Origin of the sequence: Streptomyces griseorubiginosus (assembly GCF_001514195.1) — a bacterium.
In the GTDB taxonomy this organism is placed as follows: Bacteria; Actinomycetota; Actinomycetes; order Streptomycetales; family Streptomycetaceae; genus Streptomyces; species Streptomyces griseorubiginosus.
Map to the genome: position 1 here is coordinate 477,998 of NZ_KQ948736.1, position 55,352 is coordinate 533,349.

At 71.6% G+C, this 55,352-nt stretch carries 49 protein-coding genes, 1 tRNA gene and 2 pseudogenes; 19 read left to right on the forward strand and 33 right to left on the reverse strand.

The window, feature by feature from the left end; translation table 11 throughout:
- A partial coding sequence (locus AQJ54_RS14810; protein WP_346265460.1) for an alkaline phosphatase family protein occupies positions 1-461 on the reverse strand: 461 nt, incomplete at its 3' end.
- A 253-nt stretch (positions 462-714) separates the two neighbouring features.
- Positions 715-1,629, reverse strand: a complete 915-nt coding sequence (locus tag AQJ54_RS14815; protein WP_062029029.1) for a helix-turn-helix domain-containing protein — start codon at positions 1,627-1,629, stop codon at positions 715-717.
- 146 nt (positions 1,630-1,775) lie between these two features.
- Here AQJ54_RS14815 and tkt point away from each other — a divergent pair, with 146 nt between their 5' ends.
- The 8 genes from tkt (at position 1,776) to AQJ54_RS14855 (ending at position 12,164) form a co-directional block, all read left to right on the forward strand.
- Entirely contained in the window at positions 1,776-3,851 is a 2,076-nt protein-coding gene (tkt, locus tag AQJ54_RS14820; RefSeq protein WP_062237696.1) for a transketolase, read from the forward strand.
- A 19-nt stretch (positions 3,852-3,870) separates the two neighbouring features.
- On the forward strand, positions 3,871-5,016 hold the full coding sequence (gene tal, locus AQJ54_RS14825; protein ID WP_062238631.1) for a transaldolase: 1,146 nt from the start codon (positions 3,871-3,873) through the stop codon (positions 5,014-5,016).
- Complete coding sequence (zwf, locus tag AQJ54_RS14830) at positions 5,013-6,548, forward strand: glucose-6-phosphate dehydrogenase (RefSeq protein ID WP_062029022.1); 1,536 nt, start codon at positions 5,013-5,015, stop codon at positions 6,546-6,548. Before tal ends, zwf begins: the two co-directional genes overlap by 4 nt.
- Positions 6,545-7,480 (forward strand): glucose-6-phosphate dehydrogenase assembly protein OpcA, encoded by a 936-nt coding sequence (gene opcA / locus AQJ54_RS14835; protein ID WP_062237698.1) that lies wholly within the window; start codon positions 6,545-6,547, stop codon positions 7,478-7,480. The genes zwf and opcA overlap by 4 nt, the downstream gene beginning before the upstream one ends.
- Positions 7,473-9,125, forward strand: a complete 1,653-nt coding sequence (pgi, locus tag AQJ54_RS14840) for a glucose-6-phosphate isomerase (protein ID WP_062237700.1) — start codon at positions 7,473-7,475, stop codon at positions 9,123-9,125. Before opcA ends, pgi begins: the two co-directional genes overlap by 8 nt.
- Before the next feature lies 1 nt (position 9,126).
- Positions 9,127-10,005, forward strand: coding sequence for a phosphogluconate dehydrogenase (NAD(+)-dependent, decarboxylating) (gene gnd / locus AQJ54_RS14845; protein WP_062237702.1), 879 nt, complete (start codon positions 9,127-9,129; stop codon positions 10,003-10,005).
- Positions 10,006-10,012: 7 nt separating this feature from the next.
- Positions 10,013-10,600: a histidine phosphatase family protein gene (locus AQJ54_RS14850; RefSeq protein WP_030314948.1), complete on the forward strand. Its 588-nt coding sequence runs from the start codon at positions 10,013-10,015 to the stop codon at positions 10,598-10,600.
- Between the two features lie 100 nt (positions 10,601-10,700).
- On the forward strand, positions 10,701-12,164 hold the full coding sequence (locus tag AQJ54_RS14855; protein ID WP_062029012.1) for a translocation/assembly module TamB domain-containing protein: 1,464 nt from the start codon (positions 10,701-10,703) through the stop codon (positions 12,162-12,164).
- 31 nt (positions 12,165-12,195) lie between these two features.
- Here the strand turns inward: AQJ54_RS14855 and AQJ54_RS14860 are convergent, their stop codons facing one another.
- Complete coding sequence (locus AQJ54_RS14860) at positions 12,196-13,083, reverse strand: shikimate dehydrogenase (RefSeq protein ID WP_062237704.1); 888 nt, start codon at positions 13,081-13,083, stop codon at positions 12,196-12,198.
- 141 nt (positions 13,084-13,224) lie between these two features.
- Between AQJ54_RS14860 and AQJ54_RS14865 the strand changes: the two genes are divergently transcribed.
- Positions 13,225-13,890 (forward strand): TetR/AcrR family transcriptional regulator, encoded by a 666-nt coding sequence (locus tag AQJ54_RS14865; RefSeq protein ID WP_062029008.1) that lies wholly within the window; start codon positions 13,225-13,227, stop codon positions 13,888-13,890.
- A 125-nt stretch (positions 13,891-14,015) separates the two neighbouring features.
- A complete protein-coding gene (locus tag AQJ54_RS14870) occupies positions 14,016-15,356 on the forward strand; it encodes an MFS transporter (RefSeq protein ID WP_062237706.1) in 1,341 nt (446 codons plus the stop codon).
- 78 nt (positions 15,357-15,434) lie between these two features.
- On the opposite strand, the gene AQJ54_RS14875 is transcribed toward AQJ54_RS14870, so the two are convergent.
- Entirely contained in the window at positions 15,435-15,845 is a 411-nt protein-coding gene (locus tag AQJ54_RS14875) for a VOC family protein (protein ID WP_062237707.1), read from the reverse strand.
- Between the two features lie 166 nt (positions 15,846-16,011).
- Positions 16,012-16,461, reverse strand: a complete 450-nt coding sequence (locus tag AQJ54_RS14880) for a PPOX class F420-dependent oxidoreductase (protein ID WP_030314937.1) — start codon at positions 16,459-16,461, stop codon at positions 16,012-16,014.
- A gap of 157 nt (positions 16,462-16,618) precedes the next feature.
- On the opposite strand from AQJ54_RS14880, the gene AQJ54_RS14885 reads away from it, so the two are divergent.
- Positions 16,619-17,845 carry a serine hydrolase domain-containing protein gene (locus tag AQJ54_RS14885; protein ID WP_062029001.1) on the forward strand — a complete coding sequence of 409 codons (1,227 nt, stop codon included), beginning with the start codon at positions 16,619-16,621 and terminating at the stop codon, positions 17,843-17,845.
- Here AQJ54_RS14885 and AQJ54_RS14890 read toward each other — a convergent pair.
- From AQJ54_RS14890 to ribA, 5 genes are read right to left on the reverse strand one after another with little or no spacing between them, the layout of a single operon-like run.
- A complete protein-coding gene (locus AQJ54_RS14890; RefSeq protein WP_062237709.1) occupies positions 17,842-19,011 on the reverse strand; it encodes a saccharopine dehydrogenase family protein in 1,170 nt (389 codons plus the stop codon). The two genes, AQJ54_RS14885 and AQJ54_RS14890, sit on opposite strands and share 4 nt — an antisense overlap.
- On the reverse strand, positions 19,004-20,068 hold the full coding sequence (locus AQJ54_RS14895; RefSeq protein WP_062237711.1) for a saccharopine dehydrogenase: 1,065 nt from the start codon (positions 20,066-20,068) through the stop codon (positions 19,004-19,006). The genes AQJ54_RS14890 and AQJ54_RS14895 overlap by 8 nt, the downstream gene beginning before the upstream one ends.
- Positions 20,065-21,198 (reverse strand): NAD(P)/FAD-dependent oxidoreductase, encoded by a 1,134-nt coding sequence (locus AQJ54_RS14900; RefSeq protein WP_062237713.1) that lies wholly within the window; start codon positions 21,196-21,198, stop codon positions 20,065-20,067. The genes AQJ54_RS14895 and AQJ54_RS14900 overlap by 4 nt, the downstream gene beginning before the upstream one ends.
- Complete coding sequence (locus AQJ54_RS14905) at positions 21,195-21,752, reverse strand: hypothetical protein (protein WP_062237715.1); 558 nt, start codon at positions 21,750-21,752, stop codon at positions 21,195-21,197. Before AQJ54_RS14905 ends, AQJ54_RS14900 begins: the two co-directional genes overlap by 4 nt.
- Positions 21,753-21,797: 45 nt before the next feature.
- Entirely contained in the window at positions 21,798-22,457 is a 660-nt protein-coding gene (ribA, locus tag AQJ54_RS14910) for a GTP cyclohydrolase II (RefSeq protein WP_028809272.1), read from the reverse strand.
- A gap of 38 nt (positions 22,458-22,495) precedes the next feature.
- Between ribA and AQJ54_RS43465 the strand changes: the two genes are divergently transcribed.
- Positions 22,496-23,311: a creatininase family protein gene (locus AQJ54_RS43465; RefSeq protein WP_079069862.1), complete on the forward strand. Its 816-nt coding sequence runs from the start codon at positions 22,496-22,498 to the stop codon at positions 23,309-23,311.
- Positions 23,312-23,427: 116 nt separating this feature from the next.
- On the opposite strand, the pseudogene AQJ54_RS46695 reads toward AQJ54_RS43465, so the two are convergent.
- From AQJ54_RS46695 to AQJ54_RS14935, 5 genes and pseudogenes are all read right to left on the reverse strand, one after another.
- A pseudogene (locus AQJ54_RS46695) lies at positions 23,428-24,591 on the reverse strand (lysylphosphatidylglycerol synthase transmembrane domain-containing protein); the annotation flags it as partial.
- Complete coding sequence (locus tag AQJ54_RS14920) at positions 24,588-25,595, reverse strand: class I SAM-dependent methyltransferase (RefSeq protein WP_062028989.1); 1,008 nt, start codon at positions 25,593-25,595, stop codon at positions 24,588-24,590. The gene AQJ54_RS14920 and the pseudogene AQJ54_RS46695, both read right to left, overlap by 4 nt.
- Positions 25,592-26,776 (reverse strand): glycosyltransferase family 4 protein, encoded by a 1,185-nt coding sequence (locus AQJ54_RS14925; RefSeq protein WP_062028987.1) that lies wholly within the window; start codon positions 26,774-26,776, stop codon positions 25,592-25,594. The genes AQJ54_RS14920 and AQJ54_RS14925 overlap by 4 nt, the downstream gene beginning before the upstream one ends.
- The gene (locus tag AQJ54_RS14930; protein WP_020123858.1) at positions 26,773-27,171 is read right to left on the reverse strand and encodes a 6-pyruvoyl trahydropterin synthase family protein; all 399 of its coding nucleotides are present in this window, start codon (positions 27,169-27,171) and stop codon (positions 26,773-26,775) included. The genes AQJ54_RS14925 and AQJ54_RS14930 overlap by 4 nt, the downstream gene beginning before the upstream one ends.
- A gap of 116 nt (positions 27,172-27,287) precedes the next feature.
- Positions 27,288-28,268: a zinc-dependent alcohol dehydrogenase gene (locus tag AQJ54_RS14935; protein ID WP_062237719.1), complete on the reverse strand. Its 981-nt coding sequence runs from the start codon at positions 28,266-28,268 to the stop codon at positions 27,288-27,290.
- A 121-nt stretch (positions 28,269-28,389) separates the two neighbouring features.
- On the opposite strand from AQJ54_RS14935, the gene AQJ54_RS14940 reads away from it, so the two are divergent.
- Positions 28,390-29,169 carry a CDP-alcohol phosphatidyltransferase family protein gene (locus tag AQJ54_RS14940; RefSeq protein ID WP_020135587.1) on the forward strand — a complete coding sequence of 260 codons (780 nt, stop codon included), beginning with the start codon at positions 28,390-28,392 and terminating at the stop codon, positions 29,167-29,169.
- A 70-nt stretch (positions 29,170-29,239) separates the two neighbouring features.
- Here AQJ54_RS14940 and AQJ54_RS14945 read toward each other — a convergent pair whose 3' ends face one another.
- The 5 genes and pseudogenes from AQJ54_RS14945 to AQJ54_RS14960 form a co-directional block, all read right to left on the reverse strand.
- A complete protein-coding gene (locus AQJ54_RS14945; protein ID WP_062028983.1) occupies positions 29,240-29,689 on the reverse strand; it encodes a GNAT family N-acetyltransferase in 450 nt (149 codons plus the stop codon).
- 177 nt (positions 29,690-29,866) lie between these two features.
- Positions 29,867-30,040: pseudogene (locus AQJ54_RS46700) on the reverse strand (MFS transporter); the annotation flags it as partial.
- A 10-nt stretch (positions 30,041-30,050) separates the two neighbouring features.
- Positions 30,051-31,847 (reverse strand): ABC transporter permease subunit, encoded by a 1,797-nt coding sequence (locus AQJ54_RS14950; protein ID WP_062237721.1) that lies wholly within the window; start codon positions 31,845-31,847, stop codon positions 30,051-30,053.
- Positions 31,848-31,850: 3 nt separating this feature from the next.
- Positions 31,851-33,332, reverse strand: a complete 1,482-nt coding sequence (locus tag AQJ54_RS14955; RefSeq protein ID WP_062237723.1) for an ABC transporter substrate-binding protein — start codon at positions 33,330-33,332, stop codon at positions 31,851-31,853.
- Positions 33,333-33,339: 7 nt separating this feature from the next.
- The gene (locus tag AQJ54_RS14960; RefSeq protein ID WP_062237725.1) at positions 33,340-33,879 is read right to left on the reverse strand and encodes a GNAT family N-acetyltransferase; all 540 of its coding nucleotides are present in this window, start codon (positions 33,877-33,879) and stop codon (positions 33,340-33,342) included.
- Between the two features lie 116 nt (positions 33,880-33,995).
- On the opposite strand from AQJ54_RS14960, the gene AQJ54_RS14965 reads away from it, so the two are divergent.
- Together AQJ54_RS14965 and AQJ54_RS14970 are read left to right on the forward strand one after the other, a co-directional pair.
- Positions 33,996-34,958, forward strand: coding sequence for an ATP-binding protein (locus AQJ54_RS14965; protein WP_062237727.1), 963 nt, complete (start codon positions 33,996-33,998; stop codon positions 34,956-34,958).
- Between the two features lie 31 nt (positions 34,959-34,989).
- Positions 34,990-35,382, forward strand: coding sequence for an SCO5389 family protein (locus tag AQJ54_RS14970; RefSeq protein ID WP_062237729.1), 393 nt, complete (start codon positions 34,990-34,992; stop codon positions 35,380-35,382).
- Between the two features lie 54 nt (positions 35,383-35,436).
- On the opposite strand, the gene fusA is transcribed toward AQJ54_RS14970, so the two are convergent.
- Positions 35,437-37,473 carry an elongation factor G gene (gene fusA, locus AQJ54_RS14975; RefSeq protein ID WP_062237731.1) on the reverse strand — a complete coding sequence of 679 codons (2,037 nt, stop codon included), beginning with the start codon at positions 37,471-37,473 and terminating at the stop codon, positions 35,437-35,439.
- A 331-nt stretch (positions 37,474-37,804) separates the two neighbouring features.
- Positions 37,805-38,917 (reverse strand): serine hydrolase domain-containing protein, encoded by a 1,113-nt coding sequence (locus AQJ54_RS14980; protein WP_062237733.1) that lies wholly within the window; start codon positions 38,915-38,917, stop codon positions 37,805-37,807.
- A gap of 161 nt (positions 38,918-39,078) precedes the next feature.
- On the opposite strand from AQJ54_RS14980, the gene AQJ54_RS14985 reads away from it, so the two are divergent.
- Positions 39,079-40,281, forward strand: a complete 1,203-nt coding sequence (locus tag AQJ54_RS14985; RefSeq protein WP_062237735.1) for an NAD(P)/FAD-dependent oxidoreductase — start codon at positions 39,079-39,081, stop codon at positions 40,279-40,281.
- Positions 40,278-41,195 (forward strand): RNA polymerase sigma-70 factor, encoded by a 918-nt coding sequence (locus tag AQJ54_RS14990; RefSeq protein ID WP_062237737.1) that lies wholly within the window; start codon positions 40,278-40,280, stop codon positions 41,193-41,195. The genes AQJ54_RS14985 and AQJ54_RS14990 overlap by 4 nt, the downstream gene beginning before the upstream one ends.
- A 70-nt stretch (positions 41,196-41,265) precedes the next feature.
- On the opposite strand, the gene AQJ54_RS14995 is transcribed toward AQJ54_RS14990, so the two are convergent.
- Positions 41,266-41,353 (reverse strand) — tRNA-Leu (locus tag AQJ54_RS14995).
- Positions 41,354-41,513: 160 nt separating this feature from the next.
- Between AQJ54_RS14995 and AQJ54_RS15000 the strand changes: the two genes are divergently transcribed.
- Positions 41,514-41,939 carry a PAS domain S-box protein gene (locus tag AQJ54_RS15000; protein WP_062237739.1) on the forward strand — a complete coding sequence of 142 codons (426 nt, stop codon included), beginning with the start codon at positions 41,514-41,516 and terminating at the stop codon, positions 41,937-41,939.
- A gap of 53 nt (positions 41,940-41,992) precedes the next feature.
- Here the strand turns inward: AQJ54_RS15000 and frc are convergent, their stop codons facing one another.
- The gene (gene frc / locus AQJ54_RS15005) at positions 41,993-43,249 is read right to left on the reverse strand and encodes a formyl-CoA transferase (RefSeq protein WP_062028958.1); all 1,257 of its coding nucleotides are present in this window, start codon (positions 43,247-43,249) and stop codon (positions 41,993-41,995) included.
- Between the two features lie 29 nt (positions 43,250-43,278).
- Positions 43,279-45,027, reverse strand: coding sequence for an oxalyl-CoA decarboxylase (gene oxc / locus AQJ54_RS15010; protein WP_062237741.1), 1,749 nt, complete (start codon positions 45,025-45,027; stop codon positions 43,279-43,281).
- A gap of 254 nt (positions 45,028-45,281) precedes the next feature.
- Between oxc and AQJ54_RS15015 the strand changes: the two genes are divergently transcribed.
- Positions 45,282-46,865: a FadD7 family fatty acid--CoA ligase gene (locus AQJ54_RS15015; protein WP_062237743.1), complete on the forward strand. Its 1,584-nt coding sequence runs from the start codon at positions 45,282-45,284 to the stop codon at positions 46,863-46,865.
- Between the two features lie 39 nt (positions 46,866-46,904).
- Here AQJ54_RS15015 and AQJ54_RS15020 read toward each other — a convergent pair whose 3' ends face one another.
- The 8 genes from AQJ54_RS15020 to AQJ54_RS15055 all read right to left on the reverse strand — a co-directional run.
- Positions 46,905-47,837, reverse strand: a complete 933-nt coding sequence (locus tag AQJ54_RS15020) for a LysR family transcriptional regulator (RefSeq protein WP_062028952.1) — start codon at positions 47,835-47,837, stop codon at positions 46,905-46,907.
- A 108-nt stretch (positions 47,838-47,945) separates the two neighbouring features.
- Entirely contained in the window at positions 47,946-48,161 is a 216-nt protein-coding gene (locus AQJ54_RS15025; RefSeq protein WP_243659649.1) for a formate dehydrogenase subunit delta, read from the reverse strand.
- A 1-nt stretch (position 48,162) separates the two neighbouring features.
- Entirely contained in the window at positions 48,163-50,979 is a 2,817-nt protein-coding gene (fdhF, locus tag AQJ54_RS15030; protein ID WP_062237746.1) for a formate dehydrogenase subunit alpha, read from the reverse strand.
- On the reverse strand, positions 50,976-52,589 hold the full coding sequence (locus AQJ54_RS15035; RefSeq protein WP_062028948.1) for a formate dehydrogenase beta subunit: 1,614 nt from the start codon (positions 52,587-52,589) through the stop codon (positions 50,976-50,978). Before AQJ54_RS15035 ends, fdhF begins: the two co-directional genes overlap by 4 nt.
- On the reverse strand, positions 52,586-53,086 hold the full coding sequence (locus tag AQJ54_RS15040; protein ID WP_246090973.1) for an NAD(P)H-dependent oxidoreductase subunit E: 501 nt from the start codon (positions 53,084-53,086) through the stop codon (positions 52,586-52,588). The genes AQJ54_RS15035 and AQJ54_RS15040 overlap by 4 nt, the downstream gene beginning before the upstream one ends.
- Before the next feature lie 102 nt (positions 53,087-53,188).
- Positions 53,189-53,989, reverse strand: coding sequence for an acyl-CoA dehydrogenase family protein (locus tag AQJ54_RS15045; protein WP_062237749.1), 801 nt, complete (start codon positions 53,987-53,989; stop codon positions 53,189-53,191).
- Between the two features lie 101 nt (positions 53,990-54,090).
- Positions 54,091-54,627, reverse strand: coding sequence for a beta-class carbonic anhydrase (locus tag AQJ54_RS15050; protein ID WP_062028943.1), 537 nt, complete (start codon positions 54,625-54,627; stop codon positions 54,091-54,093).
- 33 nt (positions 54,628-54,660) lie between these two features.
- Positions 54,661-55,352, reverse strand: a 692-nt coding sequence (locus AQJ54_RS15055; protein WP_211278535.1) for a CoA transferase, incomplete at its 5' end; no start/stop codon positions are given.

The window sequence follows — 55,352 nt, forward strand, 5'->3', positions numbered from 1 at the left end:
TAATTGCCGCTGCTGCACGTAGTCGAACCCTGGCTGGGCAGCGACTCGTTCCAGCTCGCCCAGGTCTTGCCCGCGGCGATGAGCTCCGAGGCGAGATTGGGGGCGGAGATCGACCCGACGCTCACGCAACTGTCGTCGGTGCGGCCCTGGTTGGAGCCGGAGAACAGCATGTAGTAGTTCGGCTCGCTCGGGTGGGTGAGTCCGTAGGACTGGGTGAGGTTCGCGCCTCCCGCCTTGAGCGTGTTGTTGAGGTAGGGGGCGCTGGAGCTGCCGATGACCTGGGTGTAGGCGTGGTTCTCCATGACCACGACGACCACGTGGTCGGGGGTGGGGAGGGCGGCGGCCTGGGCGGTGGTGGCGGTCGCCGCCCACACGCCGATCGAGGCGGCGGTGAGGGCGAGGGCTCCGGCGAGCGCGGAGAGGGAACGTCGGTTGCGCGAGGGTGCCTTGACGGCGGCCATGACTGTCCTCCGGACAGAGGTGACGGACGTTCGTGGGGGTGGCGGCGCGGCAACAGTAGGGGGCTCGCACCGGCCCTGAGTGAAGGCCGGGCGAACCGCGGGTCACGCCGGGCAAAGTTCGCCCCTCGCACAGGTCATGCACGGCAAAGACTCCGCCAAATGGACATGACAAACCTGACCGGCTCTCAACTCTGCGAGAACTCGGCGCAGTTCCCCGTGTCGAGAACTCGGCGGAGTTCCGTGCGTCGAGAACTCAACGCAACTCCGCCCGGAACGCCGCCGGTGTCAGCTCCGTGTGCTGCTGGAAGAACTTCGAGAAGTTCGCCGCGTCCGGGAAACCGATCGCCGCCCCCACCCGGCCGATCGGCAGGTCCGTGTGGGCCAGCAGGCGCTTGGCCTCCAGGACCACCCGCTTGTCGATGAACCCCTTGGGCGTCTCCCCCGTCGCCGCACGCACCGCGCGCACCAGGGTCCGGCGGGAGTAACCGAGCGCGTCGGCATAGGCGCTGACGCTGTGGTTGGTGGCGAACCCCTTCTCCACGGCGTCCCGGAACAGGGTGAACGTCGACTCCGCCTGCCGCCCCGCGTCCGCCGAGCTCGCCGCCAGATGGGCGAGGCGCAGCAGGAACGCCGTCAGGGTGTGCCGCAGGACCGCGGCGTGCAGGCTCGGCGGGAGGGTCGCCGTGTCCTCGTACTCCCGCCGGAGCTGGGCCAGTCCTGCCTTCAGCCCCGCCAACTGGGGCTCTGAGGGCCGCAGCAGGGGCGGCAGGTCGTAGCGGTAGAGCCCCGTCGCCTCCACCGTCGTCCGCGGCAGGAACCCGGGTTGCATGGTGAGCACGGTTCCGCGGTACTCGCTCGTCGGGGAGAAACGGTGGACCTGGCCCGGGCGGATCCACAACAGGTCGCCCGCCGCGGCCTCGTACTCGGCGAAGTCGACCATGTGGCGGACGGGCTCGCCGTCGAAGAGCATCACGACATGGAAGTCGATGCGGTGCACCCGCTCCAGCGGGGCATCCGCATGCCAGGTGCGGTCGGCTCCCATGGGTCCGACCTGCATGCCCACGCCGCCCACACTGAGCTCGACGGGAAAGGGGAACGTTCTGATCCCGTCCACTTGGCCGTCATCGGCTCCGCCTTGGATGGAGCCTTGGGTCGTTCTGTCCGCCATGTCCTTCTCGCGCCGCCCGCCTGAAGCGTTCCGTGTCCCACTTTCACCACAGGCTGGCACACCGCGACCTTCCCCCGTAAAAGTCAGACTTTTAAGTTCGAACACGTCAGACCAGCAATCCCGCTCCGATCGAGGACTTCTTGAAGATGAGCACGCAGACACCGGACACCTTCGAATGGACCGAACTCGACCGGCGTGCCGTCGACACCGCCCGCCTTCTGGCGGCCGATGCCGTGCAGCAGGTCGGCAACGGACACCCGGGGACCGCGATGGCCCTGGCCCCGGCGGCGTACACGATCTTTCAGAAGGTGATGCGGCACGACCCGGCGGACCCCGAGTGGACCGGCCGTGACCGCTTCGTCCTCTCCCCCGGCCACACCTCGCTGACGCTGTACACCCAGCTCTTCCTCTCCGGGTACGAGCTGGAGCTCGACGACCTGAAGGCGTTCCGCACCCACGGCTCCAAGACGCCCGGTCACCCCGAGTACGGGCACACCGCCGGCGTGGAGACCACCACCGGGCCGCTCGGCCAGGGTGTCGCCAACGCCGTCGGCATGGCGATGGCCGCCCGCTACGAGCGTGGCCTGTTCGACCCCGAGGCCCCCGAGGGCGAGTCCCCCTTCGACCACACCATCTGGGCGATCGTGTCCGACGGCGACCTCCAGGAGGGCATCTCCGCCGAGGCCTCCTCCCTCGCCGGCCACCAGAAGCTCGGCAACCTGGTCTTCCTCTACGACGACAACCACATCTCCATCGAGGGCGACACCGCGACCGCGTTCTCCGAGGACGTCCTGAAGCGCTACGAGGCCTACGGCTGGCACACCCAGCGCATCGAACCCGGGGCCGACGGCGACATCGACGTGCACGCCCTGCACGCGGCCCTGAAGACGGCCCAGGCCGAGACCAGGCGCCCCTCGATCATCGCGATGCGCACGATCATCGCCTGGCCCGCCCCGAACGCGCAGAACACCGAGGCCGCCCACGGCTCCGCGCTCGGCGCCGACGAGGTCGCCGCCACCAAGCGCGTCCTCGGCTTCGACCCGGAGAAGAGCTTCCAGGTCACGGACGAGGTCCTCGCCCACACCCGTCAGGCCCTGGACCGGGGTGCCGAGGCGCACGCGGCCTGGGACAAGCAGATCGCGTCCTGGCGCGGCGAGCAGCCCGAGCGGGCGCGGCTCTTCGACCGGGTGGTCGCGGGCCAGCTCCCCGAGGGCTGGGAGTCCGCGATCCCCGTCTTCGAGGAGGGCGCCTCCGTCGCGACCCGGGCCGCCTCCGGCAAGGTCCTCCAGGCGCTGGGCCCGGTGCTGCCCGAGCTGTGGGGCGGCTCCGCCGACCTCGCCGGCTCGAACAACACCACCATCGACAAGACCAGCTCCTTCCTCCCGGCGGGCAACCCGCTGCCCGAGGCCGACCCGTACGGCCGTACGGTCCACTTCGGGATTCGCGAGCACTCGATGGCCGCCGAGATGAACGGCATCGCGCTGCACGGCAACACCCGCATCTACGGCGGCACCTTCCTGGTGTTCTCCGACTACATGCGCAACGCGGTCCGGCTGTCCGCGCTGATGCAGCTGCCCGTCACCTACGTCTGGACCCACGACTCCATCGGTCTCGGCGAGGACGGCCCGACGCACCAGCCGGTCGAGCACCTGGCGTCGCTGCGCGCCATCCCGGGCCTGAACGTGGTCCGCCCGGCCGACGCCAACGAGACCGCGATCGCCTGGGCCGAGATCCTCCGCCGGCACGCCACCGACCCGGCCCCGCACGGCCTCGCGCTCACCCGCCAGGGCGTGCCGACCTACGCGCCGAACCCGGACGCGGCCAAGGGCGGGTACGTCCTGAAGGACGCCTCCACCGGGACCCCCGACGTGGTTCTCGTCGCCACCGGCTCCGAGGTGCAGCTCGCCGTCGCCGCGCGGGAGCAGCTGGAAGCCGAGGGGGTCGGCACCCGGGTGGTGTCGATGCCGTCCGTGGAATGGTTCGAGCAGCAGCCGAAGGAGTACCGCGAGCGGGTCCTTCCGCCGTCCGTGCGAGCCCGCGTCGCAATCGAGGCCGGTATCGGTCTGACGTGGTACCGCTTCATTGGTGACGCAGGACGCATCGTCTCCCTCGAACACTTCGGCGCCTCCGCCGACGCGAAGACCCTGTTCGCCGAGTACGGCTTCACCGCCGAGAACGTCGCCGCAGCAGCCAGGGAATCGCTGGCCGCCGCGCGTGGTTGATCCGACCGCCAGAAAGAAGATGATCAAAGTGACCGAAGCTACCGCGACCGCGGGAGCACTCAAGCGCCTGTCCGACGAGGGCGTCTCCATCTGGCTGGACGACCTGTCACGCAAGCGGATCGAGTCCGGGAACCTCGCCGAGCTCGTCGCCACGAAGCACGTCGTCGGCGTCACCACCAACCCCTCCATCTTCCAGGCCGCCATCGGCTCCGGAGCGGGCTACGAGGAGCAGCTGAGCGACCTCGCCGCCCGGGACGTGACGGTCGACGAGGCCGTACGGATGATGACGACCGCCGACGTCCGCGCCGCCGCCGACGTGCTGCGCCCGGTGTACGACGCCACCGGCGGCCGGGACGGCCGGGTGTCCATCGAGGTCGACCCCCGTCTGGCCCACGACACCCGGGCGACGGTCGCCGAGGCCAAGCAGCTCGCCTGGCTGGTGGACCGCCCGAACGTCATGATCAAGATCCCGGCGACGAAGGCCGGCCTGCCCGCGATCACCGAGGTCATCGCCCTCGGCATCAGCGTCAACGTCACGCTGATCTTCTCGCTGGAGCGCTACCGCGAGGTCATGGACGCCTACCTGGCCGGCCTGGAGAAGGCCGCGAAGAAGGGCCTCGACCTCGCCACGATCCACTCGGTCGCCTCGTTCTTCGTCTCCCGGGTCGACTCCGAGATCGACAAGCGGCTCACCCTGCTCGGCACCGAGCAGGCCCTCGCGCTCAAGGGCAGGGCGGCGCTCGCCAACGCGCGGCTCGCCTACGAGGCGTACGAGGAGGTCTTCTCCGGTGAGCGCTGGACCTCCCTCGGCGACGCCCGCGCCAACCGGCAGCGCCCGCTGTGGGCCTCGACCGGCGTGAAGGACCCGGCCTACAAGGACACCCTCTACGTCGACGACCTGGTCGCCCCCGGCACGGTCAACACCATGCCCGAGGCCACGCTGAACGCCACCGCCGACCACGGCGACATCACCGGCGACACGGTGACCGGCGGCTACGCGCAGGCCCGCGCCGACCTGGCCGCCGTGGAGGCGCTCGGGATCTCCTACGACGAGGTCGTGCGGCAGCTGGAGGACGAGGGTGTCGCCAAGTTCGAGGTGGCCTGGCAGGACCTGCTGGACGCCGTCACCAAGTCGCTGAACAGCAAGGGAGTGGACGCGGAATGACCATCACCGCCGACTGGGAGAACCCGCTGCGCGACGAGCGCGACCGGCGTCTCCCCCGGATCGCCGGGCCCTCCGGTCTCGTCATCTTCGGCGTCACCGGCGACCTGTCCCGCAAGAAGCTGATGCCGGCCGTCTACGACCTCGCCAACCGCGGCATGCTCCCGCCGGGCTTCTCGCTCGTCGGGTTCGCCCGCCGGGACTGGGAGGACGAGGACTTCGCGCAGATCGTGCACGACTCGGTGCGCGAGCACGCCCGGACCGAGTTCCGTGAGGAGGTCTGGCAGCAGCTCGCCGAGGGCATGCGGTTCATCCCGGGCGACTTCGACGACGACACGGCGTTCAAGCAGCTGCGCCAGACCGTCGACGACCTCGACAAGGCGCGCGGCACCAGCGGCAACTACGCCTTCTACCTCTCCGTACCGCCGAAGTTCTTCCCGAAGGTCGTGAAGCAGCTCAAGAAGCACGGCCTCGCGGACGCACCCGAGGGGTCCTGGCGGCGCGCGGTCATCGAGAAGCCGTTCGGCCGCGATCTGAAGAGCGCCCGCGAGCTCAACGCCATCGTGCACGACGTGTTCGATCCGGAGCAGGTGTTCCGGATCGACCACTACCTGGGCAAGGAGACCGTCCAGAACATCCTGGCGCTGCGCTTCGCCAACCAGATGTACGAGCCGATCTGGAACCGCTCGTACGTGGACCACGTGCAGATCACGATGGCCGAGGACATCGGCATCGGCGGCCGGGCCGGCTACTACGACGGCATCGGCGCCGCCCGTGACGTCATCCAGAACCACCTGCTCCAGCTGATGGCGCTGACCGCCATGGAGGAGCCGGCCGCGTTCGACGCCGAGTCGCTGCTCACCGAGAAGCTGAAGGTCCTGCGGGCCGTGAAGCTGCCGGAGGACATCGGCAAGAGCGCCGTGCGCGGGCAGTACGCGGGTGCCTGGCAGGGCGGCGAGAAGGTGCTCGGCTACCTGGAGGAGGAGGGCATCGACAAGGCCTCCACCACGGACACGTACGCCGCCATCAGGCTGAACGTCGACAACCGCCGCTGGGCGGGCGTCCCCTTCTACCTGCGCACCGGCAAGCGGCTGGGCCGCCGGGTCACCGAGATCGCGGTCGTCTTCCAGTCCGCCCCGCACTCCCCCTTCGACCACACGGCGACCGAGGAGCTCGGCAAGAACGCGATCGTCATCCGCGTCCAGCCGGACGAGGGCATGACGGTCCGGTTCGGGTCGAAGGTGCCGGGCACCTCGATGGAGATCCGGGACGTGACGATGGACTTCGCGTACGGCGAGTCGTTCACCGAGTCCAGCCCGGAGGCCTACGAGCGGCTCATCCTGGATGTCCTCCTCGGGGACGCCAACCTGTTCCCGCGTCACCAGGAAGTGGAAGAGTCCTGGAAGATCCTCGACCCGATCGAGGAGCACTGGGCGAACCACGGCCGTCCGGCGCAGTACGCGTCGGGTACCTGGGGACCCGAGGAAGCCGACGAGATGCTCGCACGAGACGGACGGAGCTGGCGCAGGCCATGAAGATCGACCTGACCGACACCACGGCAAGCAAGATCAACAAGGCGCTGGTGCAGGGTCGCCGCGCCATCGGGACGCCCGCGGTGGGCATGGTCCTGACGATGGTGATCGTCACGGACGAGGAGAACGCCTACGACGCGATCAAGGCGGCCGAGGAGGCCTCGCACGAGCACCCCTCGCGCACCCTGGTCGTCATCAAGCGGCACGCCCGCACCGCCCGCGACCGGATGTCCTCCAAGCTGGACGCCGAGGTCCGGGTGGGCGCCGACGCCGGCACCGGTGAGACGGTGATCCTCCGGACCTACGGCGAGGTGTCCGACCACGCCGACTCCGTGGTCCTGCCGCTGCTGCTGCCGGACGCCCCGGTGGTCGTGTGGTGGCCGGTGGACGCGCCGGAGAACCCGGCGAAGGACCCGCTGGGCGCGCTGGCCCAGCGCCGGATCACCGACCTGTACGCCGTCGAGGACCCCCTGGCGGTGCTGGACACCCGGGTCCGCTCCTACGCGCCCGGCGACACCGACCTCGCCTGGACCCGGCTGACGCCGTGGCGCTCGATGCTGGCGGCGGCCCTCGACCAGGCCCGGGCGCAGATCATCTCCGGTGCCGTGGAGGCGGAGGCCGACAACCCGGCCGCCGAACTCCTCGCGCGCTGGCTGGAGGCGCGGCTCAAGGTGAAGATCGAGCGGGTCGTCACCGCGGGGCCGGTCGTCACGGCCGTGCGCCTGGGCACCGCGAACGGCGAGATCGTCATCGACCGCCCCGAGGGCCCGCTGGCCACGCTGTCCCTGCCGGGCCAGCCCTCCCGCACCCTCGCCCTCAAGGTCCGCACCACCTCCGAACTCATCGCCGAGGAACTTCGCCGCCTCGACGCCGACGAGATGTACGCCGTCGCCCTGCGGGGCGAGGCCGGCAAGGAGACCCCTGCTCATGTCTGACTCCCCCCTGCTGACGCGCCGCCCCGAGTGGACGGCCCTGGAGGACCACCGCGCCGAGGGGACCCCCCATCTGCGCGAGCTGTTCGCGAAGGACCCGGGGCGCGCGGAGCGGTACGTCGTGCGCGTCGGCGATCTGCGCATCGACTACTCCAAGCACCTGATCACCGACGAGACCCTGGCCCTGCTCCAGGAACTGGCCGCCGCCACCGACGTGTTCGGCCTGCGGGACGCCATGTTCCGCGGTGAGCGGATCAACCTCACCGAGGACCGGGCGGTCCTGCACACCGCGCTGCGCGCCCCCGCGAACGCGGTCGTCGAGGTCGACGGCGAAAACGTCGTGCCCCGCGTGCACGCCGTGCTCGACAAGATGAGCGACTTCGCGAACCGGGTCCGCTCCGGCGAGTGGACCGGCCACACCGGCAAGCGGATCAAGAACGTCGTCAACATCGGCATCGGCGGCTCCGACCTCGGCCCCGCGATGGCCTACGAGGCCCTGCGGGCCTTCACGGCACGGGAGTTGACCTTCCGTTTCGTGTCCAACGTGGACGGCGCCGACCTGCACGAGGCCACCCGCGACCTGGACCCGGCGGAGACCCTGTTCATCGTGGCGTCGAAGACGTTCACCACGATCGAGACGATCACCAACGCCACCTCGGCCCGCTCCTGGCTGCTCGATGGCCCCGGCGGACTCCACGACGACAAGGCCGTCGCGAAGCACTTCGTGGCCCTGTCGACGAACGCCGAGAAGGTCACGGACTTCGGCATCGACCCGGACAACATGTTCGAGTTCTGGGACTGGGTCGGCGGCCGCTACTCCTACGACTCGGCGATCGGTCTCTCCCTGATGATCGCCATCGGCCCGGACCGTTTCCGGGAGATGCTCGACGGCTTCCGGATCGTCGACGAGCACTTCCGCAACGCCCCCGCCGAGGCCAACGCCCCGCTGCTGCTCGGTCTGCTGGGCATCTGGTACGGCAACTTCCACGACGCCCAGTCGCACGCGGTGCTGCCCTACAGCCACTACCTCTCCAAGTTCACCGCGTACCTCCAGCAGCTGGACATGGAGTCCAACGGCAAGTCGGTGCAGCGCGACGGCCGTCCGGTGGAGTGGCAGACCGGCCCGGTGGTGTGGGGCACGCCCGGCACCAACGGACAGCACGCGTACTACCAGTTGATCCACCAGGGCACCAAGCTCATCCCGGCCGACTTCATCGGCTTCGCCCGCCCGGTCGACGAGCTGAGCGACGAACTCAAGGCGCAGCACGACCTGTTGATGGCCAACCTGTTCGCACAGGGGCAGGCGCTCGCCTTCGGCAAGACCGCCGAGGAGGTCCGCGCGGAGGGCGTGCCCGAGGAGCAGGTGGCGCACCGCACCTTCCAGGGCAACCACCCCACGACCACGATCCTCGCGAAGGAGCTCACCCCCTCCGTCCTGGGCCAGCTCATCGCCCTCTACGAGCACAAGGTGTTCGTCCAGGGCGCGGTCTGGAACATCGACTCCTTCGACCAGTGGGGCGTCGAGCTCGGCAAGGTCCTCGCCAAGCGCGTCGAGCCCGCCCTGACCGAGGGCGCGGACGTCCCCGGTCTCGACTCCTCCACCACCGCCCTGGTGGCCGCCTACCGTGAACTGAAGGAAGTGCACTGACATGCAGCTGGGACTCATCGGTCTGGGCAAGATGGGCGGCAACATGCGCGAGCGGATCCGCCGCGCGGGCCACACCGTCATCGGCTACGACCGCAACCCCGAGGTCTCCGACGTGGCGAGCCTCGCCGAGCTGGTCGACAAGCTCGAGGCCCCGCGCGTGGTGTGGGTGATGGTGCCGGCCGGCGCCCCCACCCAGTCCGTGGTGGACGAGCTCGGTGAGCTCCTGTCCCCCGGTGACACCGTGGTCGACGGCGGCAACTCCCGCTACACGGACGACGAGAAGCACGCCGCGGAGCTGGGCGCCAAGGACATCGGCTTCATCGACGCCGGTGTCTCCGGCGGTGTGTGGGGCCTCCAGAACGGCTACGCCCTGATGGTCGGCGGCGACAAGGAGCACGTGGACCGGCTCCAGCCGATCTTCGAGGCGCTCAAGCCCGAGGGGCCGTACGGCTATGTCCACGCGGGCAAGGTCGGCGCCGGGCACTTCTCCAAGATGGTCCACAACGGCATCGAGTACGCCATGATGCAGGCGTACGCCGAGGGCTGGGAGCTCCTGGAGAAGGTCGAGTCGGTGGACAGCGTGCGCGAGGTGTTCCGCTCCTGGCAGGAGGGCACCGTCATCCGCTCGTGGCTGCTCGACCTCGCGGTCAACGCCCTCGACGAGGACGAGCACCTGGACAAGCTGAAGGGCTACGCGCAGGACTCCGGCGAGGGCCGCTGGACCGTGGAGGCGGCCGTCGACAACGCGGTGCCGCTGCCCACGATCACCGCCTCGCTCTTCGCGCGGTTCGCGTCCCGCCAGGACGACTCCCCGCAGATGAAGATGATCGCGGCGCTGCGCAACCAGTTCGGCGGCCACGCCGTCGAAGCGAAGAAGTAGGCGCGTCGTGGGGGATCTTCTTCTGGTCCGCCACGGCGAGACGGAGTGGAGCGTGTCGGGACAGCACACCAGCTGGACCGACCTGCCCCTCACCCAGCACGGCGAGGAACAGGCCAAGTTGCTCGCTCCGCTCCTGTCGGGCCGGACCTTCTCGCTCGCGCTCACCAGTGAGCTGGGCCGCGCGATACGCACCGCCGAACTGGCGGGCATCACCGGGGCCGTGACCGACCCCGACCTCCACGAGTGGGACTACGGCGCCTACGAGGGCGTCACCACGGTCGACATCCACCGGACCCGGCCCGACTGGGACCTGTGGACCGACGGGGTCCCGCCCGGACCCGAAGGGCACCCCGGGGAGTCGCCGGAGCAGATCGGCCGGCGCGCCGACCGGGTGCTGGCCCGGGTGGACACCGCGCTCGGCGAAGGCGACGTGGTCCTCGTGGCCCACGCCCACTTCCTGCGGGTCCTCACAGCCCGCCGACTCGGGCTCGCCCCGGCGGACGGCCGGCTCTTCCAGCTGGCCACGGGCACGGTGAGCCGGCTGTCGACGGAGCACGACCGGCCGGTGATCGCGGAGTGGAACACACGCGCCTAGTACGGCAGTTGCGGACGGCCCGGGAGCACGGTCTCCCGGGCCGTCCGCGTCGTCGAGGGCCTGTTGACACCGGGGCGCGTGCGTTGGAGAGTCACCGCTGATGGAGATCAACAACCTGACCCCGGCCGAACGGCGGGTGTGGCGCGCCTTTCCCCGGGGCGAGGCCGTGGACTTCCGGGCGGCGGACGACGAGGACGCGGCGGGCGGCGCCGACTGGGGCCCCGAACGCACCGTGCGGGCCTCCGTGTTGCGGTTCCTGATGCTCAACGGGCCGCGGGAGGACGGCGAGATACCCGCCCTGAAGCTGGCGGGCGCCCGGATCACCGGTGTGCTCGCCCTCCAGTACGGGGCGGTCGGCCACGCCGTGCGCCTGAGCCACTGCCACTTCGACGACGTACCGCTCCTGTACGGCTGCCGGCTGCGCCAGTTGAACCTCAGCAACTCCGTGCTGCCCGGCCTCACCGCCGCCACCGTGCACGTCGAGGCGGTGCTGCGGCTGACGGACTGCCGGGTGAACGGACCGGTGCGGCTGGGCGGGGCGCAGATCGCCGGGGCACTGTTCATGGACCGTGCCGAGATCGTCGCGGACGGCGCCGGGGAGCCCGCGCTCCAGCTCAACCACATGAGCATCGGCGACGACCTGTGGGCGCCGGGTCTGCGCGCCCACGGCGAGGTACGGCTCAACGGCACGTCCGTGGCCGGTTCCGTCAACCTCAACGACGCCCGGCTCAGCAACCCGGGCGACATCGTGCTCGACGCCCAGACCCTGAGCGTCGAGGGCGACGTCCATCTGCGCCGGGTGCACACCTTCGGCTGGATCGGTCTGCGGGGCGCCCGGATCGCGGGCCGCCTCGACTTCTCCTACGCGCATCTGTCGAACCCGGGCGACGCGGCGCTGCGGGCGAGCAGCAGCACCATCGGGGAGCTGTGGATCCGCAAGGGCCCCGCCATGGAGGGCGCCCTCACCCTGCGCCGCGCACAGATCGACGAGCTGTTCCTGGAGCCGGAGTCGGTGCCGGACGAGGTGCAGTTCAACGGGCTCGTCTACACCTCGCTCACCCCGCAGGAACCGCCCGCGCGCCGGCTGCCGATGCTGGAGCGGGACCGCGAGGGCTATGTCCCGCACGCCTACGAGCAGTTGACCGCCGCATACCGCAGGATCGGGGACGACTACGCGGCCCGGCAGGTCCAGCTCGCCAAGCAGCGCCGCCGCCGCGCCACCCTGCCCTGGTACGGGCGGCTGTGGGGGCACGTCCAGGACGCGGCCGTCGGCTACGGCTTCCATCCGCTGCGCGCCGGTGTCTGGCTGGTCTCCCTGCTCGCGGTCGGCACGATCGCCTACGGGCTGCACCACCCGCCGCCGCTCAAGGCGGACGAGGCCCCGCGCTTCAACGCGCTGTTCTTCACCCTCGACCTGCTGCTGCCGGTGATCTCCTTCGGCCAGGAGGGGGCCTTCGCGCCGAGCGGCTGGTACCAGTGGCTTTCGTACGCCCTCATCATCGCGGGCTGGATCCTCGCGACCACGGTCTTCGCGGGCGTCACCCGCACCGTCAACCGGCAGTGAACGGGCGGTGGTTGCGGAGGCCGCCGAGACGTCAGCGTGAGGTCTGCCCGGGTGCCGCGACCCCGCCCGCCAGCTCCGCGATGTCCGCCAGCATCCGTGCCGAGTCCGGCTCGCGGCCCGTGAACAGCCGGAACGCGTCCGCCGCCTGGAAGACCGCCATGCCGCCGCCGTCGAGCGTGGCACAGCCCAACGCACGGGCGGTGCGCAGCAGTTCCGTCTCCAGCGGGCGGTAGACCACCTCGGCGACCCACAGCTCGGGGCGGAGCAGGCCGGCCGGGAAGGGCAGTCCTGGGTGGGCGGCCATGCCGGTGGGGGTGGCGTGCACCACGCCGTCGGCCCCGGCGAGCAGTGCGGGCAGCCGCTCCGGGCCGGCCGCGGCCGCGCGTCCCTCGCCGAAGTGCCGGTTGAGGGCGGCGGCGAGAGCGGCGGCCCGGTCGGCGAGCGCGTCCACGACGGTGACCCGCTCGGCGCCCAGGGTCAGCGCGGCGTGCGCGACGGCCGCGCCCGCGCCGCCGGCGCCCAGCTGGACGACCCGCTCCAGGGGCACGTCCGGCAGCCCGCGCGCGAAGGAGGCCGCGAAACCGGTGACGTCGGTGTTGTGGCCGGTCGCCCGGCCGTTCTCGAAGACGACGGTGTTGACCGCGCCGAGCGCCTCGGCCTGCGGGGCGAGCGCGTCGAGGTGCCCGATGACCAGCTGCTTGCAGGGGTGGGTGATGTTCAGCCCGTCGTAGCCCAGGTCACGGGCGGCCCGCACCAGGTCGCCGACGGCCTCGGGGGGTACGCCGAGGGCGTCGATGTCGATGAGCCGGTAGAGATAGCGCAGGCCCTGCCGGTCCGCCTCCCGCTCGTGCAGCGCCGGGCTCAGCGAGGGTCCGACGCCCGCGCCGATCAGTCCGACGAGAAACGAGTCCTTGGCCACGCGGACCTCCTGAGCCGATCGCGAAAGGCGACTAATGTACGAACCAGTACGTTAGCTATATCAGGCGGACCGCCGCCGGGGAAGGGTTCGCCCGCGCCTTCTAGAATCTGCGGCACCGGCCGCACTTCCCGAAGGGACCCGATGACCACCGTCGACGAACCGGCACGACCGCACGGGCGGATCCGCGACGCGGCCCGCACCCGGTCCGAGATCCTGGACGTGGCCACCCAGGAGTTCGCGCGAGCCGGCTACGACGGCGCCCGGGTCGACGAGATCGCGGCCCGCACCCGCACCACCAAGCGGATGATCTACTACTACTTCGGCGGCAAGGAGCAGCTGTTCACGGCCGTCCTGGAGCGGGCCTACGGCGTGATCCGCGAGGCCGAACAGGAACTGGACGTCGAGCACCTGGACCCGGTCGCGGCGATCCGGCGCCTCGCGGAGGTGACCTTCGACCACCACGAGCAGCACCCCGACTTCATCCGCCTGGTCAGCATCGAGAACATCCACGGGGCCGAGCACATCGCCGCCTCCGAGAAGCTCGGCCGCATCGGCTCCCCGGCGCTCGACGTGATCCGCCGCATCCTGGCCTCGGGGCAGGAGTCCGGGCTGTTCACCGCCGACGTGGACGCGGTGGACCTGCACGCGATGATCAGCTCGTTCTGCTTCTTCCGGGTGGCCAACCGGCACACCTTCGGGGCGCTGTTCGGCCGCGACCTGGTCGCTCCGGAGCAGCGCGAGCACTACCGCGCGATGCTCGGGGACATGGTGATCGCGTACCTGACCGCAGACCGTGCCGGGGACTGAATCCCTCCGCCCGGAACCCTTGACACGCGGGAAACGCGGGCGCAACATCCTCGGCAACCGCTACTAACTACCCAGTGGGTTAATTAGCTGGGTAGCTCCCGGAGTCCCCCCGAAGGAGCACCGCCGTGTCCGTCCCCGCCGACGCCGTCGGGCAACCGAAAAAGGCCGCCACCGCAGCCTGGATCGGCAGCGCCCTGGAGTACTACGACTTCTTCATCTACGGCAGCGCCGCCGCCCTGATCTTCCCGAAGGTGTTCTTCGACGAGTCCGACCCCGCCACCGCGACCCTGCTGTCCCTGGCCACGTTCGGGGTCGCCTACGCGGCCCGGCCGGTCGGCGCGCTCTTCATGGGGCACTTCGGCGACCGGGTCGGCCGCAAGAAGATCATGGTCTTCACGCTGGTCCTGATGGGCCTGTCGACCTTCCTCATCGGCTGTCTGCCGACCCGCCACCAGGTGGGCACCCTCGCCCCGGTCCTGCTGGTGCTGTGCCGGGTCCTCCAGGGCATCTCGGCGGCCGGCGAACAGGCCAGCGCCAACTCCATGAGCCTGGAACACGCGCCGGCGCACCGGCGGGGCTTCTTCACCAGCTTCACCCTCAGCGGCACCCAGGGCGGACAGCTGCTCGCCACGCTGGTCTTCCTGCCGGTCGCCGCACTGCCCGAGGACCAGCTGCTGTCCTGGGGCTGGCGGGTGCCGTTCTGGCTGAGCGTCGGGGTCGCCGTGGCCGGCTTCGTGATCCGCCGCAAGCTGGCCGAGACCCCGGCGTTCGAGCAGCAGGCCGCCTCCGCGGGGGTGGTGAAGCTGCCGCTGGCGGTGCTGCTGCGGGAGCACTGGGCGGATGTGCTGCGGGTGATCGGCGGCGCGGTCATCGCCTCGGTGTCCACGATCTTCACGGTGTGGGCGCTGGCGTACGCGACGAGCGACGCGGTCGGGATGAGCCGTTCCTCGATGCTGTGGGTGGGCGCGCTGGCCAACCTGGTCGCGCTCGCCGCGATCCCCCTGTGGGCCACGCTCTCGGACCGCATCGGCCGACGGCCGGTCTTCCTGATCGGAGCGGTGGGCAGCGCGGTGATGATGTTCCTGTACCTGTGGGCGGTCTCCACGGGCACCTACCCGCTCGTCCTGCTGCTCGGCATCGTCACGTTCGGCGTGGTCTACAGCGCGGCGAACGGGGTCTGGCCGTCCTTCTACGGGGAGATGTTCTCCACCAGGGTCCGGCTGTCCGGGATGGCGATCGGCACCCAGATCGGCTTCGCCGTGGCCGGTTTCGCGGTGACCTTCGCGGCGCAGATCGCGGGCCCGGACGGGACGGACTGGTCGTCGGTGGCCCTGTTCACGGCGGCCCTCTGCGTCCCCCCGGTGATCGCGGCGCTGACCGCCCGCGAGACCCACAAGGTCGCCACGGAGGACCTCGGCTCCCGCGCACCCGGCGAGGCACCGCGGCCGGAGACGGTCACGGCCTGACCGGACGCGGACATCCCCCCGGGCCCCCGGACGCCGTCACGGCTCCGGGGGCCCGGCCGCGGTTACCCGCGTCGCTTCCTACGCGTTGCTCCAGCCCCGGGAGCAGAGCACGAGGCGGTACCCGTCCGGATCCTCGACGGTGACGCCCCACTCGTTCCAGTACGGGTTCGGCGAGGGCACCCGCTTCCCGCCGTGCGTCTCCAGGCGGGCCACCAGGTCGTCCGGTACGGGCCCGTCGACGTAGACGACCAGCAGGTCCTCCTCGGTGGGCCGGGGTTCGACCGGCCGGCCCTGTTCGTGGACGAGTTCCAGGTGCCAGCCGGCGTCCGGCCAGCCGAGCATCAGCAGATCGTGCTCGCCGGGTTCGGGACCGCCCTCGGCACGCCAGACGACCCCCAGCCCGAGCCCCTCGACCCAGAACCGCTCGGCGGCCGCGAGGTCCCGGGAAGGACGGGCGATGCGGATGTGACTACGGCCGTTCACGGGCATGGTGACCTCTTCGCGTGGTGTCGGTGTGCCGGTCAGCGTAGGCAGCCGACGCCTCCGGCACATCGGTCGTCCGCCCTGCGCCCCGGGTCGTAGGTCGCCCGACAGGGCGGCCGGCTGCCCTGCGCCCCGGGACGTAGGCCCCCGGCGCGGGGCCCGCGCCCGGTCGTCAGCCCTGGTCGCCCCTGGCCGGGATCCCGTACGCGCGCTCCACCCGCAGGCGCAGCACCAGACGGCCGTCGCGGACCATCGCCGCGCGGTAGTCGTCCCAGTCCGGGTGCTCGCCCTGGACGTCGCGGTAGAGGCGGATCAGTTCCTCGACCGTGTCGTCGTGGGGGTCCTTCGCCACCGGGGTCAGGTCGGCGGTGCCCTCGGCGACCGTGTAGGCCCAGCGGTCCGGTGTCGTCACGTGGTACGAGGCGCGGGGGTCCCGGCGCAGGTTGCGGGTCTTGGCGCGGTCGTCCGTGAGGGAGATCCGGATGATGCGCTCGTCGGGGTAGTAGGCGTGGGTGACGTTCGACAGCTGGGGGCGGCCGTCGCGCTTGAGCGTGGTCAGTACCCCGCCGTGGCCCTGCGAGAGCAGCCGGAGCAGTGCGTCCTGCGTCGCGTCCTGAGTCATACCACGATCAACCGGCCCGCCCGCGCCCCGCATTCCCGTGCCGGCCGTTCCCGCCCGACCCGCGACCGGGCGCGGTTTCCTGAGCGAAAATGATGTCTGAGGGGAGTCCGGAGCGGGTATCCGGTCCGCGCCTCGACGGACGTGACGGAGGAGAACGATGGCACAGCTGCGGCAAGAGGTCGATCCGGGTGAGGTGGGGCTGGACGAGAAGGTCCTCGACCGCCTCGACCAGCACTTGGCGCACTACGTCGACGAGGGCCGGATGCCCGGCTTCCTGGTCTGCGTCTCCCGGGGTGGCCGCGTCGCGCACCTCACCGTCCACGGCCGGCGCGACCTCGCGGCCGGACTGCCCGTCGAGACCGACACACTGTGGCGGATCTACTCGATGACCAAGCCGGTCACCGCGGTCGCGGCCCTGCTGCTGGTGGAGGAGGGGCGGCTGTCCCTGGACGACCCGGTCGCCGACCACCTCCCGGAGTTCGCCGAACCGCGCGTGTACGTGGACGGGGCCGGTGACACCCTCACGACCCGCCCGGCCGACGGTCCGATACGGATCCGGCACCTGATGACCCACACCGCCGGCCTGACCTTCGCGTTCTACCACTCCCACCCGGTCGACGCGCTCTACCGCGAGGCCGGTCTGGACTCGTCGGTGCTGCCCGGTTCGACCCTCGCCGAGACGGTCGCCGTGTACGCAGGCCTGCCGCTCCAGTTCGAGCCGGGCACGCAGTGGAACTACTCGGTCGCCTCCAATGTGCTGGGCCGGGTCATCGAGATCGTGTCCGGCACCTCGCTCGACGCCTTCTTCGCCGAACGGATCTTCGGCCCCCTCGGGATGACCGACGCCGGTTTCTGGGTGAACGAGCAACAGACGCACAGACTCTCGGAGTTGTACGGCGAGAAGGACGACGGCACGATCGAGCCGGTCCCCGGGCTGCCGCTGCGGGGCCGCCCCCGGCTGCTGTCCGGCAGCGGCGGCCTTGCGGCCTCGGCCCACGACGTGCACCGCTTCGCGGAGATGCTGCGCCGCCGCGGCGAACTGGACGGCACCCGGCTGCTGTCCGCCGAGACGGTCGACCTGATGACCTCCAACCACCTTCCGGGCGGCGCCGATCTGCGCGCGTTCGGCACCAAGCCCGCCCACGACGAGCCCGGCAACGACGGCCTCGGCTTCGGTCTCGGCGTCTCCGTGGTGATCGACCCCGCCCGCACCCCGGCCCCCGCGGGCCTCGGCACGTTCGGCTGGAGCGGGGCCGCCTCCACGACCTTCTGGGTCGATCCGGTCCGTGATCTGAGCGTGCAGTTCTACACCCAGGTCCGGCCGAAGACGCTGAAGGTCTTCCCGGACCTGAAGCGTCTGGTCCACGAGGCGGTCGTCAGCTAGCCCCGTCGGTCTCCCTGGTCCACCCGCAGCGTGAAGTGCAGGCCCGCCCGGGACAGTTCGCCCAGCCACTGCCGCGAGCGGGCGGCGGTCTCGGCGGCGCGGTGCAGGCCCGCCGGCAGGGTGCCGTCGAGGATGTGGCCGATGCCGAGGGCGAGGGTGCGGGAGACGCAGCGGGCCATCGCGCTGTCGTCCTCGTCGCCCACCGTGTCCAGGAGGTAGCCGCCGGACCAGGTGCGGCCGTCCTCCGCGCGCACGTCCAGGGAGACGACGAGGACGACCCGGTCGCGGTCGGCGTCCGTGGTCGGATACCTGGCCGCCAACTCCTGGGCCAGGGCCGCGATCCGGGCGTCGTCGCCGGTCCGCAGCTCCTCGAAGACGGGCTCCCAGGCACGCAGCCAGCCGTCGAGCCGCAGGGTGCCGCGCACGAAGGTCCGCGGGGTCCACGCGGCTGGCAGCCCGTACTGCTCGACGAAGGGCACGCTGTCGCGGTTGGGGTAGACCTCGAAGGTCTCGCCGTCCACGACATGACGCCGGGTCGCCTCCCAGGGCCGCTCGACGGTGGTGGGGGTGCCGTCGTCGAGGTGACGGGCGGGTGAGCGCAGGGCGTTGAGGACGCCGAGCGGGGCCCAGCTGAAGCGGTACCTGAAGTCGTTCGGGACGGCGGGGACACCGCCGCAGTAGGAGGTGAGGGAGTACGACGCCGGTGTCGTGTCGCCGATCGCCGCCCGGGCCCGGGCCACGAGGTCGTGTGCGAAGAGGTGGTCGATCCCGGGGTCGAGTCCGGCCTCGGTGAGGACGACGACGCCGGCCTTCTCCGCCTCCGGTACGCGTTCGAGGAGGGCGTCGGACACATAGCTGGAGCAGGCGAAGTGGGCCCGTCGGCGCACACAGGCGGCGAGGAGGCCGGGGTGCTCGGAGGCGGGCAGCATCGACACCACGACGTCCCCGGGCGCCAGTTCGGCGGTGAGCGCGGCCGGTGTGTAGGCGCGGGGCACGGCCCGGCCGTTGAGCCGCAGTCCTTCGAGGGCCTGTTCGGCGCGTTCCTCGGTGCGGTGCCACAGCAGCACGCGGTCGGCGGTGTCGCACAGCGCGGCCAGCCCGCTGCCGGTGGACAGTCCGGCGCCGATCCAGTGCACGGTGCCGGTCGCGGCAACCGGTTCAGACACGGCGGGCCTCCCCTTCCTCGATGCCGAGTTCACGGCACGCCTGACGGAACCGCTCCAGACAGCGCCCCCACGGCCCACCGGTGCCGAACTCCAGCAGCAGGGGCAGCAACGAGCCGGAGAAGCCGGTGCTGGACTCCTCCGGGAGCAGGGACGGCAGGTTGTCGATGGCGATCAGGTCGAGCGGGGGCTCCTTGTGGAGCCGGCGGACCGGTTCGGTCCACTCGGTGACGCGGTCGTAGACGGGCAGGACGTTCAGCGGGGAGCCGACGTCGCAGGTGACGTCGGAGAGGGTGCGCAGTCGGCGGGCCGGGTCGTCCAGGTCCTCCTCGCGGACGAAGGGCGGGACGGGGCTGGTGGCGAGGACGCAGTTCACCAGGACGTCGTGCGCGAGCAGGGCGGGCCGGTCCAGGTTCCTCGTCTCGTCGAGGTCCCAGCAGGTCGGGTCGAGTCCGGCGGCCCGCAGGGCGACCCGGGCGCCCCGGCCGCTGCGGCCCAGGGCGCCGACCACCAGCGCCGTGAACTCCTCGTCCCCGGCGACCGGCCGCAGCACCTCCTCCAGTTCCTCCTGCGAGGTCGGCGTGAGGGGCGCGGTCAGCCTGCCCCGGTGCTGGAGGACGGCCAGAGCGGCGCCCAGATAACCGGCCCAGTAGCCGAACGCGGCGAGCCTGCGGCCCTGGTCGTCCACCAGGTACTCCAGGTCGAGGAGCGCCCCGCCCCCGGCGGCGAACCGGCGCAGCAGTTCGGGGGCGCCGGGCTGCTGCTTGTAGGCGTGCCCGAAGTAGACATGACGGTGTGTCAGGGCGGCTGGTTCGTCGGGGAGTTCCTTCAGGCCGACGACCACCGCGTCCCGTGGCGCCTCGGACACCCACGAGCCCGCGGGGGCGACCACGCAGCCGACCGCCTCGTACTGCTCGACCGGGAAGATCCGCTGCGGGGACTCCTCGACCGTCAGCGTCGCCCCGGCCTCGACGAGGCGCCGGGCGTCGGACGGCACGAGGGGCGTGCGCCGCTCGGTGGAACGGACCTCGTGGCGCAGCCACAGGTGGAGCTCGGTCATACGCGGTTGGCCTCCGGGCGCGGGGCGTCGGCCGCGAACCGGCCGGCGCTGAGCGGGCTGATGTCCACGAAGGGTACGCGTCCCAGGTACAGGTCGCGGACGACCTCGCCGACGGCCGGTCCCTGGAGGAAGCCGTGGCCGGAGAAGCCGGTCGCGTACAGGAAGCGGGAGACCGAAGTGGCCTCGCCGATCAGGGCGTTGTGGTCGGGGGTGAGCTCGTAGAGGCCGGCCCAGCCGCCGGTGCGGCGCAGGTCGAGGAGGGTGGGGGCGCGGTGGGCCATCGCCTCGGCGAGGCGGGGGATCCAGCGGTCGTGCGTCGCGGTGTCGAAGCCGGGTCTCTCGTCGGGGTCGGACATGCCGAGGAGGAGGCCGGGGCCCTCGCCGTGGAAGTAGAGGCTGCTGGTGAAGTCGATGGTCATGGGCAGGTCGGGCGGGAGTCCCGGCACCGGCTCGGTGACCGCGATCTGGCGGCGCAGCGGTTCCACCGGCAGGTCGACGCCGACCATCGCGCCGAGGGCCCGCGACCAGGCTCCGGCCGCGCAGATCACCGTGTCGGTGGCGATCCGGCCCTTGGTGGTGACCACGGCCGTGATGGTGTCGCCGTGGAGTTCGATGCCGGTGACCTCGGTGTGCCGCAGGATCGTCGCGCCGTGGCGGCGGGCGTCGGCCGCGTAGCCGTGCACCACCGACTCGGGGGTGCAGTGGCCGTCCTCGGGCGAGAAGGCGGCCGCGAGCAGGCCGTCCGTGGTGATGAGCGGGGAGAGCCGCCGGGCCTCGGCCGGGTCGATCATGCGACTCGGGACGCCCAGGGAGTTCTGGAGCTCGACGCTCGCCTCGAAGGAGGCGACCTCCTCAGGCGTCGACAGCAGGAAGAGATAGCCCACCCGGTGCAGTCCGATGTCCTGCCCCGTGTCCCGGTCGAAGCGCCCGAACGCCTCCAGGCTGCGGGCCCCGAGGCGGATGTTGAGCTCGTCGGAGAACTGCGCCCGCACCCCGCCGGCCGCCTTGGAGGTGGAGCCGGAGGCGAGTTCGTCCCGCTCGACGAGGACCACGTCCGGTACGCCGGCCCGGGCCAGGTGGCGGGCGATGCTCGTGCCCATGACCCCGCCGCCGACGACGACCACGCTCATACGGACTCCCCCTGTGCCCGCGCCACGGCCCGGGCGGAAACCTCGTCCTGCATACCGAGGCCGACGCCGGTGACGATGTCGCAGGGTGCGGTGCGCCCGTCGGCGCGTCGGGACAGGACCTCATCTGGAGGGACGAGGGGCGGCGGTTGCGCGCTCGCGAGTGCGTCCATGATCGGTCCCGCGTGCCGCGCCGCGGTCGTCGGGCCGTCCACGACGACGGCCGCGGACCGTCGCGTCCTGGGCTCCGGCACCCGGGCCCTGGCCCATGTGCGGCCGGTCTCCGGGCCGAGGGCCGTCACCACGGCGTGGACGGCGGGCCGCCCGGGCGCCGCGTCGGCCGGATCGACGCTGCCGGACTTCGCGACGGCCCCGGAGCCGGCGGTGAGCCGGGAGACATGCGCGAAGGCCACGCCGTCGTCGCAGCGGCTCGGATACGTGATCTTCGCCGGCGGGTCGGCCGCCCCGGAGCTGAGCGCGGTGAAGGCGATGGCCGCCTCCACGTCGGGCAGGCGGGTGACCTGTGCTCCGGAGAGGAAGAGGACGTCGTCGGTCATTCCCTCTTCCTGTCCGGATTTCCCGGCCCGGAATCCGCCCGGCGATCAGGACAGGTGGGCCACCGCGTCCAGATGCGGCAGGACGTGGTCCAGCCGCTCCCGCTTGGTGCGCAGATAGGTGATGTTGCTCTCGCACGGGGTGATCAGCAGCGGCACCGTCTCGGTGACCTCGATGCCGTGCCGCTCCAGGGCCTCGCGCTTGCGCGGGTTGTTGGACATCAGCCGCACCGAGTTCACGCCCAGGTCGTGGAAGATCCCGGCGGCGACGCCGTAGTCCCGGGAGTCCACGGGCAGGCCGAGCGCGAGGTTCGCCTCCACGGTGTCCAGGCCCTCCGCCTGGAGTGCCATCGCGCGCAGCTTGGCCAGCAGGCCTATCCCCCGGCCCTCGTGACCGCGCAGGTAGACGACGATCCCGCTGCCCGCCTTGACCACGGCCCGCAGCGCGGCGTCGAGCTGGTCGCCGCACTCGCAGTGCTGGGAGCCGAACGCGTCACCGGTCAGGCACTCGGAATGCAGCCGGACGAGAACGTTCTCCGAGCCGATGTCACCGTGCACCAGGGCGACTTGTTCGTCACCCCGGTCGTGATCGAGGTAACCGACTGCCTGGAATTTCCCGTACACGGTGGGCAGCGGGGCATTCACCACGCGCTCCACACCCGTACGCTGTGGTGCCTTCTTGCCGAGTACGCCAACTTTGTCTGTCATGATCTGGTTCCTAAGCAGAGACGAAAGGCCGAGAAAAGATGAGTGGTTCGGAAATACGGTCGGCGGCGTACGGTCTGTTGCCGACGGACACTACGGAAGACGTACGGACACGAGGGGCGGGCGTCTCAACACAGGTCGCCGTCCTTCCGGTCGGGAGCTTCGAACAGCACGGCGCGTACCTTCCGCTCGCGACCGACACCCTCGTCGCCTGTGCCGTCGCGCGGCAGATCGCCGCGGCGTACCCGGTGCACCTCCTCCCCCCGGTGACGATCTCCTGCTCGCACGAGCACGCGGCCTGGCCAGGGACCGTCAGCATCTCCTCCGTCACCCTTCACGCGGTGGTACGGGACATCGCGGACTCGCTGCGCCGCTCGGGCGTCGAGGCCCTGGTGGTGGTCAACGGGCACGGCGGCAACTACGTGCTGGGAAACGTCGTCCAGGAGGCGTCCGCGCGCGGGGAGCGGACGGCGCTGTTCCCGGCCGCGGAGGACTGGGAGGCGGCCCGGCTGGACGCGGGAGTGGTCACCTCGTTGCTCACCGACATGCATGCGGGAGAAATCGAGACCTCCATTCTTCTGCATGCGCACCCCGAATCGCTTCGGCCCGGTTACGAGACCTCCGATTTCATCGCGGACGACCGTCGTCATCTCCTCACCCTCGGTATGTCCGGTTACACCGATTCCGGTGTCATCGGGCGCCCTTCGCTGGGCTCCGCGGAAAAAGGGAAAGCGTTGCTGGAGAGCCTCGCGGCTTCCTTCGGAACGTATTTCTCGATGCTGACCGAATCCGGCACCGGGGCCGAATCCGAGGCCGGCACCGGCTCTGTGGCCGGTACCGTGTCCGACGCCGAGTAGGACTCCTCCACCGGGCGCCGCAGTCCCTGGTACCAGCGGACGACCAGGACGGCCGCGCCCGGCAGGCTCGCCACGAAGCTGAGGACGCCGTAGACGATCGCGGTCGCGAGCCCGGCCTCCGCGCCGAGGCCCGTCGCGGCGAACGCCCAGGCGGTGACGCCCTCCCGGGGGCCGAACCCGCCGATGTTCAGGGGCAGTCCCATGGCGAGCAGGGCGAGCACGGCCAGCGGCAGCAGGACGGCGACGGAGGCGCCGGAGCCCGCGATGCGGGCGGCGAGCACGAACATGCCGAGGTGGCCGGCGAGCACGGCGGCCGAGGAGAGCGTGACGCCGGGCCAGTTGCGGCGGGACAGCAGTGCCTCGCGCGCCTCGGCGAGGGTCGCGCGCAGGGCCCGGCCCCGGCGGGAGGAGGGGGCCCGGTTCATGCGCAGGGCCGCGACGACGGCGAGCGCGCCCAGGCCGGCGAGGCCGAGGACCGGGGCGAGCTGAAGGGCGTCGGCCTGCACCGGCGACGGCATGGTGAGCAGGACGGCGCCGCCGACGAGGGCCAACGCGATCTGGCCCGCGGCCCGTTCGAGGACGACCGCGCGCACTCCGCGGCCCATGTCCCCGGCGCTCTGTCCGTGCCGTACCGCGCGGTGCACGTCGCCGAGGACGCCGCCGGGCAGCGCCGCGTTCAGGAACAGGGCCCGGTAGTAGTCGGCGACGGCGGGGCCCAGCGGCAGCCGGATGCGCAGACCGCGGGCCACCAACTGCCAGCGCCAGGCGCTGAACACGGTGGTCACCACGCCGATCGCGAGCGCCGCGAGGAGGGCCGGGGTGTCGATCCGGCGCAGTCCCTCCACGAAGACGCCGGTGCCCAGGCGCCACAGCAGCACGGCGAGGATGGTGACACCGGCGACCGTGCCGAAGTGGGTGCGCAGGGCGCGGGAGTCGAGGACCGCACGCAGAGCGCTGCGCCAACGCGGGACGCGCGCGGGGCGGGGCCGGGCTCCGGTCACGATCACGCCGATGCGGTCCGCGGAGACGGCCGCGGCGGCACGCAGGTCGGCCGCGGACTCCCCGGCCGCTTCGAGGATCTCGGCGCGGGCCACCAGGGCGTCGGCGCGGGCCGTGAGCACGTCGTTGCCGGTCTGGAGCACTTCGGTGCGCAGGGTGAGGGCGCGGTGGGACACCGTGTCCGGCGTGACGGATCCCCCTGAGCGCCGCACCGGCAGGCTCGGCAGCTCAGCCTTCGTCGCGTGCCGTTCGCCGGCCGGTCGCACCGTCTCCACGCTCATGACGCTCCGCCCGTCGGCCGGGACAGTGCCAGCAGGTCGCTGTGGTGCACGACGACGTTCAGCTCGCCCGCGCGGCACGCTTCGAGCCGGTCCTGGAGGTAGCGCTCGGCGCGTTCCTTCAGCTCGGGCCGCTCCTCGACGGCGGCACCCACCCAGCCGCGCAGCCACTGCACGGTGAGCGCGGAGTCGGCGGGCCCCAGCCGCCAGGCGCTGGGGTGCAGCCGTACGGTCGCGCCCCGGTCGGAGAACGCCTCGCAGGCGACGGTGATGGCGTCCGGACCGAGCAGTCCGCCGCGCCGCTGGTGGGCGTTGAACGCGTCGGCGATCTCCTCGTCCAGCGGGTCCGCCGGGCTGAGTTCGACGCGGCCGGCCACGGACAGCGTGAGCAGGGCCGGGCAGCCGGCGCCGGTGCAGGCCGCGGCGAGGGTGTCGATCTCCTCGCGGGTCAGGACGTCGAGGAGTGCGGAGGCTGTCACCAGGGAGGCGCCGGCGAGGGCGTCCGGGGTGAGCAGGCCGACGTCGCCGCGACGGGTCTCGACGGTGACCCGGCTGCCGTCGGCGGCGGAGCGCGGGGAGGCGACGGCCGCGAAGTGCAGCAGGTACGGGTCCCGGTCGTGCAGGATCCAGTGCTGGGGGCCGTCCAGGCGGGGCGCGAGCCAGCGGCCCATGGAGCCGGTGCCGCAGCCCAGGTCGTGGATGACGAGACCGGCCTTGCCCGGCAGGTTGGCCAGCCGGATCCGCAGCGGGTCGATCAGATCCCCGGACCGGGCGGCCGCGTCCGGGCCTTCCCGCAGCTCAAGCCACTCGGGCGCGTACCGGGGGGCGTCGTCGGGACCGGCGTCCCTGAGCCGTACGGTGGGCCGCTCACCGGGACGGACACTGGGTCCGGCACCGGGGATGACCGTTTCCGTGTCGGACGGGACAGCAGGCTTCACGGACGTCACCTCTCGCGGGCCCGGCTGTGCCGGGATCTTGCCGCTCTCCTTGGTCGCCGTCTTCCTCATGCCGCCCTCCTGGGTTCGTTCGGCAGTCGGCCGAGCACTCCGGCCAGGCTGCGGGCCGTGGTCGCCCAGCCGTCCAGGGCGGCCCGCCGGCCCCGGGCAGCCGCCTTGAGCCTGCGTCGTACGTCCGCCTCGCCGAACCAGCCGCGCAGTTCGGCGGCGAGGGCGGCGGGGTCCTCCGGCGGGACGAGGATGCCGGGCACCCCGCCGTCGGGGGCGCGGCCGACCGCCTCGGCCACTCCGCCGACGTCGGTGGCCAGCACCGGGATGCCGCGCGCGAGGGCCTCGGTGACCGCCATGCCGTAGGTCTCGGCGTAGGAGGTGAGGACCATCAGGTCGGCGGCCGCGTAACTGGCGTCGAGCTCGGCCCCGGCCTTGGGTCCCGCGAGGTGCAGGCGGTCCTGGAGGCCGTAGCGCTTGATGAGCATCCGCAGGTGGGCGACGTACTCGGGGTCCTGGGTGATCCCGCCGACGCACACACAGCTCCACGGCAGGTCCTGGGCGCCGGCGAGGGCCTCGATCAGCCGGTGCTGGCCCTTGCGGGGCGTCACCGCGGCCACGCACAGCAGCCGGGACACGCCGTCGGTGCCGGAGGCGAGGGGGGCGATGTCGGCGCCCGGGGTGGCCACGTGGACCCGCTCGGGGGCGAGGCCGTGGTGCGAGACGAGTCGCCGTACGGCCCAGTCGCTGGTGGCGACGACGGCGGGCACGGCCCGCAGCACCTCGCGCTCCTTGACGTCGAGTTCGAGGGCGAGCCCGGGTTCGAGGCCGGTCTCGTCGCCGAGCGGCAGGTGCACCAGGACGACGATGCCGAGCCGCTCCGCCTCCGGGACGATGATCTCCGGGACCCCGCAGGCGACCAGGCCGTCGACGAGGACGACGGTGCCGTCGGGCAGGGCCCGCAGGGTCTGGGCCAGTTCGGCGCGGGCCGCCTCGGCCGGGCGGGGCCAGCTGCCGGCCACCGCGTGCCGCTCGACCTGCCAGCCGAAGCCGGGCAGGTCCAGGCAGACCCGCCGGTCGTAGGCGTTGCCGCCGCTCGGCGCGGTCGGGTCGTCCACGCCGCCGGGCATCACGAAGTGCACGGAACGCAGGGACATCGGGATGATCTCGGCCTTCTTCAGGGCGGCGTGCTGCACGGGCACGTAGTCCAGCGTGGCCGCCCGTCCGGTGGTCAGGTCGGTCACAGGGCACGCTCGTAACTCGCCCAGGCGACATGCGACTCGTGCAGGGTGACGGTCAGTCCCGCGAGACCCTTGGCGCCCTCACCGAGAGCGCCCTTCTCGATACGCTCGGCGAGCCGGTCCGCGATGACCTTCGCCAGGAACTCCGTGGAGGTGTTGACTCCGGCGAAGTCCGGTTCGTTGTCGAGGTTTCTGTAGTTCAGCTCGCTGACCACGGCACCGAGTTCCTGGGTGGCCAGGCCGATGTCGACGACGATGTTGTCGTCGTCCAGCTGTTCGCGCCGGAACGTGGCGTCCACCAGGAACGTCGCTCCGTGCAGTCGCTGCGCGGGGCCGAAGACCTCGCCGCGGAAGCTGTGGGCGATCATGATGTGATCGCGGACGGTGATGCTGAACAACGGACGACCCTCCAGGTGCGGCGCGTCTGGTCCTCCGGCTGATCCCTGCCGGGGGATGCCGTGTAGTACGGCTCCCTGTGTCCCCTTGTTCAGCCGGATCTCACTCTTTTCTCAGGTCAGGCGGTCTTGCCGTACCTCACGAGGTGACAGAGGGCCGGAATCTCCCCACTGGCCAGCAGGGGCATCACCTCCGGAAGTTCTTCGAACGCGCTTTCCCCGGTGATGAGGGCGTCAAGCCTGGGATCGGCGAGCAGTTCCAGCGCGAGGGCCAGCCGGCCGTCGTAACCGCGGTGGGCGCGCGCCGGGGAGACGGTGCCGACCTGGCTGCTGCGCACGGTCAGCCGCCGGGAGTGGAAGGCCTCGCCGAGCGGCAGGCCGACGCGGCGGTCGCCGTACCAGCTCAGCTCGACGACCGTGCCCTCGGGCCTGAGGAGTTCCAGTGCACGGGCGAGGCCCTGTTCGGTGGCGCTGGCGTGGACGACGAGGTCGCAGTCGCCGAGGGCGTCCGCGGGCGACGCGAAACCGACACCGAGGGCGTCGGCGGTCTCGGCGCGGGCCGGGTCGGAGTCCACCAGCTGGACACGGACGCCCGGGAAGCGGGCGAGAAGGGCGGCGACCGAGCTGCCGACCATGCCGCCGCCGACCACCGCGATCCGGTCGCCGATCAGCGGGGCCGCGTCCCACAGGGCGTTCACGGCGGTCTCGACCGTGCCGGCGAGGACGGCCCGTGCGGGCGGCACGTCGTCCGGTACGACCGTCACGGCGCTCGCGGGCACTACGTACCGCGTCTGATGCGGGTGCAGACAGAAGACGGTCCTGCCCTTCAGCGCGGAGGGGCCCTCCTCCACCACGCCGACGCTGAGGTAGCCGTACTTCACCGGTCCGGGGAAGTCGCCCTCCTGGAAGGGTGCCCGCATGGCCGCGTGCTGGCTCTCGGGCACCTGGCCGCGGAACACGAGTGTCTCCGTGCCCCTGCTGACTCCCGAGTAGAGCGAGCGGACCAGCACCTCGTCCTCGCCGGGGGTGGGAAGCGTGACCTCCCGCAGCTCGCCCTCCCCCGGAGTGCGGAGCCAGAACGCACGTGCGGCGGCCTTCATCGAAACCCTCCTGAACGATCGGGAACCCGTGCACGTACCTCGTCACGTAACCGAGGTGTGCACAGGCCGCGCACAGTACGCGGCCTTGATCGACTCTGTCATCTGGCCGGAGGAATCAGCGGTGGCCCTGAACAACACTTACGAAGCAAGGCTGGTCCAGCAGGAGACCGCTGTCGGAGCGGGCGTTCAGATCCTGTTGCTGGCTCTGCTCGGCACGGCGATCGGCATGGGGCCGGCGGGCTGGCTGACCGGCCTCGCCTTCGCCGTCGCCACCTGGGCCGTGCTCTCCAGGGCGCTGCACCGCACCCGGCCGCGCTCCTTCGGTCCGGCCAACCGGGTCACGCTCGGCCGGGCCACCCTGGTCGGCGGGGTGACGGCCCTGGTCGCGGACTCCTTCCAGGACTCCCCGCCGGTCACGCTCTTCGTCGGCCTGACGGCGGTGGCGCTGATCCTCGACGGTGTCGACGGCAAGGTGGCCCGGGCGACGGGCACCTCGACCCCGCTGGGCGCGCGGTTCGACATGGAGGTCGACGCGTTCCTGATCCTGGTGCTCAGCGTGTACGTGTCGATGTCGCAGGGTCCGTGGGTGCTGCTGATCGGCGGCATGCGCTACGGCTTCGTGGCGGCGGCCCGCGTCTGGAACTGGCTGAACGCCCCGCTGCCGCCGAGCATGGCCCGCAAGACGGTGGCCGCGCTCCAGGGGATCCTGCTGCTGGTGGCCGCGTCCGGGTACCTGCCGTTCGCGGCGACCTTCGGGGTGGTGGCGCTGGCCCTCGGGACCCTGCTCTGGTCGTTCGGCCGGGACGTGCTGTGGCTGTGGCGCACGCACCGGGCGGACCAGGCGGCGGTGGAGGAGCTGCTGGAGCTGGTGCCGGCGCGGCGGCAGGTCGTGGCTTCCTGAAGCGGGGCTCTGCTTCGAACGGAGCTTGAAGAGGGCCTGAAGAGGGCCTGTAGAGGGGCTTGAAGGGGGCTCAGCCCTTCAGGGGAACCCGGTACACCGTCGACTCCCGCTGTCGGAATCCCTGGCGTTCGTACAGCCGGTTGGCCGCCGCCCGGTCGGGGCGCGAGGTGAGGTCGACGGTCCGGGCCCCGGCCTCCCGGGCGAGCCGGATGGCCTCCCTGATCAGCAGTCCCGCGACACCCTGACCGCGGGCGGCGTGATCGACGATCACGTCCTCGATACGGGCCCGCAGACCGGCGGGCGCCGGGAACATGACGAGGGTGAGGGTACCGACGACCGTGCCGCCGGACGCCCGCGCGATCAGCATGGTGATGGCGTCACTTGCCAGGATCCGGTCGAGCGCGGCGAGGTCGAGCGCCTCGGCGGTCGAGGACAGCTGGGGCAGCATCCGCGCGAAGGCGTCGACGAGCTCCTGCCCCGCCTCCTGAACGATCTCCACGTGGATGTCCTGAGTCTCCATGGGGGGACCTTATCGCCGGGGTGGGCATGGGGGGTGCCGGGTGAGGTCGTGGAGCGGGTGCGGGTGCGTGGGGGTTGGTCGCGCAGTTCCCCGCGCCCCTGAGGAGTTGCAGTCGACGCGGCTGCGACGGGTCGAGGCCCGAGCAGTCCCGCATGACCGGCGAACCCCGCCCTATGACCACCCGAACCCGCCGATCGGCAGCGCGCATCCGGTGAGGACGACGGGCAAGATCCCGTACCGGCCGGCGAGCGCCCCGCCGATCACGAACAGCCCCTGCTGGCTGAAGGTCCTGAGCCCGAGCACGAACCCGACCAGCCGGCCCGCCATTCCGACGGCCCGCCCCAGGTGGTCGACGTGGACGTCATCCGGTCTCCACCAACTCCCTTGCACGTAGAGGCTGTTCGGAGCCCGAGAGCGCGGTACGGGGGCGCGGCACGCGTCGTCCGGGCCACCGCACCCCGCCCGCCGCGCTCACCGCGAGCGCTCCCAGCAGGGCCAGCGCGGCGGCCGGGGCGAGGACGGCCCAGGGGGCGCGTTCGGCGTAGGGCTGGTTCTCGGCGAGGAGCAACCCCCACTCCGGGGACGGCGGTTGGGTGCCGAGGCCGAGGAAGCCGAGGGAGGCGAGGGCGAGGGCGACACCGGGCAGGCGCAGCAGGGCGTGCCGGGTGACGGGCGGTAGGACCGCGGGCAGCAGTTCGTGGCGCAGGAGGTACCAGCGGCTCGCGCCCAGGCCGCGGGTGGCGGCGAGATGCGGGGTGGCGCGTTCCTGGCGGAGCAGGGACGAGGTGTGCGCGGCGAGCGCCGCCCAGGAGACGGCGGCCACGGCGACGGCGGGCGTGGCGGCCCCGCTCCCGGCGACGGCGGTGACGAGCAGGGCGGCGAGCACCGGCGGTACGGCGTTGACGGTGTCGACGAGCGGCCCGGACAACCGGGGCAGCAGCCCGAGCAGCACGCCGACGACCAGTGCGGCGACGCTGACGGCCAGGGCGACGAGCAGGGTGTCGAGGGCGCCGTGTCCGACCCGGGCGAGCAGGTCCCGGCCGAGCGCGTCGGTGCCGAACGGGTGGGCCCAGGAGGGGGGTTGGAGTCGGGCGCCGGTGTCGAGGGCGAGCGGGTCGCGGAGCAGGCCGAGCGTGACGACGGCCGTCAGGAGGCCGCCGTACACGAACGGCAGGGTGCTGCGGGCGGACGGGCGCGGCCGGTGCAGCGAGTCCAGGGCGCCGTCGCGCAGCGCCGGGCCGGTGACGAGGCGGACGGCGAGTGCGGCGAGGCCGGTGGCGGTGGCCGCGAGGAGCAGCAGGGCGAGGGTGCCGGCCTGGAGGACGGGCAGGTCCTGGGCGAGGGCGGCCTGGAGGGTGGTGCGGCCGAGGCCGGGGATGTCGTAGATCTGCTCGACGGCGACGGATCCGGCGGTGAGGCCGACGACGAACAGGCCGAGGTTGGGCAGCAGGGCGGGCACGCAGCGGCGGACCGCCTGGGCCGCGACGGTACGGCCGCGCAGCCCGCGCGCCTCGGCGGCCAGGGCCCAGGGTTCGGCGAAGGCGCCGGGCAGCAGGTCGTCGAGGAGGCGGCCGAGCACCGCCCCGGCGGGCAGGCCCAGGGCGAGGGCGGGCAGGATCGTCCACCGGGGGCCGTACCAGCCGAGGGCGGGCAGCCAGCCGAGCTGAACGCCGACGACGGTGGCGAGCACGGAGGCGGTGAGGAACTCGGGGAGCGCGGCGAGCATCGCCGAGGCGCCGCCGCCGGCCCGCCGCCCGTCCAGGCGCCGCCGCGCGCCGAGGCCTAGGGTGCGGGCGCACACCAGGGCGGCGGTGCCCGCGGCCACCACGAGTGCCGCCGTCACCAGCAGCAGGGACACCCCGAGCGCCTGGACGACGGCCGGGGTGACCTCCGTGCCGTTCAGCCACGACCGTCCCGCGTCCCCGTGGGGCAGTCCGCCGAGCCACTGGCCGAGCAGGTGCAAGGGGCCCTGGTCCAGGCCGAGTTGCTCTCTGATGTCGGCCAGGGTGCGCGGGTCGGGGTCCCGGTCCGCCGAGCGGGCCTTGAGCACGGTGAGGGCCGGGTCGGTGCGGGACAGCCACGGCAGCAGGCCGATCCCGCACACGAGGACCGCCGCGAGCAGGGCCCGCCACAGGAGGGTGGCGACGCGGTGCCGCATGGATCAGCGTCGCGTTCCGGTGCCGACCAGGGTGCGCTCGTACGGGTCCAGGCGCACCCCCCGCACGTCGGTGCCGACGCCGACGATGATGCTCTGGTGGGCCAGCGGTACCACGGCGTCGGTGCCGAGGATCGCCGCCTCGGCGCGCAGGGCCGCGTCCTGGCGTTCACCGGTGTCGGACACGAGGTCGGCGTCGGCGACCGCCTTGTCGACCTCCTTGTCGCACAGCTGGGCGAGGTTGTAGCCGCCGTCGCAGGTGTAGTCGCTCGCGAGGACGCCGACCGGGTCACCGGTGTCGACGAGGCTGTTGCGGGCTCCGACGAACGCGTCGAACTTCCCGTCGAGCGCGTCGCTTTCGAGCCGCGAGTACTCGCGCACCTGAAGGGTGACCTTGAACCCGGCTTTCTGGAGCTGCTGTTGGAGGACCTGGGCGACCTCGGGGAGTTCGGGGCGGTTGTCGTAGGTGGCGAGGGTGATCGCGGTGCCGTTCGGGCGCGCGGCGGCGGCCCGTCCGGTGGGCCGGACGCGCTTGCCCTCGGCCCAGGTCACGGCCGGTCCGTAGATGCCGGCGCCGGGATCGGCGTACCCCTCGAAGACGCCCTTGACGAGTGCGGAGCCGTCGACGGCCTCGCGGGCGGCGGCGCGCAGCTTCGGATCCTTGAACGGGCCCGACTCCGTGTTGAGTTGGAGGCTGGTGGTGCGGGTGGTCGCGGTCTTTCTGAGGGTGGCCCTGTCGAGGGCGGCGGCCTGGGCGACGGGGATGGCCTCGGCGATGTCGACCTGGCCGGTGCGCAGGGCGTTGGCGCGGGCGGTGCCGTCGGCGACGAAGCGGGCGTCGACGCCGGAGGCCTGGGCGCGGCCGCCCCAGTAGTCGTCGAAGCGGTCGAGGGCGGCGGAGGAGGAGCCGGTGACCTTGGTCAGTTCGAAGGGTCCGGTGGCGGTGCCGACCGGGTCGACGTCCGCCGCGGTGTAGGCCTTGGGGGCGAACACGGCGAGGTTGGGGCTGGACAGCCGCAGCGGCAGCACGGGGTCGGCCGTCCTCGTGGTGACGCGTACGGCGTCCCCCGCCGCCTCTGCTTTCAGCGTCACGCCCGCGAGCGCGGCCGGGGCGGGCCTGGCCTCGGTGGCGTGGGTGAGGGCGGCGGCGACGGCGGCCGGGGTGACCTCGGAGCCGTCCTGGAAGGTGGCCTCGCGCAGGGTGAACAGCCAACTGCGGTCGTTCTCGCGGCGCCAGGACTCGGCGAGCGCGGGGGCGGCGGCGCCGTTGGCGTCGAGGGCGGTCAGGCCCTCGGTGACGCCGAGGCGGCTGAGGAGGGTGGCGTCCGCGCCGTACGGCGAGAGGTTCTCGGCGGGCGGGAAGGCCAGGGCGACGCGCAGGCGTGAGCCGTCGCCTCCCTGGTCGGAGGAGTCGCCGCCCGCGGAAGCGAAGCAGGCGGTGAGGGCGGGGGCGAGCAGCAGGGAGCCCAGCAGGTGTCGGCGTCGCATGGTGGTTCTATCGCCCCATCGGTATCTCGAAGTGGACGACGTCGCTGACGCCGTCCGTGGTCTCGCGCTCGTCGTGGACGACCTTGCCGAGGGAGCGCCAGAAGGGTTCGGCGCCGGGGACGGCCGGGTCGGTGTGCAGGTAGACGGAGCGGTAGCCGCCGTCGGCGGCCGCGAAGGCGAGCAGTTCGCCGACCATGCGCCGGGCGAGGCCGCGCCTGCGGTGCTCGGGGCGGACGTAGATCCGGCGCAACTGCGCGGTCTCGCCCGAGGGGTAGCGCTCGGCGAGTTCGCGCGGGTTCGGCGGGTGGGCGGGGCCGCGGGAGTCGAGGGCGGCGGTGGCCACGACGGTCCGGCGGTCGTCCGGGTCGAGGGCGACGAGGAGGGTGTGGCGGGCGGGGGCCAGGTAGGCGGCGGCCGGGTCGACGATGTCGCCGTGCCAGCGGGGCACGTATCCGGTTCCGAAGTCGCGGTAGACGGTGTCGAGCATCACGGCTCGCGCACCGTCGAGGTCGTCCGGGCCCGCGGCCCTGATGCTGTAGTCACGCACTTGCACATCATATGCATTAAGCCTTTCACCTTGATCGCGGGGCGATTTGACAGTGATCGAACGGACGCCATAGAACCTAGCAACATGACATCCATTTTCAAAAAGATGGAGCGGTAGTGCGCATCGCGTTCGTCGGCAAGGGCGGCAGCGGCAAGACCACCCTGTCGGCGCTCTTCTCCCGTCACCTGGCCCGGTCCGGCGCACCGGTGCTGGCCGTGGACGGCGACATCAACCAGCACCTCGCCGAGGCACTCGGCCACGACGGCGACCCGGCCTCCCTGGGCGCCCCTCCCCTGGGCGCACACGTGGCCGACATCAAGGACCTGCTGCGCGGCACCAATCCGCGTATCGCCTCCCGCGAGGCGATGATCAAGACGACACCGCCGGGCCGTGGCTCACGTCTGCTGCGCCTGCTGGGCGACGACGAACTGCACGCCCGCCATGTCCGGCGGGTGGGTGACGTCCCGCTGATGGTGACGGGCGAGTTCGACGAGAGCGACCTGGGGGTGGCCTGCTACCACTCCAAGCTGGGCGGGGTGGAACTCTACCTCAACCACCTGGTCGACGGCCCCGGCGAGTACGTCGTCGTCGACATGACGGCGGGCGCGGACGCCTTCGCCTCCGGCCTCTTCACCCGCTTCGACGTGACCTTCCTGGTCGCCGAACCCACCCGTAAGGGTGTCTCGGTGTACCGCCAGTACCGGGACCACGCACGGGAGTTCGGGATCCGGATCGCCGTGGTCGGCAACAAGGTGACCGGCGAGGACGACCTGCTCTTCCTCAAGGAGCACGTCGGTGACGACCTGTTGACCCACCTGGTCCAGTCGCCCTGGGTGCGGGCGGCCGAACAGGGCCGCGCGGAGGGCGAGTCGGAGTCACTGGAACCCGAGAACCGGCACGCCCTGTCGGTCCTGCGCGACACGGTCGACACCCACCCCCGCGACTGGGCCGCCCTCCACGCGCACGCGGTCGAGTTCCACCTCCGCAACGCCCGCTCCTGGGCCAACGCGGCGACCGGCCTCGACCTGACGGCCCAGGTGGACCCGGAGTTCACACCGGGCCCGGCCCCCCTTGCCTGACCCCTCCCCCAACAGAACGGAACCGCAGCGCATGTCTCTCGACGTCTCCCCGAAGCTCCTCGCCGAAGCCGAGCAGGGCACCCTCCGGGAGGAGGACTTCGTGGACACCGTCCGCACCTCCCTCCCCTACGCCTACGACCTGATCGCCGACCTCGCCACCCGACTCAAGGGCGGGATCGCCGAGTTCGCCGACAACCAGACCCCTCCCCCGTCCGAGCAGGAGCGTGGCCAGCTCCTGCGCGCCCTCGCCAGTGACGCCATCCGCGGCAGCCTGGAACGCCACTTCGGCGTGGCCCTGGCCTTCCAGAACTGCCACCGGGTGGCGGCGTTCCGCCCGGAGTCGGTGGACGGCGACACCTACGCCCGCTTCACGTCGGTGCGCTCGCAGGTGCTGAACCAGTCGCCGGAGTTCCGGGACTGCTGAGCCGGTCCGGAGGTCAGAGGTGGCCCTCCCGGGTAAGGGAGGGCCACTCGTTCGCTACCGCCGAACCGCGACCCCGGCCGGCGCCGGCGCATACCCCGTCGGTCTGGCCGTGAACGTGCCGCGGCCCTGCGACCGGCTGCGCAACCTCGTCGCGTAGCCGAAGAGTTCGGCCAGCGGCACGGTTGCCGTGACGACCGCCGAGCCACCGCGCGCGACCGAGCCCGAGACCCGGCCGCGGCGCGCGGCGAGGTCGCCGAGGACCGCCCCGACCGCGTCCTCGGGCACGGTGACCGTGACCTCGACGACCGGTTCGAGAAGGACCATCGCGCAGGCCCGCAGGGCCTCCCGGAGGCCGAACCGGCCCGCCGTGCGGAAGGCCGTGTCCGAGGAGTCCTTCACATGGGTCGCCCCGTCGGTGAGGGTGACCCGCAGCCCGGTCACCGGGTGCCCGCCGAGGGGTCCCTCGGCGAGGGCGTCCCGGCAGCCGGCCTCGACCGCGCGGACGTACTCCTGCGGAACGCGCCCGCCGACGACCGCCGAGCGGAACTCGAAGCCCTCCTCGGCCGGTTCGACGTCGAGCACGACGTGCGCGAACTGCCCTGCCCCGCCGTCCTGTTTGACGTGCCGGAAGACCAGCCCGGACACCCCGCGCCCGACCGTCTCGCGGTAACTGACCCTCGGACGGCCGACGTTGAGGCCGAGCCCGTGCTCACGCCGTACCTTCTCCACCGCCACCTCCAGATGCAGTTCCCCCATGCCGGACAGCAGTGTCTGGCCGGTCTCGGCGTCGGTGCGGACGACGAGCGAGGGGTCCTCCTCGGCCAGCCGGGCGAGCGCCGAGGCCAACCGGTCGGTGTCGACGGACCGTCGGGGCTCGACCGCCACGGACACGACCGGTTCGGCCGCGCTCGGCGGTTCCAGTACCAGCGGGGCGTCCGGCGCGCACAGCGTCGAGCCCGCGCGGGCCGACTTCAGCCCGACGAGAGCGACGATGTCGCCGGCGACCGCCCATTCCAGCGGGGCGTGCCGGTCGGCCCGGACCCGCAGGATCCGTCCGACGCGCTCGGTGCGCCGCGCGCCCGCGTCCCACACGGTGGCTCCCTTCTCGATCGTTCCCGAGTACACGCGGACGTAGGTCAGCCGTCCCGTCGGCCCGGCGTTCACCTTGAACGCCAGTGCCGCGAGGGGCGCCGCCGGGTCGCAGGGCCGCTCCTCGCCCTGCTCACCGCGTACGGCGGGCACGTCCAGCGGTGACGGCAGGTACGCCACCACCGCGTCCAGCAGCGGCTCGATCCCGCGGTCGCGGTAGGCCGAGCCGCACAGGACGACCACACCGTCGCCGCTGCGGGTGAGGTCCCGCAGCGCGGCGGTGAGGGTGTCCGCGGAGAGGGTCTCGCGGTCGCAGAACTCCTCCAGCGCGGCGGGGTGCCGTTCGGCGACGGCCTCCTCCAGGAGCCGGCGCCGGCCGAGCGCCTCCTCGCGCAGGGCGCCCGGCACCGGCCCTTCCTCGACCGGGCCGCCGTCGGTCCAGGTCAGCGCCCGCATCCCGACGAGATCGACGACGCCGGTGAAGCCGTCCTCACGGCCGATGGGCAGCTGCACGACCAGCGGGGCCGGGTGCAGCCGCCGCCGGATCGACTCCACGGCCGTGTCGAGGTCGGCGCCCGCGCGGTCCAGCTTGTTGACGAACGCGATCCTCGGCACGCCGTGCCGGTCGGCCTGCCGCCACACCGACTCGCTCTGCGGCTCCACGCCCGCGACCGCGTCGAACACCGCGATCGCCCCGTCGAGCACCCTGAGCGAACGCTCCACCTCGTCGGCGAAGTCGACATGGCCCGGGGTGTCGATCAGGTTGAGGCGGTGCCCGTCCCACGCGCAGCTGACGGCGGCCGCGAAGATGGTGATCCCGCGGTCCCGTTCCTGCGGGTCGAAGTCGGTGACGGTCGTGCCGTCATGGACCTCGCCGCGCTTGTGGGTGGTCCCGGTGGCGAACAGGATCCGCTCGGTGACGGTGGTCTTGCCGGCGTCGACGTGGGCGAGGACGCCGAGATTGCGGACGACGGAGAGCGGGTTGAGGTGGTTGGTGCGCACGGCCCGTGGCCTTTCGGTGCGGTGGTGACAGGGCGGCGCGATGACCCGTACTACGACATGACGGCACGTCAGAAAGGCGTGCCACGGCGGTGAGAGAGCCGTTCAGACAGGCGTGACGGGCGTCCGGTGCCGGCCGCGCAGCGGGCACCGGAGGGGCGGGGACACCAGGATCACGTCGTACGACGTCCGGGGAACGGCGAGAGCTGTGCGCACGCACATGGCCGTACTCCCCTCATTCGTGTCCCTGGTGATCGTTCCTGGTCATGGCGAGTGTAGGGAGCCGACCCGGTCGGCGCACCGGGTTTTCAGGGGTCACCGGTACCGACAACGGTCAGCGACGCAGGCCCTGGAGACCGTCGTAGGCGGCCATGACGAGGCCCAACCCCCGGGTGTCCTGGGCGGGTTCGCGCATCTGGTCGGTCGCGTACGCCACCACCATGCGGGCGTCCGGGTCGATCATGACGAGCGAGCCGCCCCAGCCGCCCCAGCCGAAGCCGGTGCCGAAGAGCCCGTAGCCGAGGCCGTACCGCTGGGTCATGCCGATCACGCGGTCCTCGCCGCTGAACTGCTCCTCCGTGGCCCGCGCGGCACCCGCCGCCGACAGCAGCCGTACGCCCCCGACCGCTCCGCCGCAGGCGAGCGCGGACTGTACGAGGGCGATGGAGCGGGCGTTGCCGAAGCCGCTCGCGGCCGGGATCTGGGCGCGCCGCCAGGCCACGCTGTTGCCGTCCCGGACGCGCAGGGCGGTGGCGGAGGCCGGTGTCGCGTCGGGGCCGGGGCTGGCGGCGCCGGCGGTGTAGTCCTCGTCCCGGCCGGGCGGGGGGACGGTGAGGGCGACGCGGTGGTCGTGGGCGGCGGGGAGGCCGATGTGGAAGTCGGCGCCGAGCGGGCCCGTCACCTCCTCGGCGAGGAACTCCCCGACGGTCCGTCCGGTGATCCGGCGCAGGACCTCGCCGACCAGGAAGCCCTGGGTGAGCGAGTGGTATCCGGCGGCGGTGCCGGGCTCCCAGAGGAGCGGCTGGGCGGCGAGCCGGGCGGTGGCGGCCTGCCAGTCGTACAGCTCCTCGACCGGCCCCTCCCAGTGGGGCAGTCCCGCGGTGTGCGAGAGCAAGTGCCGTACGAGCACCTTCTCCTTGCCCTGGGCGGCGAACTCCGGCCAGTAGCGGGCGACTTGGGCGTCCAGGTCGAGTTGGCCGCGGTCGGCGAGGATCAGTGCGCTCAGGGCCGTCATCGTCTTGGTCGTGGAGTACACGTTGGTGATCGTGTCCTGGGTCCACGGCACGGTCCGGCCGGCGTCGGCGAAGCCGCCCCACACGTCCACCACGGGTTCACCGTCCACGAAGACGGCCACCGAGCCACCGACGTCCCCTTCGTCCAGCAGCGCCGCCAGCCCGTTGGGGACGGCGGAGAACAGGTCGTCGTAGGTGCCCTGGATGTCGGCCATGCCGGGTATTGAGCGCCTCGCGGACGGTCCGGGTCAAACGAATTAACCGGCTCAGCGCGTGGCGCAGGTCACACGCATCTCGCCTCACGTTCCGGAGGCCCGCTTGCGTCTGGTGGTCGTCCGCACGGCGGGAACGACCTACACGAAAGCGATGGCAGACCATGAAGACGACGCACTCGGCAGCGGCCCGGCGGCACGAGGTCCTGGTCCTGGGGGCCGGATATGCCGGGCTCTCCGCCGCGACACAACTCGCCGCACGGAGCAGGAAGCGGGGAGATCTGCGGGTGACGCTGGTCAACCCGTACGACACCTTCACCGAGCGGCTTCGGCTGCACATGACCGCCACCGGCCAGGAGACGGCGGAGATGAGGATCCCGGAGCTGCTGGACGGCACCGGTGCCGTGTTCGTCCGCGGCTGGGTCACCGCCGTGGACGCGGAGGCGAGCACCGTCCGGATCGACGACGACCGGGTCCTGCGCTACGACACCCTGGTCTACGGCCTGGGCAGCATCGCGGACACCGTCACCGTCCCCGGCGTGGACGAGCACGCCCACACCCTCGACGGCCCGGAGTCCGCCGCGCTTCTCGCCGACCGGCTGGAACGGCTCGACGGCGGCACGGTCGTGATCGGCGGCAGCGGACTCACCGGTGTCGAGGCCGCCGCGGAGATCGCCGAACGGCACCCCCGGCTCCAGGTGGTCCTGCTGGGCCGGCAGGAGCCCGGGGCCACCCTGCACCCCAAGGCCAAGGCCCACGTGGACGCGGCGCTCGCCCGGCTCGGCGTGCGGGTGCGCGCCGGAGCCGAGGTGACCAAGGTGCTGCCGGACAGCGTCGAACTCGCGGACGGCTCCGGCGTTCCGGCGGACGTGGTGCTGTGGACCAGCGGCACCCGTGTCCCACCGCTGGCCGCCGCCGCGGGCCTGACCGTCGACGACCGCGGCCGCGTGGTCACCGACGACGCGCTGCGCTCGGTCTCCCACCCGGACGTCTACGCCGTGGGCGACGCCGCGGCGGTCCGTCAGGGCTACGGCGTGCTGCACGGGACCTGCCAGAGCGGGATGCCCACGGGAGTGCACGCGGCCCTGTCGATCCTGCGGGTCCTGGCCGGGAAACAGCCCAGGCCGTTCCGGTTCGGCTACTACCACACACCCGTCAGCCTGGGCCGGAACGATGCCGTCGTACAGTTCACCCGTCCCGACGACAGCCCGCGCCGGATCGTGCTGACCGGCAAGGGCGCCGTGCGGTACAAGGAGATCGTCAGCGCGGCACCGTGGGCCACCTTCGGCCGTATGAAGAAGATGCCCGCCTCGGGCGCGTTCTGGCCGCACGGCGGCCGCCACACCCGGATCCGGAGCGCCAAGTGACCCAGCCGCAGCAGGCCGGCCCCGACCAGCTCGCCTTCCAGCAGTACCGCACGCTGCTCTTCTCGGTCGCCTACCGTGTCCTCGGCACGGCGGCGGACGCCGAGGACGCGGTCCAGGAGACCTGGCTGAAGTGGTCGTCGGCGGATCGTGCCCAGGTCGCCGACCCCAAGGCGTACCTGACGCGGATCGTCACCAACGTGGCCATGGAGCAGCTGCGTTCGACCCGCCGCCAGCGCGAGACGTACGTCGGGCCATGGCTCCCCGAGCCGATCCTCACCGGTCCGGACACCGCCGACGACGTGGCCACGGCGGACTCGGTGTCCATGGCCCTGCTCGTCGTCCTGGAGACGCTGACTCCGCTGGAGCGCGCGGTGTTCGTGCTGAAGGAGGTCTTCGCCTTCAGCTACGTCGAGATCGCGCAGGCGGTGGAACGCTCGGAGGCGGCGGTACGGCAGGCCGCGCTCCGTGCCCGCGCACATGTGCAGGCGCGCCGGCCCCGTTTCGCCGCTGACCGGGCCCGTCAACGGGACGTCACCGAGCGCTTCTTCGCGGCGACGACCGGCGGTGACATCAACACCCTGATGGAGCTGCTCTCCCCGGACGTGACGCTGTGGACCGACGGCGGCGGGAAGGTCCGCCAGGCCCTGAAACCGGTCGTCGGCCTGGAGACGGTGGCCCGTTGGTTCGCCGCGCTCGGCAGCGTGACCTACCAGGGCATCGAGCCCGGGCAGATGCGGGCGGAGCTGACCTCGGTCAACGGCGGCCCGGGGGTGGTCTTCCGCGGCCCTGACCGGGTGATCGCCACGCTCACCTTCGACTTCGACGAGCAGGGCCGTATCTCGACGCTCCACAACGTGGCCAACCCCGACAAGCTGCGCGCCGTCACGGAGGGGACCCGGCACGAGCTGTGCTGAGCGGGCCGGTCACCGGGACGAGAAAAGCGCCGCCCCTGCCGGGGTCGGCGCTTCTTGTTGTGCGATGAGCTGGTGTCCGAGGGGGGACTTGAACCCCCACGCCCGATAAAGGGCACTAGCACCTCAAGCTAGCGCGTCTGCCATTCCGCCACCCGGACCAGGTGTCTGCCGCCTTGACGGGGGTGTTCCCCGCGGCGACATGGACAACAATACCAAGCTTTCGGAGTGCCCTTCACCTGCATATCCGTCCGACCAGGAGCTCTGGCGACAGTATTCTGTATACTATTGACACTCTCGCGGCCCCGACTCGGAGGCGACATGGAAGATCTGGATTCCGCGGTGGTGCTGGGCATGGCGGCTCAGGCGCCCGACGGCATAGTGATCACCGACAGCGAAGGTCTGATCCGTTACTGGAACCGGGGTGCGGAGCGCATCTTCGGGTTCCCCGCGGCCGACGTGACGGGGCGAAGTCTGGACGTCATCATCCCGGAGCGGCACCGCAAGCGGCACCAGGAGGGCTTCGACGCCGCCATGGAGCGCGGGTACAGCAAGTACGGCGACGCGGATCTGCTGAACGTGCCGGCGCTGGCCGCGGACGGCCGCAAGCTGTCCATCGAGTTCAGCGTGGTCCTGCTCTCCGGGCCCGACGGCAGCAGCTACTGCGGTGCGGTCGTCCGGGACGTGACCGCACGGCGTGAGCGGGAGCGAGAGCTGATGCGGCGACGGGCCGAGGCGTCGGTCTGAGGACATGGTGAAGGGGCCGTCACGCGGTGGGTGACGGCCCCTTCACCATGTCCTCAGACGATGACGCCGCTCTCCTTGAGGCGACCGATCGTCTCCTCGTCGTAGCCCAGCTCGACCAGCACCTCCGAGCTGTGCTCACCCAGCAGCGGGGCGCCGACGATCTCCGGCTTGAACCCGGAGAACTTCACGGGGCTGCCGACGGTCAGATACGTGCCGCGGCCCTTCTGCTCGACCTCGACGACCGTGCCGCTCCTGCGCAGGTCCTCGTCGTAGGCGATCTCCTTCATGCTCATCACGGGGGCGCAGGGCACCTCCCACTCGCGCAGGATGTTCACCGCCTCGTACTTGGTCTTGTCCGCGAGCCACTTCTCGATCTCCTCGAAGATCTCGAAGATGTGCGACTGGCGGGCGAGCGCGGTGGCGTACTCCGGGTCCTCGGCCCACTCGGGGTGGCCGATCACCTCGGCGGTGCGCTTCCAGTTCTGCTCCTGGACGGTGAAGTAGATGTACGCGTTCGGGTCGTCCTCCCAGCCCTTGCACTTGAGGACCCAGCCGGGCTGGCCGCCGCCGCCCGCGTTGCCGCCGCGCGGCACCACGTCGGTGAACTCGCCGTTGGGGTACTGCGGGTACTCCTCCAGGTGGCCGACCCGCTCCAGGCGCTGCTGGTCGCGGAGCTTGACTCGGCAGAGGTTGAGGACGGCGTCCTGCATGGAGACGGAGACCTTCTGGCCGCGGCCGGTCTTGCCGCGGTCGATGATCGCGGTGAGGATGCCGATCGCCAGGTGCATCCCGGTGTTGGTGTCGCCGATGGCGGCGCCGGAGATGGTGGGCGGGCCGTCCCAGAAGCCCGTGGTGGAGGCGGCGCCGCCCGCGCACTGGGCGACGTTCTCGTAGACCTTGAGGTCGTTCCAGGACGACTGGTCGTTGAAGCCCTTCACCGAGCCGAAGATGAGGCGCGGGTTGAGCTCCTGGATGCGTTCCCAGGTGAAGCCCATGCGGTCCAGGGCGCCCGGCGCGAAGTTCTCCACCAGGACGTCGGCGTCCTTGATGAGCTTCTCCAGGACCTCCTTGCCCTCGGCGGTCTTGGTGTTGATGGCGAGGGAACGCTTGTTGCTGTTGAGCATCGTGAAGTAGAGGGCGTCCAGGTCCTCGATGTCCCTGAGCTGACGGCGCGTCACATCGCCGCCGTTGGGGCGCTCCACCTTCAGGACGTCGGCGCCGAACCAGGCGAGCATCTGCGTGCAGGCGGGACCGGCCTGGACCCCGGTGAAGTCGATCACCTTGATTCCGGCGAGCGGCTTTTCACTCATGTCTGCTTCCTTTTCGTGAAGGTACGTGGTCACTTGGCGGCGGGCGTGATGTTGCCGACGGTGATGCCCTTGGGGTTGAGGTGGGAGATGTGGCCGCTCTCGGTGCCGGCCGAGGGGTCGATCACGCAGTCGATGAGCGCCGGGCCGCCCAGGGCGAGGGCCTCGGTGAGGGCGGCGGTGACCTCGGCGGGGGTGGTGGCCCGGTAGCCCTTGCCGCCGAACGACTCGATGAGCAGGTCGTGGCGGGCCGCCGACATCAGGGTGGTGGGCGAGGGTTCGTCGTCGTACGGGTTGGTGTCGTCGCCGCGGTAGACCCCGCCGTTGTTCATGATCACGGTGACGACGGGCAGCTTGTAGCGGCAGATCGTCTCGATCTCGATGCCGCTGAACCCGAAGGCGCTGTCGCCCTCGATGGCGACGACCGGTGCACCGCTCTCGACGGCGGCTGCGATGGCGTAGCCCATGCCGATGCCCATGACGCCCCAGGTGCCGCTGTCGAGGCGGTGGCGCGGTACGTGCATGTCGATGACGTTGCGGGCGATGTCCAGGGCGTTGGCGCCCTCGTTGACGATGTACGTCTCCGGGTGCTGATGCACGACGTCCCGTACGGCCTTCAGGGCGCCCATGAACTGCATCGGGTGCGGGTCGGCCGCCAGACGCTCGGCCATCTTGGCGACGTTCTGCGCCGAGCGTGCCCCGAGTTCCTCGCGCCAGGCCGAAGGGGCCTGGATCTGGCCGGGCTTGGTGCGTTCGGCGAGCGCGTCGAGCACCGACTCGATGTCGCCGACGAGCGGCGCGGAGATGGGCTGGTTGCTGTCCATCTCCTTGGGGTCGATGTCGATCTGGACGAACTTGGCGTCCGGGTTCCAGCCCGTCTGGCCGTGCCCCAGCAGCCAGTTGAGGCGGGCGCCGATCAGCATCACGACGTCGGCCTTCTTCAGCGCGAGCGAGCGTGCGGTGGCCGCCGACTGCGGGTGGTCATCGGGCAGCAGGCCCTTCGCCATCGACATCGGTACGTAGGGGATGCCGGTGGACTCGACGAACTGCCGTACCTTGTCGTCCGCCTGGGCGTACGCGGCGCCCTTGCCCAGGACCACCAGGGGGCGTTCGGCGGACGCGAGGAGCTCGATCGCCCGGTCCACGGCCTCCGGCGCCGGGAGCTGCCGCGGGGCGGGGTCGACGAGACGGCTCAGGGTCCGGTCCCCCTCGGCCTTGGGCATGATGGCGCCGAGCACCGCGGCGGGGATGTCGAGATAGACACCGCCGGGGCGCCCGGAGATCGCGGTGCGCAGGGCGCGCGCGATGCCGCGGCCGATGTCCTCCACCCGGCTGACCCGGTAGGCGGCCTTCACGAAGGGCTGGGCGGCGGCGAGTTGGTCCATCTCCTCGTAGTCGCCCTGCTTCAGGTCGACGAGGTGGCGCTCGCTGGAGCCGGAGATCTGCACCATGGGGAAGCAGTTGGTGGTGGCGTTCGCGAGGGCGACCAGGCCGTTGAGGAAGCCCGGGGCCGAGACGGTGAGGGCCACGCCGGGCTTCTTGTTGAGGTAGCCGGCGATGGCGGCCGCGTGTCCGGCGTTGCTCTCGTGCCGGAAGCCGATGTAGCGGATGCCCTGCGCCTGGGCGAGCCGGGCCAGGTCGGTGATCGGGATGCCGACGACGCCGTAGATGGTGTCGATGTCGTTGAGCTTGAGCGCGTCGACGACCAGGTGGTACCCGTCGGTGAGCTCGGTCGGAACGTCGGCTGCTGCCGCGGTCTCCACGGTCGAGGGAGCGGTCATGGTCCGAGGTCCTCCTTGGGCAGGTCCTGCCGGAGCGGCTACTTCTCTCACCATCCGCAGCGCGCTCGCCCGCGTCCAAGACCCATCGGCGACCAGCCGATAAACGGCGTCTATCGAGGGCTGGTGGGAGGCCTGGCAACTCCCTTGATAGACAGCCGCTATCGGGCGTTCGCCAGCGGGTATTGGACGCGCTCCGGAGGCCACCGCAGGCTCGCAGAGGATGTTCCGTCGAAGCTGTGCGAGGGGGTGGGGTCATGGCCGTTCCGGCCGCGGCATCCGTGCGCGACGCGAACCGGTACCGGCCTCCGGAGATCGCGGGTCTCGCCGATCTCCTCGACCGGCAGGTGCGGGAACGCCCCTCGGCGCGCGCCCTCGTGGTGACCGGTGAGCGCGTGCGGCTGTCGTACCAGACGCTCGCGGCCCTCGCCGACGACGTGGCCGCCCGGCTCGGCGATGCGGGCCTGCGCCCCGGGGACGCCGTGGGGCTGATCTGCGCCAACACGGCCGAGTTCGTCGTGGGACTGCTCGGCGCGGCGCGGGCCGGACTGGTGACCGCTCCCCTGGACCCCGCCCTTCCGGAAGCTCAACTCGCCGCTCGGGTGACGGGGTTGGGCGCACGGGCTGTCCTGTTCGACACGGCGGTGTCCGGTGCGCCGGTGGTGCCGGTGCCCGCGTGGCCGTTGCGGGTCGACGTCTCCGGTGCGGGGACGACGACGGTGGCGCTGGATGCCTCGGCGTGCGGGGAACATCAAGGCACCGCGGCCTCGGCCGAGTTGTCGGAGCGGGACGCTCTCGTGCTGTTCACCGCCGGGACCACCGCCCGGGCGAAGATGGTCCCGCTGACCCACGCCAACGTGGCCGCCTCCGTCCGGAACATCTGCGCCGGCTACGAGTTGGGGCCCGGGGACGCCACGGTCGCGGTGATGCCGTTCTTCCACGGCCACGGACTGTTCGCGGCGCTGCTGTCCTCCCTGGCCAGCGGGGGCTGTGTGCTGCTGCCGGAGCGGGGACGGTTCTCGGCGGGCACGTTCTGGGACGACATGCGGGCGGCGGGCGCCACCTGGTTCACGGCGGTGCCGGCGATCCACGAGATCCTGCTGGAGCGCTCGGACCGGGACCACCCGGGTCCGCAGGCACCACCGCTGAAGTTCGTACGGAGCTGCAGCGCGCCCCTCAACACGGCGACCCAGCGGGCGCTGGAGCGGACCTTCGGGGCGCCGCTGCTGTCCGCGTACGGGATGACCGAGTCCACCCACCAGGCAACCAGTGAACCGCTGCCGCAGCGGGGAGGCCTCCGGCAGGGGTCGGTGGGCCGGCCGACCGGGGTCGAGGTACGGATCGTGGACGGGAGCGGGCGCCCTTGCCCGGCCGGTGTCGAAGGCGAGGTGTGGGTGCAGGGGCCCACGGTCGCCCGGGGGTATCTGGACGACGGCGAGGAGTCGGCCCGGACCTTCGTCGGCGGCTGGCTGCGCACCGGTGACCTGGGGGCGCTGGACGTTGACGGATATCTGTCGCTGACCGGGCGGATCAAGAACCTCATCAACCGGGGCGGCGAGAAGATCTCGCCCGAACGGGTCGAGGACATCCTCGCGGGCTGCCCGGGGGTCGCGGAGGCGGCGGTGTTCCCGGTGCCGGACCCGGTGTACGGGCAGCGGGTCGGGGCGGTCGTGGTGGTACGGGAGGGGGACGGCGCCGGGCGCGAGGAGATCCTCCGGTACTGCCGGGACCATCTGGCCCCCTTCGAGGTCCCGGACCGGCTGGAGGTGGTCGCCGCGTTGCCGTACACGGCGAAGGGCGGGCTGGACCGGAAGGCGGTTCAGGCGCGGTATGGAGGGTGACGAACCGGGTTGCATGGGTGGGGAGGTGTCGGTCCCCGTTCAGTGCATGAGGTGGTCGGCAGGCAACGGGCGGGCGAAGAAGTCGTCCAGGGACAGACCCGTCGCCGCGTTGACGAACGCGCGGGCCGCGACCGAGCCGGGGGTGGCCGCGTGGATCGCGACCGAGACCTGCGCGCCGGCCTCCGGGTCGACCAGGGGCAGCGCGCGGGTCCGGCCGACCACCGGCATGGCGCGCAACCAGGTGTGCGGCACGATGCTGGCCCAACCGCCGCCGCCCACGTGCGCGTAGAGGGAGGCGATCGAGTCCGTCTCGACCTGCGGGGTGACCACGAACCCCTTCTCCGCGAACACCGTGTCGACGATCTGCCGGATCCGCATGTCGGGGGTGAGCAGGGCGAGCGGCAGCTCGGCGGCGTCCGCCCAGGTCATGGTCGGGCTCTGGGAGACCAGCTGGTCGTCGGAGACGAGCAGCATGTACCGCTCCTGATAGAGCGGGACGACCTGGAGGCCCTCCTGGTCGTCCGGGTCGAAGTGGGCGATGGCCACGTCGAGTTCGTAGTCGCGCAGCTGCCGGTGGAGTTCCTTCGTGGACAGCCGTGAGCGGACCTGGACCTTGGCCAGCGGGTGCGCGGCGCAGAACGCGGCGACGGGGAGGGCGAGGGTCGTGGACGCGGTGGGGTCGGTGCCCAGGCGGAGGGTGCCGGTGATGCCGGACTGCACGGCGGCGACCTCGGCCTTGAAGGCGTCCTGCTCGGCGAGGATCCGCTTGGCCCATACGACGAGCCGCTCGCCCTCGGGGGTCAGGCCCTGGTAGGTGTGGCCGCGGTTGATCAGCGTGACGTTCAGCTCCCGCTCCAGCTTCGCGATCGCCGCGGAGAGCGCGGGCTGGGAGACGTAGCAGGATTCCGCCGCCCGGGCGAAGTGCCGTTCCCTCGCCACCGCCACGAAGTACTCGAGCTGCCGGAACAGCATGCGCGGCTCCTCCCTGCCCGTGGGATCTGCCCTTGGGATCTACCCTGGGACCAATGACTCCATACTGTATGCAGTGTGGAGCGATGTACAGGGAGGAGACCGCACAGGTCAGCGCAGACGCTTCACCGCGGCCGCCACCAGCGGGTCGAGCCCCTCCGCTCCCGCGTCGACGAACTCGTACAGCCGGGTACGCATACGCGGATCCCAGAACCTGCCGATGTGTCCCGCGATCGCCTCGGCCGCCTCCTCACCCGGCAGATGGGCGAGGTTCCTGGCGATGTCGTTGGCCATCCGGCACTCGGACGGCACGGCGGTCGCTGTCATGTCAGTCCACCACCGTCACGAGGTCGTTCCCGGCGGTCTCGGTGTCGTCCGTCCGGTCGGGGCGGGCGAGCGCCACCTGGACGGCGGTCACCTTGTACTCCGGGCAGTTGGTGGCCCAGTCGGAGTTCTCCGTGGTGACCACGTTGGCGCCGGTGACGGGATGGTGGAACGTGGTGTAGACGACCCCGGTCGGCATCCGGTCGGAGAGTTCCGCGCGCAGGGTGGTCCGCCCGACCCGGCTGGCCAGGGTGACCATGTCGCCGTCGTTGATCCCGCGGACCTCGGCGTCGTGCGGATGCAGCTCCAGGATGTCCTCGGGGTGCCAGGCGACGTTGCCGGTACGGCGGGTCTGGGCACCGACGTTGTACTGGCTGAGGATCCGCCCGGTGGTGAGGACCAGCGGGAAGCGCCGGGTGCTGCGTTCGCTGGTCGGCACGTAGGAGGTGACCACGAACCTGCCCTTGCCGCGCACGAATTCGTCCACGTGCATGATGGGCGTGCCCTCGGGCGCCTCCTCGTTGCACGGCCACTGGACGCTGCCGAGCTTGTCCAGCAGCTCGAAGGAGACTCCCGTGAACGTCGGGGTGACCGAGGCGATCTCGTCCATGATCTGGGCGGGGTGGTCGTAGGACATCGGGTAGCCCATGGCGGTGGCGATCTCGCTGACGATCTGCCATTCGTGCTTGCCCGTCTTCGGTTTCATCACCGAGCGCACCCGGTTGATGCGCCGCTCGGCGTTGGTGAAGGTGCCGTCCTTCTCCAGGAAGGAGGCACCGGGCAGGAAGACATGGGCGAACTTGGCCGTCTCGTTGAGGAACAGGTCCTGGACGACCACCAGTTCCATCGCTTCGAGGGCAGCGGTGACATGCCCCAGGTTGGGGTCGGACTGGGCGATGTCCTCGCCGTGCACGAACAGGCCCCGGAAGGTGCCGTCGATGGCCGCGTCGAACATGTTGGGGATGCGAAGTCCCGGTTCGGCGAGGAGGGTTCCGCCCCACAGGTTCTCGAAGACGGTACGGACCGCGTCGTCGGAGACGTGCCGGTAGCCGGGGAGTTCGTGCGGGAAGGAGCCCATGTCGCAGGAGCCCTGCACGTTGTTCTGGCCGCGCAGCGGGTTCACGCCGACGCCGTCGCGGCCGATGTTGCCGCACGCCATCGCGAGGTTGGCCATTCCCATGACCATGGTGGAGCCCTGGCTGTGCTCGGTGACACCGAGGCCGTAGTAGATCGCCCCGTTGGGTGCGGTCGCGTACAGCCGCGCGGCGGCCCGGAGTTCGGCGGCCGGGACGCCGGTGATCTCCTCGACGGCCTCCGGGCTGTTCTCGGGGCGGGCGATGAACTCGGCCCACTCGTCGAAGCCTTCGCAGCGGGCGTCCACGAAGGACCGGTCGACGAGGTCCTCGGTGACGACCACGTGGGCCATCGCGTTGACGACCGCCACGTTGGTGCTCGGGCGCAGCTGGAGGTGGTGGGCGGCCTCGATGTGCGGGGAGCGGACGAGGTCGATGCGGCGCGGGTCCACGACGATCAACCGGGCGCCCTCGCGCAGCCGTCGCTTCATCCGGGAGGCGAACACCGGGTGTCCGTCGGTGGGGTTGGCGCCGATCACCATGATGACGTCGGCCTCGGCGACCGAGCGGAAGTCCTGGGTGCCGGCCGACTCCCCGAAGGTCTGCTTGAGTCCGTAGCCCGTCGGGGAGTGGCAGACGCGGGCGCAGGTGTCGACGTTGTTGTTGCCGAAGGCCGCGCGCACCATCTTCTGTACGACGTACACCTCTTCGTTGGTGCAGCGCGAGGAGGTGATGGCGCCGATCGCGCCGGCGCCGTGCCGGTCCTGGATCTCGCGCAGGCGGCGGGCGACCGTGCCGATCGCCTCGTCCCACTCGACCTCGCGCCAGGGGTCGGTGATGCGGTCGCGCACCATCGGCTTGAGCATGCGGTCGGGGTGGGTGGCGTAGCCGAAGGCGAACCTGCCCTTCACACAGGAATGGCCCTCGTTGGCGCCGCCGTCCTTGTACGGCACCATGCGCACGAGTTCGTCGCCGCGCAGCTCGGCCTTGAAGGAGCAGCCCACCCCGCAGTAGGCGCAGGTGGTCACCACCGACCGGGTGGGCATGCCGAGTTCGACGACCGAGCGTTCCTGGAGCGTGGACGTCGGGCAGGCCTGCACGCAGGCGCCGCAGGAGACGCACTCGGAGTCCATGAAGGACTCCCCCGCGCCCGGTGACACCTTGGAGTCGAAGCCGCGGCCCTCGATGGTGAGCGCGAAGGTGCCCTGGACCTCGCCGCAGGCGCGGACGCAACGGGAGCAGGCGATGCACTTGGAGGGGTCGAAGTCGAAGTAGGGGTTGGAGGTGTCCTTCTCGGCGTCGAGGTGGTTCTCGCCCTCGTAGCCGTAGCGGACCTGCCGGAGGCCCACCACCCCTGCCATGTCCTGGAGTTCGCAGTCGCCGTTGGCCGGGCAGGTCAGACAGTCCAGGGGGTGGTCGGAGATGTAGAGCTCCATGACGCCCTGACGGAGCTTCTCCACCTTCGGGGTCTGGGTGCTGACCTTCATGCCGTCGGCGCACGGGGTGGTGCAGGAGGCGGGGGTGCCGCGCCGGCCGTCGATCTCGACCACGCACAGCCGGCAGGAGCCGAACGCCTCCAGGCTGTCGGTGGCGCACAACTTCGGTATCTCGACGCCTGCTTGGGCCGCCGCGCGCATCACCGAGGTGCCCTCGGGGACGGTCACCGGCAGGCCGTCCACCTCCACTCTCACCGTCGCCGGTCCCGGCCTTTCCGGCGTTCCGAAGTCGGTTTCCTTGAGGAGTGTCATGCCGTGCCCTCCGCCCTGCGGCCAGTCGCCTGTACGGGTTGGATGTCGAGGAGTCGACGGCCGCCGAGGAAGTCGTCGGGGAAGTGGGTGAGGGCGCTGCGCACGGGCAGCGGGGTCAGCCCGCCCATCGCGCACAGCGAGCCCTCGGTCATCAGGTCGCAGAGGTCCTCCAGCAGGGCGAGGTTCTCGTCCCGGTGGGTGCCGGCGACGATCTTGTCGATCACCTCGACGCCGCGCACCGCGCCGACCCGGCAGGGGGTGCACTTGCCGCAGGACTCCTCGGCGCAGAACTCCATGGCGAAGCGGGCCTGTGCGGCCATGTCGACGGTCTCGTCGAACACGACCACCCCGCCGTGCCCGACCATGGCACCGGCGGCGGCGAACGCCTCGTAGTCCATGGGGAGATCGAACATCGACTCCGGCAGGTAGGCCCCGAGGGGGCCGCCGACCTGCGCGGTGCGTACCGGGCGTCCGGAGTGGGTGCCGCCGCCGTACTCCTCGATGAGCTCGCGCAGGGTGATGCCGAACGCGGTCTCCACGATGCCGCCGTGGGCGATGTTGCCGCCGAGCTGGAACACCTGGGTGCCGCGGGAGCGTTCGACGCCGAGGCGCTCGTAGGCCTGCGCGCCCTCGGCCATCACGACGGGCACGGTGGCGAGGGTGAGGACGTTGTTGACGACGGTCGGTCTGCCGAAGAGGCCCTCGATCGCCGGGATCGGCGGTTTGGCGCGGACCATGCCGCGTCTGCCCTCCAGGCTCTCCAGCATGGAGGTCTCCTCGCCGCAGATGTACGCGCCGGCGCCGACGCGGACGTGCAGGTCGAAGTGGAGTGCGGAGCCGAGGATGTTCCTGCCGAGCCAGCCGTGTTCGCGGGCGATGCCGATGGCCTGCCGCATCGTGGCGATCGCGTCGGGGTATTCGGAGCGGATGTACACATAGCCCTCGCTCGCCCCGACCGCGTGTGCGGCGATCGTCATGCCCTCGATGAGCATGAAGGGGTCGCCCTCCATGACCATGCGGTCGGCGAAGGTGCCGCTGTCGCCCTCGTCGGCGTTGCAGCAGACGAACTTCAGCTCGTCGGCGCAGTCCAGGACGGTCTTCCACTTGATGCCGGCCGGGAATCCGGCGCCGCCGCGGCCGCGCAGTCCGGACGCGGTGACCTCGGCGACCACGTCCGCGGGCGCCAGCTCCAGGGCGGCGCGCAGTCCGGCGAGGCCGCCGTGGGCCTCGTAGTCCTCGGTCGACAGGGGGTCGGTGACGCCGACCCTGGCGAAGGTGACCCGGTTCTGCCGTGCCAGCCAGGGCAGTTCATCGACGATGCCGAGCCGGAGGGGGTGGTCGGCGCCGTCGAGCAGGCCCGCGGCCAGGAGTTCGTCGACGTCCTCGGGGGCCACCGGTCCGTAGCCGACACGGCCTTGGGGAGTCACCACCTCGACGAGGGGCTCCAGCCAGAGCATGCCACGTGATCCGTTGCGTACGACGTCCAGGGCGAAGTCCCCGGCGACACTGGCCTGTTGGAGCGCCTGGGCCACCTCGTCGGCGCCGACGGACCTGGCCGCGGAGTCGCGGGGGACGTACACGGTGGCGGTGGAGCGTGAGGGGTTGCTCATGAGGAGACCGTCCCGTTGAGGATCGCGCCGAGCCGGGCGGGGCCGACTCGGCCGTACAGGCGCCCGTTCGCCTCCACGGACGGCCCGAGCGCGCAGTTGCCGAGGCAGAAGACCTGCTCGACGGTGACCGAGCCGTCGGCTGTCGTCTCGCCCAGTGCCAGGCCGGACTCGCGGGCGTAGTGGACCAGTTGGTCGGCACCCAGGGCCTGGCAGGCCTCGGCGCGGCAGATGCGCACGGTGGTGCGACCCGCGGGCTCGCGACGGAAGTCGTGGTAGAAGGTCACCACTCCGTGGACGTCCGCCCGGGAGAGGTTGAGCTCCTCGGCGAGCACCGGAACCGCCTCCTGCGGCACATGGCCCAACTCGGCCTGAAGCGAGTGCAGTACGGGCAGCAGCGGACCGCGTTCGCCGCGGTGACGGGCCACCACCCTCCGGACCACGCTCTCGACCGTCACATCGCTGCCGCTGGTCGTCATGATCGCTTCGCCTTCCGTCACGCGGGTCCCCGGCGAGAGGTGCGGAGACTCAGTCAATACTCCATACAGACTTCTGTATACACAACCCTGCCGTTGAAGGTGGCCAGGTTGCTTGCGCAAGGGTCAGGACGCGGCGAGCGAGTCGGTCCGGCGACGGGCACTTCCCGGCTCGACGGGGTTCGCGGGGCGGAACGGCTGTGCCGCCGCCCGCAGTTCGAGGAGCCAGGGCAGGACCGTGCGCAGCACCACGTCGAGCCCTCCGTCGTCCGTGCCCAGCATCGCCTCGGCCGGCACCAGCACCGGGTCGGCGAAGACGGTGGAGGTCGCGGTGCCGCGGGGGCCCTCGACGCCGGGACGCGCCGGGACGAACAGGTCGGGGGCGTGCGCCGGGACCGCCCAGAGCGTCAGTCCGGCCCGGGCGGCGAGGGGGCGGGACGACCAGACGTAGGTGTCGGCCTCCCCCGCCGCGACCACCCCTCGCTTGCGGCCCCGCAGGGCGACGACACCGCCGGAGGCTGTGGCCAACGAGCGCGGGTCGAGAAGCGGGTCCCCGGCTCCGGCCCCGCCGTCGGCCCCGGATGCCGACTCGGCCAGCGCGAGACTGGCGAGGTGACGTCCGGCGGCGATCTCACCGCGCACCCAGGGGCAGCCGTACGCCTCGAGGACGGCGACCGCCGTGTAGTGGGACAGGAGCACGGCCGCGGTGGACGGACAGACGCGCGCGGTCCGCGTCACCACGTCGGCGGCTTCCCTCAATTCCATTCCCCCACCGCCGAGTTCGGCGGAGACGGTGAGTCCGAGGAGCCCCGCCTGACCGAGGGCGGTGACGGTGCCGCGGGGGAATCTGTCCTGGACCCGGGTCGCTTCGGCGACGGGTCCGACGACGTCGGCCAGGACTTCGGAGAGAGCGGTGCGGTACGACACGGGGCGACCCCCTCGGGAGTGGCTGATGATCCACTGTCGAACGATGATTGCATACAGTATTCTGCATGCGTTGATGTCGCGCCAGAGGCTCAGCCAAGAATTCAGGAGACCCGGGCGGAGGAGTGTGTGACCACCTCCCGCAACAAGCCCGTCGTCACGTCGAAGACGAAGCCGCGCACGTCGTCGGTGTGCGGCAGGAACGGCGAGGTGCGCACCCGCTGCATGGACTGCCGTACGTCCTGGTCGACGTCCCGGAAGGCCTCCACCGCCCAGGCGGGGCGCTGGCCGACCTCCAGTTCCAGTTCGTGGCGGAAGTCCTCGGTCAGGGTCTGGAGCCCGCAGCCGGTGTGGTGGATCAGCGCCACACTGCGCGTACCCAGCGCCCGCTGACTGATCGTCAGGGAGCGGATGGTGTCGTCGGTGACGACTCCCCCGGCGTTGCGGATGGTGTGGCAGTCACCGAGCGCCAGGCCCAGCGCGGCGTGCAGGTCGAGACGGGCGTCCATGCAGGCCACCACGGCGACACGCAGGACGGGGCGGGCGCCCATGCCGGGGTCGGTGAAACCGGCGGCATAAGCACGGTTGGCTTCAACGAGCCGGTCGGTGACCGTCGCGGTCCGGGATACGGAAGAAGACATGGTGGGGCTACCTCTCCGGTCGGGTCGGGTGGGTCAGATGACGCCCTGCGCCTTGAGCTGCGGCAACTCGTCCTGTGACAGGCCGAGTTCATCGATGTAGATCTCTTGGTTGTGCTGGCCGAGGAGGGGTGGGGTGGTGATGGTGGTGGGCGAGTCGGAGAGCTTGAGCGGGTTGCCGACGGTGGTGAAGGTGCCGCGTTCGGGATGCTCGACCTCGACGATCATGTCGTTGGCCGCCAGCGAGGCATCCTCGATGATCTCCCGGGTCGACAGGATCGGCCCACACGGAATGTTGTGCCGGTTGAGCTCCTCCAGCACCCGCCACTTCGGCAGCGTCGCCGTCCATTCCTCGATCAGCTGGAACATCTTCGCCAGCTTCGGCAACCGCGCCTCAGGAGTGGCCCATTCAGGATCATCAGCCAGCTCGGGCCGTCGGATGAGCCCCGCCAGGGGCGCCCATCCGACGGGCTGGACGATGACATAGACGTAGTCGTTGGGCCCGCCCGGCGCGCACCGCACCGCCCACCCCGGCTGACCGCCCCCCGACGCATTCCCCGAGCGCGGGACCTCATCGCCGAAGTCCTCGTTGGGGTACTCCGCCAACGGCCCGTGCGCCAGGCGCTGCTGGTCGCGCAGCTTGACCCGGCACAGGTTCAGCACCGCGTGCTGCATCGCCACGTTCACCCGCTGCCCCCGCCCGGTCCTCTCCCGCTGGAACAGCGCCG

What these genes read in the sequence shown, in the direction of transcription:
- zwf (WP_062029022.1), top strand. Translation starts at nt 5,013, where the DNA reads ATGACCATCACCGCCGACTGGGAGAACCCGCTGCGCGACGAGCGCGAC.
- tkt (WP_062237696.1), top strand. Translation starts at nt 1,776, where the DNA reads ATGAGCACGCAGACACCGGACACCTTCGAATGGACCGAACTCGACCGG.
- pgi (WP_062237700.1), top strand. Translation starts at nt 7,473, where the DNA reads ATGTCTGACTCCCCCCTGCTGACGCGCCGCCCCGAGTGGACGGCCCTG.
- AQJ54_RS15025 (WP_243659649.1), bottom strand. Translation starts at nt 48,161, where the DNA reads ATGACAGCGACCGCCGTGCCGTCCGAGTGCCGGATGGCCAACGACATC.
- gnd (WP_062237702.1), top strand. Translation starts at nt 9,127, where the DNA reads ATGCAGCTGGGACTCATCGGTCTGGGCAAGATGGGCGGCAACATGCGC.
- AQJ54_RS15050 (WP_062028943.1), bottom strand. Translation starts at nt 54,627, where the DNA reads ATGTCTTCTTCCGTATCCCGGACCGCGACGGTCACCGACCGGCTCGTT.
- AQJ54_RS14865 (WP_062029008.1), top strand. Translation starts at nt 13,225, where the DNA reads ATGACCACCGTCGACGAACCGGCACGACCGCACGGGCGGATCCGCGAC.
- AQJ54_RS14885 (WP_062029001.1), top strand. Translation starts at nt 16,619, where the DNA reads ATGGCACAGCTGCGGCAAGAGGTCGATCCGGGTGAGGTGGGGCTGGAC.
- AQJ54_RS14970 (WP_062237729.1), top strand. Translation starts at nt 34,990, where the DNA reads ATGTCTCTCGACGTCTCCCCGAAGCTCCTCGCCGAAGCCGAGCAGGGC.
- AQJ54_RS15035 (WP_062028948.1), bottom strand. Translation starts at nt 52,589, where the DNA reads ATGAGCAACCCCTCACGCTCCACCGCCACCGTGTACGTCCCCCGCGAC.
- AQJ54_RS14815 (WP_062029029.1), bottom strand. Translation starts at nt 1,629, where the DNA reads ATGGCGGACAGAACGACCCAAGGCTCCATCCAAGGCGGAGCCGATGAC.
- AQJ54_RS14905 (WP_062237715.1), bottom strand. Translation starts at nt 21,752, where the DNA reads ATGACCGACGACGTCCTCTTCCTCTCCGGAGCACAGGTCACCCGCCTG.
- ribA (WP_028809272.1), bottom strand. Translation starts at nt 22,457, where the DNA reads ATGACAGACAAAGTTGGCGTACTCGGCAAGAAGGCACCACAGCGTACG.
- AQJ54_RS14900 (WP_062237713.1), bottom strand. Translation starts at nt 21,198, where the DNA reads ATGAGCGTGGTCGTCGTCGGCGGCGGGGTCATGGGCACGAGCATCGCC.
- opcA (WP_062237698.1), top strand. Translation starts at nt 6,545, where the DNA reads ATGAAGATCGACCTGACCGACACCACGGCAAGCAAGATCAACAAGGCG.
- AQJ54_RS14985 (WP_062237735.1), top strand. Translation starts at nt 39,079, where the DNA reads ATGAAGACGACGCACTCGGCAGCGGCCCGGCGGCACGAGGTCCTGGTC.
- AQJ54_RS14895 (WP_062237711.1), bottom strand. Translation starts at nt 20,068, where the DNA reads ATGACCGAGCTCCACCTGTGGCTGCGCCACGAGGTCCGTTCCACCGAG.
- AQJ54_RS14980 (WP_062237733.1), bottom strand. Translation starts at nt 38,917, where the DNA reads ATGGCCGACATCCAGGGCACCTACGACGACCTGTTCTCCGCCGTCCCC.
- fdhF (WP_062237746.1), bottom strand. Translation starts at nt 50,979, where the DNA reads ATGACACTCCTCAAGGAAACCGACTTCGGAACGCCGGAAAGGCCGGGA.
- AQJ54_RS15015 (WP_062237743.1), top strand. Translation starts at nt 45,282, where the DNA reads ATGGCCGTTCCGGCCGCGGCATCCGTGCGCGACGCGAACCGGTACCGG.
- AQJ54_RS14855 (WP_062029012.1), top strand. Translation starts at nt 10,701, where the DNA reads ATGGAGATCAACAACCTGACCCCGGCCGAACGGCGGGTGTGGCGCGCC.
- oxc (WP_062237741.1), bottom strand. Translation starts at nt 45,027, where the DNA reads ATGACCGCTCCCTCGACCGTGGAGACCGCGGCAGCAGCCGACGTTCCG.
- AQJ54_RS14880 (WP_030314937.1), bottom strand. Translation starts at nt 16,461, where the DNA reads ATGACTCAGGACGCGACGCAGGACGCACTGCTCCGGCTGCTCTCGCAG.
- AQJ54_RS14950 (WP_062237721.1), bottom strand. Translation starts at nt 31,847, where the DNA reads ATGCGGCACCGCGTCGCCACCCTCCTGTGGCGGGCCCTGCTCGCGGCG.
- frc (WP_062028958.1), bottom strand. Translation starts at nt 43,249, where the DNA reads ATGAGTGAAAAGCCGCTCGCCGGAATCAAGGTGATCGACTTCACCGGG.
- AQJ54_RS43465 (WP_079069862.1), top strand. Translation starts at nt 22,496, where the DNA reads ATGAGTGGTTCGGAAATACGGTCGGCGGCGTACGGTCTGTTGCCGACG.
- AQJ54_RS14935 (WP_062237719.1), bottom strand. Translation starts at nt 28,268, where the DNA reads ATGAAGGCCGCCGCACGTGCGTTCTGGCTCCGCACTCCGGGGGAGGGC.
- tal (WP_062238631.1), top strand. Translation starts at nt 3,871, where the DNA reads ATGATCAAAGTGACCGAAGCTACCGCGACCGCGGGAGCACTCAAGCGC.
- AQJ54_RS14920 (WP_062028989.1), bottom strand. Translation starts at nt 25,595, where the DNA reads ATGAGGAAGACGGCGACCAAGGAGAGCGGCAAGATCCCGGCACAGCCG.
- AQJ54_RS15000 (WP_062237739.1), top strand. Translation starts at nt 41,514, where the DNA reads ATGGAAGATCTGGATTCCGCGGTGGTGCTGGGCATGGCGGCTCAGGCG.
- AQJ54_RS15020 (WP_062028952.1), bottom strand. Translation starts at nt 47,837, where the DNA reads ATGCTGTTCCGGCAGCTCGAGTACTTCGTGGCGGTGGCGAGGGAACGG.
- AQJ54_RS14945 (WP_062028983.1), bottom strand. Translation starts at nt 29,689, where the DNA reads ATGGAGACTCAGGACATCCACGTGGAGATCGTTCAGGAGGCGGGGCAG.
- AQJ54_RS14875 (WP_062237707.1), bottom strand. Translation starts at nt 15,845, where the DNA reads ATGCCCGTGAACGGCCGTAGTCACATCCGCATCGCCCGTCCTTCCCGG.
- AQJ54_RS14955 (WP_062237723.1), bottom strand. Translation starts at nt 33,332, where the DNA reads ATGCGACGCCGACACCTGCTGGGCTCCCTGCTGCTCGCCCCCGCCCTC.